This is a genomic window from Paenibacillus sp. MY03 (genome assembly GCF_002165585.1).
In the GTDB taxonomy this organism is placed as follows: Bacteria; Bacillota; Bacilli; order Paenibacillales; family Paenibacillaceae; genus Pristimantibacillus; species Pristimantibacillus agaridevorans.
On sequence record NZ_MXQD01000058.1, the window covers coordinates 1 to 53,940 of the forward strand.

General features: G+C 54.3%; 45 protein-coding genes and 1 pseudogene. 19 read left to right on the forward strand and 27 right to left on the reverse strand.

From position 1 onward, the window contains the following. Window positions 1–96: 96 nt before the first annotated feature. On the reverse strand, window positions 97–474 hold the full coding sequence (locus B1748_RS31425) for a VOC family protein (protein WP_087571921.1): 378 nt from the start codon (window positions 472–474) through the stop codon (window positions 97–99). 500 nt (window positions 475–974) lie between these two features. Here B1748_RS31425 and B1748_RS31430 point away from each other — a divergent pair, with 500 nt between their 5' ends. Together B1748_RS31430 and B1748_RS31435 are read left to right on the forward strand one after the other, a co-directional pair. Further along, window positions 975–1,871, forward strand: a complete 897-nt coding sequence (locus tag B1748_RS31430) for a manganese catalase family protein (RefSeq protein WP_087571922.1) — start codon at window positions 975–977, stop codon at window positions 1,869–1,871. A 99-nt stretch (window positions 1,872–1,970) separates the two neighbouring features. Further along, complete coding sequence (locus B1748_RS31435) at window positions 1,971–2,600, forward strand: TraX family protein (RefSeq protein WP_087571923.1); 630 nt, start codon at window positions 1,971–1,973, stop codon at window positions 2,598–2,600. Window positions 2,601–2,611: 11 nt separating this feature from the next. Here the strand turns inward: B1748_RS31435 and B1748_RS31440 are convergent, their stop codons facing one another. Then, window positions 2,612–3,478 carry a serine/threonine protein kinase gene (locus tag B1748_RS31440; protein WP_256976058.1) on the reverse strand — a complete coding sequence of 289 codons (867 nt, stop codon included), beginning with the start codon at window positions 3,476–3,478 and terminating at the stop codon, window positions 2,612–2,614. 175 nt (window positions 3,479–3,653) lie between these two features. Here B1748_RS31440 and B1748_RS31445 point away from each other — a divergent pair, with 175 nt between their 5' ends. Both B1748_RS31445 and B1748_RS31450 read left to right on the forward strand, forming a co-directional pair. Then, window positions 3,654–4,028, forward strand: a complete 375-nt coding sequence (locus B1748_RS31445) for a hypothetical protein (RefSeq protein WP_087571925.1) — start codon at window positions 3,654–3,656, stop codon at window positions 4,026–4,028. Between the two features lie 161 nt (window positions 4,029–4,189). Next, the gene (locus B1748_RS31450) at window positions 4,190–4,408 is read left to right on the forward strand and encodes a hypothetical protein (RefSeq protein ID WP_087571926.1); all 219 of its coding nucleotides are present in this window, start codon (window positions 4,190–4,192) and stop codon (window positions 4,406–4,408) included. Window positions 4,409–4,535: 127 nt separating this feature from the next. Here the strand turns inward: B1748_RS31450 and B1748_RS31455 are convergent, their stop codons facing one another. The 3 genes from B1748_RS31455 to B1748_RS31465 form a co-directional block, all read right to left on the reverse strand. Further along, window positions 4,536–5,927: a putative bifunctional diguanylate cyclase/phosphodiesterase gene (locus tag B1748_RS31455; RefSeq protein ID WP_087571927.1), complete on the reverse strand. Its 1,392-nt coding sequence runs from the start codon at window positions 5,925–5,927 to the stop codon at window positions 4,536–4,538. A gap of 226 nt (window positions 5,928–6,153) precedes the next feature. Continuing rightward, a complete protein-coding gene (locus tag B1748_RS31460) occupies window positions 6,154–6,870 on the reverse strand; it encodes a response regulator transcription factor (RefSeq protein WP_087571928.1) in 717 nt (238 codons plus the stop codon). Between the two features lie 124 nt (window positions 6,871–6,994). Then, window positions 6,995–10,861, reverse strand: a complete 3,867-nt coding sequence (locus tag B1748_RS31465; protein WP_256976063.1) for a response regulator — start codon at window positions 10,859–10,861, stop codon at window positions 6,995–6,997. A 267-nt stretch (window positions 10,862–11,128) separates the two neighbouring features. Here B1748_RS31465 and B1748_RS31470 point away from each other — a divergent pair, with 267 nt between their 5' ends. Together B1748_RS31470 and B1748_RS31475 are read left to right on the forward strand one after the other, a co-directional pair. Beyond that, a complete protein-coding gene (locus B1748_RS31470; protein ID WP_087571930.1) occupies window positions 11,129–12,343 on the forward strand; it encodes a peptidylprolyl isomerase in 1,215 nt (404 codons plus the stop codon). A gap of 401 nt (window positions 12,344–12,744) precedes the next feature. Then, a complete protein-coding gene (locus B1748_RS31475) occupies window positions 12,745–13,626 on the forward strand; it encodes an aldose epimerase family protein (protein WP_087571931.1) in 882 nt (293 codons plus the stop codon). A 293-nt stretch (window positions 13,627–13,919) separates the two neighbouring features. Here the strand turns inward: B1748_RS31475 and deoC are convergent, their stop codons facing one another. Continuing rightward, a complete protein-coding gene (deoC, locus tag B1748_RS31480) occupies window positions 13,920–14,609 on the reverse strand; it encodes a deoxyribose-phosphate aldolase (protein ID WP_087571932.1) in 690 nt (229 codons plus the stop codon). Window positions 14,610–14,802: 193 nt separating this feature from the next. Here deoC and B1748_RS31485 point away from each other — a divergent pair, with 193 nt between their 5' ends. After that, window positions 14,803–15,630 (forward strand): purine-nucleoside phosphorylase, encoded by an 828-nt coding sequence (locus tag B1748_RS31485; protein ID WP_087571933.1) that lies wholly within the window; start codon window positions 14,803–14,805, stop codon window positions 15,628–15,630. A 185-nt stretch (window positions 15,631–15,815) separates the two neighbouring features. Here the strand turns inward: B1748_RS31485 and B1748_RS31490 are convergent, their stop codons facing one another. Both B1748_RS31490 and B1748_RS31495 read right to left on the reverse strand, forming a co-directional pair. Beyond that, window positions 15,816–16,883 (reverse strand): Gfo/Idh/MocA family protein, encoded by a 1,068-nt coding sequence (locus B1748_RS31490; protein WP_087571934.1) that lies wholly within the window; start codon window positions 16,881–16,883, stop codon window positions 15,816–15,818. A gap of 37 nt (window positions 16,884–16,920) precedes the next feature. Continuing rightward, on the reverse strand, window positions 16,921–17,688 hold the full coding sequence (locus B1748_RS31495) for a sugar phosphate isomerase/epimerase family protein (protein ID WP_087571935.1): 768 nt from the start codon (window positions 17,686–17,688) through the stop codon (window positions 16,921–16,923). Between the two features lie 147 nt (window positions 17,689–17,835). On the opposite strand from B1748_RS31495, the gene B1748_RS31500 reads away from it, so the two are divergent. Then, entirely contained in the window at window positions 17,836–18,678 is an 843-nt protein-coding gene (locus B1748_RS31500; protein ID WP_087571936.1) for an AraC family transcriptional regulator, read from the forward strand. A 117-nt stretch (window positions 18,679–18,795) separates the two neighbouring features. On the opposite strand, the gene B1748_RS31505 is transcribed toward B1748_RS31500, so the two are convergent. Then, entirely contained in the window at window positions 18,796–19,491 is a 696-nt protein-coding gene (locus B1748_RS31505) for an adenine nucleotide alpha hydrolase family protein (protein WP_108995333.1), read from the reverse strand. 335 nt (window positions 19,492–19,826) lie between these two features. On the opposite strand from B1748_RS31505, the gene B1748_RS31510 reads away from it, so the two are divergent. The 9 genes from B1748_RS31510 (at window position 19,827) to B1748_RS36605 (ending at window position 27,194) form a co-directional block, all read left to right on the forward strand. Then, on the forward strand, window positions 19,827–22,223 hold the full coding sequence (locus tag B1748_RS31510) for a Na+/H+ antiporter subunit A (RefSeq protein ID WP_087571937.1): 2,397 nt from the start codon (window positions 19,827–19,829) through the stop codon (window positions 22,221–22,223). Beyond that, a complete protein-coding gene (locus B1748_RS31515) occupies window positions 22,220–22,642 on the forward strand; it encodes a Na(+)/H(+) antiporter subunit B (protein ID WP_087571938.1) in 423 nt (140 codons plus the stop codon). The genes B1748_RS31510 and B1748_RS31515 overlap by 4 nt, the downstream gene beginning before the upstream one ends. Window position 22,643: 1 nt before the next feature. Continuing rightward, a complete protein-coding gene (locus B1748_RS31520) occupies window positions 22,644–22,982 on the forward strand; it encodes a Na(+)/H(+) antiporter subunit C (RefSeq protein WP_087571939.1) in 339 nt (112 codons plus the stop codon). Next, window positions 22,975–24,450, forward strand: coding sequence for a Na+/H+ antiporter subunit D (locus B1748_RS31525; RefSeq protein ID WP_087571940.1), 1,476 nt, complete (start codon window positions 22,975–22,977; stop codon window positions 24,448–24,450). The genes B1748_RS31520 and B1748_RS31525 overlap by 8 nt, the downstream gene beginning before the upstream one ends. A 43-nt stretch (window positions 24,451–24,493) precedes the next feature. Beyond that, window positions 24,494–24,970, forward strand: coding sequence for a Na+/H+ antiporter subunit E (locus B1748_RS31530; RefSeq protein ID WP_087571941.1), 477 nt, complete (start codon window positions 24,494–24,496; stop codon window positions 24,968–24,970). Then, a complete protein-coding gene (locus tag B1748_RS31535) occupies window positions 24,970–25,254 on the forward strand; it encodes a Na(+)/H(+) antiporter subunit F1 (RefSeq protein ID WP_087571942.1) in 285 nt (94 codons plus the stop codon). Before B1748_RS31530 ends, B1748_RS31535 begins: the two co-directional genes overlap by 1 nt. Further along, entirely contained in the window at window positions 25,232–25,606 is a 375-nt protein-coding gene (mnhG, locus tag B1748_RS31540; protein ID WP_306299350.1) for a monovalent cation/H(+) antiporter subunit G, read from the forward strand. The genes B1748_RS31535 and mnhG overlap by 23 nt, the downstream gene beginning before the upstream one ends. A gap of 398 nt (window positions 25,607–26,004) precedes the next feature. Further along, window positions 26,005–26,337 carry a transposase gene (locus B1748_RS37275; RefSeq protein ID WP_087571943.1) on the forward strand — a complete coding sequence of 111 codons (333 nt, stop codon included), beginning with the start codon at window positions 26,005–26,007 and terminating at the stop codon, window positions 26,335–26,337. Beyond that, on the forward strand, window positions 26,334–27,194 hold the full coding sequence (locus tag B1748_RS36605; protein ID WP_256976065.1) for an IS3 family transposase: 861 nt from the start codon (window positions 26,334–26,336) through the stop codon (window positions 27,192–27,194). Before B1748_RS37275 ends, B1748_RS36605 begins: the two co-directional genes overlap by 4 nt. A 529-nt stretch (window positions 27,195–27,723) precedes the next feature. Here the strand turns inward: B1748_RS36605 and B1748_RS31555 are convergent. The 5 genes and pseudogenes from B1748_RS31555 to B1748_RS31575 all read right to left on the reverse strand — a co-directional run bounded on the left by B1748_RS31555 (window position 27,724) and on the right by B1748_RS31575 (window position 35,041). Beyond that, on the reverse strand, window positions 27,724–29,442 hold the full coding sequence (locus B1748_RS31555; protein WP_087571960.1) for an ABC transporter ATP-binding protein: 1,719 nt from the start codon (window positions 29,440–29,442) through the stop codon (window positions 27,724–27,726). Window positions 29,443–29,564: 122 nt separating this feature from the next. Next, window positions 29,565–30,380 (reverse strand): formate dehydrogenase accessory sulfurtransferase FdhD, encoded by an 816-nt coding sequence (gene fdhD, locus B1748_RS31560; protein ID WP_087571944.1) that lies wholly within the window; start codon window positions 30,378–30,380, stop codon window positions 29,565–29,567. Between the two features lie 23 nt (window positions 30,381–30,403). Continuing rightward, complete coding sequence (locus B1748_RS31565; protein ID WP_087571945.1) at window positions 30,404–32,764, reverse strand: FdhF/YdeP family oxidoreductase; 2,361 nt, start codon at window positions 32,762–32,764, stop codon at window positions 30,404–30,406. Between the two features lie 196 nt (window positions 32,765–32,960). Then, a complete protein-coding gene (gene infC, locus B1748_RS31570; RefSeq protein WP_087571946.1) occupies window positions 32,961–33,458 on the reverse strand; it encodes a translation initiation factor IF-3 in 498 nt (165 codons plus the stop codon). A 189-nt stretch (window positions 33,459–33,647) separates the two neighbouring features. Continuing rightward, window positions 33,648–35,041: pseudogene (locus tag B1748_RS31575) on the reverse strand (MATE family efflux transporter). Window positions 35,042–35,225: 184 nt separating this feature from the next. Here B1748_RS31575 and B1748_RS31580 point away from each other — a divergent pair. Beyond that, window positions 35,226–36,110, forward strand: coding sequence for an AraC family transcriptional regulator (locus B1748_RS31580; protein ID WP_087571947.1), 885 nt, complete (start codon window positions 35,226–35,228; stop codon window positions 36,108–36,110). 239 nt (window positions 36,111–36,349) lie between these two features. Here the strand turns inward: B1748_RS31580 and nasC are convergent, their stop codons facing one another. The 13 genes from nasC to B1748_RS31645 form a co-directional block, all read right to left on the reverse strand. Beyond that, on the reverse strand, window positions 36,350–38,467 hold the full coding sequence (gene nasC / locus B1748_RS31585; protein ID WP_256976060.1) for an assimilatory nitrate reductase catalytic subunit NasC: 2,118 nt from the start codon (window positions 38,465–38,467) through the stop codon (window positions 36,350–36,352). Continuing rightward, window positions 38,460–40,661, reverse strand: coding sequence for a nitrite reductase large subunit NirB (gene nirB / locus B1748_RS31590; protein WP_087571948.1), 2,202 nt, complete (start codon window positions 40,659–40,661; stop codon window positions 38,460–38,462). Before nirB ends, nasC begins: the two co-directional genes overlap by 8 nt. 217 nt (window positions 40,662–40,878) lie before the next feature. Next, complete coding sequence (locus tag B1748_RS31595; protein ID WP_087571949.1) at window positions 40,879–41,550, reverse strand: HAD family hydrolase; 672 nt, start codon at window positions 41,548–41,550, stop codon at window positions 40,879–40,881. A 34-nt stretch (window positions 41,551–41,584) separates the two neighbouring features. Further along, a complete protein-coding gene (locus B1748_RS31600; protein ID WP_087571950.1) occupies window positions 41,585–42,874 on the reverse strand; it encodes a class II aldolase/adducin family protein in 1,290 nt (429 codons plus the stop codon). Between the two features lie 291 nt (window positions 42,875–43,165). Next, window positions 43,166–44,701, reverse strand: a complete 1,536-nt coding sequence (locus B1748_RS31605; protein WP_256976061.1) for an MFS transporter — start codon at window positions 44,699–44,701, stop codon at window positions 43,166–43,168. Between the two features lie 82 nt (window positions 44,702–44,783). Beyond that, window positions 44,784–45,452: a hypothetical protein gene (locus tag B1748_RS31610; RefSeq protein ID WP_087571951.1), complete on the reverse strand. Its 669-nt coding sequence runs from the start codon at window positions 45,450–45,452 to the stop codon at window positions 44,784–44,786. Further along, window positions 45,445–46,200, reverse strand: coding sequence for a hypothetical protein (locus B1748_RS31615; protein WP_087571952.1), 756 nt, complete (start codon window positions 46,198–46,200; stop codon window positions 45,445–45,447). The genes B1748_RS31610 and B1748_RS31615 overlap by 8 nt, the downstream gene beginning before the upstream one ends. Before the next feature lie 17 nt (window positions 46,201–46,217). After that, window positions 46,218–46,841 (reverse strand): YhbD family protein, encoded by a 624-nt coding sequence (locus B1748_RS31620; protein WP_087571953.1) that lies wholly within the window; start codon window positions 46,839–46,841, stop codon window positions 46,218–46,220. 698 nt (window positions 46,842–47,539) lie between these two features. Beyond that, the gene (locus B1748_RS31625) at window positions 47,540–48,181 is read right to left on the reverse strand and encodes a hypothetical protein (protein ID WP_256976062.1); all 642 of its coding nucleotides are present in this window, start codon (window positions 48,179–48,181) and stop codon (window positions 47,540–47,542) included. A gap of 238 nt (window positions 48,182–48,419) precedes the next feature. Continuing rightward, a complete protein-coding gene (locus B1748_RS31630) occupies window positions 48,420–49,493 on the reverse strand; it encodes an ABC transporter substrate-binding protein (RefSeq protein ID WP_087571954.1) in 1,074 nt (357 codons plus the stop codon). Next, window positions 49,490–50,296, reverse strand: coding sequence for an ABC transporter permease (locus B1748_RS31635; RefSeq protein ID WP_087571955.1), 807 nt, complete (start codon window positions 50,294–50,296; stop codon window positions 49,490–49,492). Before B1748_RS31635 ends, B1748_RS31630 begins: the two co-directional genes overlap by 4 nt. Next, window positions 50,283–51,101 (reverse strand): ABC transporter permease, encoded by an 819-nt coding sequence (locus B1748_RS31640; RefSeq protein ID WP_087571956.1) that lies wholly within the window; start codon window positions 51,099–51,101, stop codon window positions 50,283–50,285. The genes B1748_RS31635 and B1748_RS31640 overlap by 14 nt, the downstream gene beginning before the upstream one ends. Further along, entirely contained in the window at window positions 51,091–52,314 is a 1,224-nt protein-coding gene (locus B1748_RS31645) for an ABC transporter ATP-binding protein (RefSeq protein ID WP_087571957.1), read from the reverse strand. Before B1748_RS31645 ends, B1748_RS31640 begins: the two co-directional genes overlap by 11 nt. Before the next feature lie 297 nt (window positions 52,315–52,611). On the opposite strand from B1748_RS31645, the gene B1748_RS31650 reads away from it, so the two are divergent. Further along, complete coding sequence (locus B1748_RS31650) at window positions 52,612–53,316, forward strand: Dph6-related ATP pyrophosphatase (protein WP_087571958.1); 705 nt, start codon at window positions 52,612–52,614, stop codon at window positions 53,314–53,316. The last annotated feature ends 624 nt before the right edge of the window (window positions 53,317–53,940 follow it).

Consider the following 53,940-nt stretch of genomic DNA (forward strand, 5'->3'; position numbering starts at 1 on the left):
TTCACCTGTCTACCTAAAGGGGAGCATATCATTACGGGATGGCCCTTTCTTTGTAGAGTATGACTTACTGAACTAACGTTTCCGTTTGTTAAATTATCACTTACATACCATCAATAAATTGCCATCTGGGTCACGAAATGCAAACCAGTGTCCATTTTCAATACCAGTAACCAATTCTACTCCGTTGTTCTTCATGAATTGATAGGAGCTTTCAATGTCATCGGTTGCGAACATAAATGCAGGTGTCTGATAAGTAGGTGGTCCGTCAGGTTCTTTGCCTCCCCACATCGGCATCGTGTCCAAAATAAGTCCTGCACCTTGCATTGGTAGCAGGCACAGATGTCCACTCATTATTTCAGGTGTTTCCGAAATGCCGAAGATTTTGCAATACCAATCTCGTGCCCTTTCGATATCCCTAACTGGCATGAACGTCCCACAGATTCGGTTTTTAATTGGATTGGTTGATGTGCTCATAAAGCACCCCCCTTAGCAGATTATGGTAACCTATTCGATTTTTTATGCGTTATTTCCTTTGTCAATTTACAAATATTAATCACTCCCCGCCTAACCCCTAACGGACATAAATGAAGCTATTCTTCGATTTTTTAGGTTTTCGAAAATCTAACGGACATCCATGACGTTATTGGCATCATCATCAAGTAAATTGGCTCCATTACGACCCAATAGTGATTTCCCTGTCCGTTAGAAATGTTTGAGGTTAAAAAACGGACAAATAGCGTTGCTGGTGTCTGTTAGATTTTCCAACCTTTTGTTCACAAATCACAAGTCCTGGAGTTGCTTAATTTCCTATTCAAATAAATGCTGACGCCGGTAAGACACCTGCGCCAGCTATCATTTGGAATTATCGACTTCTGCATGCGACCCCAAATTACGGCATATTCATTAATAATTGATGGATAACCGCGAGCGAGTGCACCCCTGACCCAATTCCGATGAGAGAGGTGAAGACGTATATGTTCTACCGTCAGAACAAGCTTCAAATCGAGCTCCCGCCATCTCCGTACGCGGACGCCAATGCGGCTGCTGCCGTACAAGAGCTGCTAGGCGGCAAGTTCGGAGAGATGTCCACGCTAAACAATTACATGTACCAGTCCTTCAACTTCCGGAACAAAAAAAAGCTGAAGCCATTCTACGATCTGGTCTCCAGCATTACGGCGGAGGAGCTCGGCCACGTGGAGCTCGTCTCCGCTGCCATTAACATGGTGCTTACCGGAACGACGTCACCCGGCGACCCCGATTCCGCACCGCTTCGGCCCGGCGTGGACAAACGCAACAGCTATTTCTTTATCAGCACCGCACAAACCTCGCTGGCCGGCGATTCCATGGGCAACTCATGGCGCGGCGACTACGTGTTCAACAGCGGCAACCTTGTGCTGGACCTGCTGCACAACTTCTTCCTGGAATGCGGCGCCCGCACCCACAAGATGCGCGTCTACGAGATGACCGACCACCCAACCGCCCGTGCGATGATCGGTTATCTGCTCGTTCGCGGGGGCGTTCATATTCTCGCCTACGCCAAGGCGCTGGAAATTGCGACGGGCGTCGACATGAAGAGGATGATCCCGATCCCTAATCTCAGCAACGAACACTTCGAGACGGCACGCAAATACGAGGCGATGGGCCTGGGCAACAAGCTGTATACGTTCAGTCCTCAGGATTACAAGGATGTCGTGCTTATCTGGAACGGGCAGAACCCGCAAACCGGCACCAAGCTGGAGGTCATCCAGGGCGCTCCGGAAGGCGCTCCCATGTTCGATCTCGAGGCTGTCCCGGAGGAGTTCGCGCCCGGCATTTCGGAGGAGGATTTCCTCGAGATCGCCGCGAGATTAAAAAAGAACGCCGGTCTATAGCCGCCGTTCCCGCTTCGCCTTGCCCGTTTCTCCCTTCGCTTAAGGCTATGGTATACTTAACCTGCTTAATCAACTTGCTCAGCGAAGGTGAGAATCTACATGCAATGGCTTGCTATGCTTACCATGTTAATCGACCACATCGGCGCCGTATGGTTCCCGGATGAGGCTGTCCTGCGCATTATCGGGAGACTCGCATTCCCGCTGTATGCTTACGCCATCGTCATCGGTTATCACCGCACACGCAACTTGAATCGTTATCTGATACGAATGGCGATTTTGGCCGGCTTGTCGCAGGTGCCGTTTATGTTGGCGTTCCAGACCTGGGAGATGAATGCGATCGCGACGCTGCTCGTCTGCTTGCTTATGCTGACGCTTTTGGACCGCTATCAGAACAACCGGGCGCTTCAAGTGCTGCTCATCGCGGCCGCCATCGTCACGCTGGAGATCATCCCGTTCGACTATGGCGCCTATGGACTTCTGCTCGTCTTCATCTATCGTTATGCCAAGCCAAGCCATGTCGTCTGGCTCCATCTCGGCCTTAATATTGCGGCCGTATTCTCCAAGGGCTGGGGATTACAGCTCTTCAGCTTGTTCGCCAGCGTGCTTCTTATCTATCTACCCGAGTTTCTGCGAAGCATAGATCGTCTGCAAGTGCCGCGCGTCGTCTGGAGAAGTTTCTATCCGCTTCATCTGGCTCTTATCGCGGCAGCTTACTACATCCTGGCTTAACCAACTGCCTGTCATGCCCAGGCTTCTCGCTCCAACGTAGCAATTAGCTCATCCAGTTCCCGCTCGCAAGCTTCCGTCGATGGCCAGGCCGACTCGTCATTGAGCAGCTTGCGCAAGAAGTCACGGACGAGAGCCGGCAATGCCAGCTCCTCCTCCCAGCTTCGCTCGACCTGCCCCTCGACTGCCTCGTAGCCTGCATACATGACGAAGAGAAACAAGTGGCCGAGCCCGAACCAATCGCTGGAGGGGTGCGGGTGTCTCATGCGCCGCTTGATCGCCGCCGCGCTTCCGGCAAGGTCGCTCCCCTCGCCCAGCGCGTCGCGAAGCTCCTGCGGAAGCTCCTCCCCCACAGCGCATGACAGTCCAAGATCGATCAGATGCGGCAATCCCCCCGCGAGAATGACATTGGGAATACGGACGTCGCGGTGGACGTATCCTGCGTCATGAAGCTGTTTCAATGGCTGGATTAGTTGTTTAAGTAATTGAAGACCATTAGTAGCCGAGAAGGTTAGATTCCTCTCATAGATGGCATACTCTAAATTATAACCTTCAATATATTCCATAATGAGCGCTTCCTGCTTGCCCCTTTTCGAGTAGTCGAGTGCCCGTGGTATCTGTGGATGAGATACCGCTTGCATAATCCGATACTCACGTCGCAAAAGCAAGAGACCCGTGTTTCCTTTGCTGGGCTTGTTGCATTTCATCAGCACGCGCTTCCCGCTAACCTTGTCATGGCATACGTACGCTTGACCGTAGCTGCCCATCCCGAGGAATCGTTCTACGGCATATCGTCCCTGCCACGTCTTGCCAGGCTGCAGCGGATAATCGCGAAAGTCCGTTATGATTTGAGCCCATCTGGCCCGGATGTTTGTTAACAATGAAATCAACTCCCGTCTTAAGATTACCGATATCGCCATCCATTGTCGAGACCCGCAAAGTTTGGGCCAACAACAAGAAACCTCTCCCTCCCGAATGTCGTATACTTACTAAAGTGCATGTTCACAACCTCTTAAAGCTATGCCATCAAGCGATTCCATTGAAGGAGGAAGTTCTATGTTAAAGCGTATCATACATTCGTTGACGGGACGTCACGGATATGGCTACCATCGTTATAGCAGCAGCGACTTCAAAAAAGGTTATTACCCGCCGCCGCATTATCCGCCTTACCCGAACGGCCATCATCACGGACCGCCGCATCATCCGCATCAGCATCATGGCCATCCGCCTTATCCGAATCAGCCTTACCAAGGTCAACCGCCTTATCCGGGCGGTCACCATCCCGGACCGTCTCCGTACCCGAACGCGCACGGCCCATATCCGGGGCAACCTCCTTATCCGAACCAGCCGATGCATTATCCGCCGCCAAGATACAATCATCATTACGGCCACGGGTACTATAAGAAGAAGTGGAAGTACAGCAGTTCTTAGAACCCGGGATGTCGAACGATGGAAGCATGGTCCATAACCTCGGCATGAATTTATGTTAGGAAATTGTGAGCAAAATAAACAAACTCCTTACGACAGTTTCATAAGAGGCTAATCTGTTCTCGGTATAATGGGAAAAACGCAAATCGGAGGTGCATGGCATTATGATGCGAGTTCTAACCTTCAAGAATCGTTCCGTCCCTGTCTACTACCCTAACGAACAATCAGCATCTGTAGAGCTGCTTCAGCATAAATTGTACGAGATGGAATTGAACTTCGACTTCAGAAAAAAGTGGAAACGAATCAAATCCGTCGAGATGGTCCGGGACGTCGCGATCTTTCAGTACAACGATGGAACCAAGCTGTACCTGGAGGTCAGCTAAGCGATGGGTAGCATGACGGAGGGCTGTTCTTCAAGGAGATCAATGATGATCGCCTGGAAGAACAGCCCTCTTTGAGTTTATCGCCCTATCCAGCCAAGATGATTGGCTGGATACATGGCGTTGCCACTTATTGCGGACAATATATGCGGCATTCCGCGGCATTAGAAGATTTGCCATCGTCGTGGCTTCTCCCGCTCTCCGCCCGCTCTTCGGTGCTGGCTGCTCTACGGAACATGGAGGTATCCATCATAGTCGGCTCCATTGGGGTGCCTAGCAGATAACCCTGCACATAATTGCAGCCCCATTCCTTAAGCAGACGGTATTGCCCTTCATATTCGACGCCTTCGGCAATGACCTCTACGCCAAGCTTCTGCACAAGTCCGATAATGGATTCGACGATATGACGCTCCGCTCCTGGAAGATCAATCTTCTGTATGAAGCTCTTGTCGATCTTTAAGCAATGAATGGGCAGCTGCTTCAGATTACTGAAGGAGGAGTAACCCGTCCCGAAATCGTCCAAGGCTATACGTACGCCTGTTGCTCTCAATCGGCTAAGCGCGGTCACGGCAGTCTCTGAAGAATGAAATAAATAATGTTCCGTTATTTCGAGCTCGATCGAAGATGGCTCCAGACGATTCTCTTCAAGCACGTTCAGCAGTGTATTCATGAAGGAAGGATCATGCAGTTGCAGGGGCGATATATTGATCGACATCCGCAAATCATGCAAGCCGTACTTGCGAATGCGAGCAAGCATCTTGCAGCTCTCCCTGATCACCCACTCCCCGATTGGGATGATAAGTCCGCTATGTTCGGCGATTGGTATAAATTCTTTGGGCGAAATGACGCCTAACTCCGGATGATTCCAACGGATAAGGGCCTCCAGCCCCCTCAGCCGACCGTCCCCCAGCCTGTAGATCGGCTGGTAGCTGAGATGGAATTGCCTCTGATACAACGCGGGGCGCAAACCACTCTCGATCGCGATGCGTCTGTTCATCCGGTCCGTATCCTCGGACTTATAAAAGGTAATGCGATTGCCCCCGTTCTCCTTCGACTGCTGCACCGCTGATTCCGCTCGGCAGATGAGCGCTTCGCCAGTCAACCCATCTTGGGGGAAGTAACAAGCTCCGATGCTTGCGGTTAAGTAAAGCTCCGAATCTCCATCCGGTACGGGTCGTTCTGCCGCATGTTTCATTGCTTCCGCCGCTTGCCAACAAACATCGAATTCCGAGTCTTCCTTCGAGATATAGAGAAGCAATAGAAACGAATGACTTCCCCAATTGCTTAAGACAGGCGGCTCCGAGCCTGCGAGCTGCTTCGACAGCTCGATTAGCCGATTCATCATGACGTCGAGTACTTCATGCCCGAAATCCGTACCTTTCGTATCGATTACGCGATAGAATCGGTCCAGCTCCACGATCATGGCCAATATTCGCTTTCCCTCGGCTCTGGCCTCATGTACGCTTAACTCAACCTTCGCATACGATTCCTTCCTGCTCAGCAATCGAGCGGAGCTTTCCATTTCCCAGCCTCCCTTATTTTTTCAAGCTTCTTCGAACATTTCTCTGATGAATTCATCATCGCATAGAATTATTAGAAATTTACGGAAGTACCCTTTAGAAGATTGTTAGAATCATTAAGACTCGTTAGCATTTTCTAGAATTGCAAAAAGCCGCCCCGCGAGTCATAAATGACCTCGCTGAACGGCGTTCTGGCGTGTGTTAAAAACTAGCGTGCATGTGCCTTTGTTATGTTGAGACAAGCGCGGTGTACTTGTAACCGAATCCCCACACCGTACGGATCAGGCGCGGCTCCTTGGGGTTCAGCTCAATCTTCTTTCGCAGATTGACGATATGTACGTCGATGGCCCGATCGGTAACAAAAGAATCGAATCCGCGAATGGCGTTGATGAGCTCCTCCCGGCTGAATACCTTTCCCGGGTGTGCCAAAAACAGCTTCATCAGCTCATACTCCGAGAACGTCGTCTCAACCAGCTGTCCTCGTACAAGCAACAGTCTCCGCTCGACATCGAGCTGAATCATCTCCGGCGAGGCCATACCAGGCGACTCAGCCGCCACCGCCACGGCAGATTCTCCGTAGATGACGTTCGAGCGGCGAATTAACGCCTCCGCGCGCGCGGTCAATTCGTGCATGCTAAACGGCTTGCAGAGATAATCGTCCGCTCCCGACTTCAACGCCTGCACTCGTTCCGAAACTTCGCTTTTCATAGACAGAATCATGATAGGCACGTTCGATGTCTTGCGTACTTCCAGGCAAACCTCTATTCCATCCACGTCGGGCAAGATCAGGTCAAGCAGGATAAGGTCGGGCATCACGCTGCCAGCCAGCTGTAGCCCCTCGTCTCCCCGGAATGCTTGGCTGACTTGATAGCCTTCTTCCGTCAGATACATCGACAGCATGTTACTCATCATAACGTCATCTTCAATAACCAATACTTTATACATCGGCGTCACCCTTTAAACATATTGAAGATTTCTGTCGAGCTTATGTAGTACGTGTTACAACCTATTATAGTATCTCTACTATACATGACAGCGGGCCGACGAACAACAGAATGTTAGAAAAATGTTAGATGATTCTGTCGAATTGTTGGTCTGCATCCCGTAATCCTCTCAGAAGAAAACCCATCTTCGCTTCCAATTGATCCAACGCGATGCCCAGCACTCCCGTATCAGTCCCTCCCGACTTCAGCAAATCGCTGACTTCGTTGACGGCATTGACGAGTTCCTCCGCCGACAAGTATCCTGCGGCTCCCTTGAGCGTATGCAGCATTCTAAGCGCCTTGTCCATCTCCGACTGCCCCAGCGCCAGGCGCAGCTGATCCATGAACCGTTCGTAATCAATCTTGAATTGCAAAATCATATGCCGTAAAATCGGCAGCTTCCCATTTACTCGTTCCAAAGCGCTCTCCACATTCATACCCTCGATTGGACTAAGCGTAACAGGCGGAGCGGCAGCGCTTGCAGTCTGTCTCTCCGACCAATGGGACAAGGCTTCTTCCCGCTTGCTCAGTTCGCCGCTTTTCTCGGCCAATGCCTTGCGCTCCAGCCAATAGGCCAACACTTCATGCATGCGCTCCACGGAGAGCGGCTTCGTAATGACCTCGTTCATGCCTAGCTTCAAGTAACGCTCATGATCCTTCTTCACGACATTGGCCGTTACGGCGATAACCGGGATCGAGTCGTATTCCCGCTTGCTCCGCATGATGCGAACGGCTTCCGTCCCATCCATAATCGGCATATGGATATCCATCAGCACAAGATCCCAACGGCCCTTTTCCAGCATGCGGATCGCTTCTTCGCCATTTTCCGCCAGCTGCGCCTCATAGCCGGCATCCTTTAACATCTCCATCGCGACCATCTGATTGATCTTATTATCTTCGGCTAACAATATGTTGACTCGGCGCCGCTGTTCCTTGACAGCCTGCACGGCGTCAACCGTATCGGGAGCGGCGAGCTTCTGGCTCTTCTGTTCTGTCGCGTCCTTAAACGCGCGGAGCAGCGACGTGCGCGTGACCGGCTTGGCGATAATGGCAGCGGGGCGATTCTCGAGGGGAAGCTGCAGCAGCTCGTCTCTGCCGAAGGTAGTCGTGAGCGCTATTACGGGCACGCTCATCTCCGCCGCGACGCCATGCAAGTCAAGCCACGTCTCCGTGCCGTACATATCCGGCATCTCCATATCGGTTAACAGCAGATGAGGTCTTGCCCCTTCGCCGACGATCCGCAGCCGTTCGTACATCGTCTGCCAGCTTCCGAAGGCAATGGTCGTCAGACCCATGCTCTCCAGCAACTGCGTCCAATGTTCGCGCATTCGCCTGCTGTCCTCCAAAATCCATACCGTCTGCTCGTTGCTGAAAGGAGGCTGTTTGTCCACGCTGTCGATGCGTACGGGATCGACTCCGAATGGCAGCGTAAAGTAGAATCGGCTTCCTGCTCCTTCGACGCTGGATACGTCCAGCGTGCCTCCCATAAGCTTTACGAGATTCTGCGAGATGACGAGGCCGAGACCCGTGCCGCCGAACTTGCGAGTCGTGGAGCTGTCGGCTTGCGTAAACGGCATAAACAGCCGTTCCACCTGATCCTTGCTCATGCCGATTCCCGTATCCGAGATCATAAAGCGAATCCAGATTTGTCCCTCGATCTCCTCTTCCTCTTCGAGCTCCAGCCTGACGATCCCCTTGCCCGTGAATTTAATCGCGTTCATGCACAGGTTTAGCAGCACTTGTTCCAGCCGCAATGAGTCCCCGATCAACGTCTGGGGAATCCGCTCCGGCGTCTGAATCATGAATTCGAACTGCTCCTTGCCGCCAAGGAATACGCTAAGCTGATTCGCAAGTCGGCTCAGCAGTTCCTCCGGCTTGAACGGGAAACGCTCGACCTCGACCTTGCCCGCTTCGATTTTGGAGAAGTCCAGCACATCGTTAATAATACGAAGCAGGGATTCCGACGACAAATGCATTTTGTCGATATAGTCCTTCTGAATAAGGGACAGATCCGTCTTGCGCATCAGGCTGGTCAAGCCGATGATGCCGTTAAGCGGCGTGCGGATCTCATGGCTCATTAAAGCGAGGAAGCTGCTCTTCGCTTTGTTCGCTTCCTCCGCTTCCAGCGTGGTCCGAACAAGCTCCTCCTGAACCAGCTTCTGCTCGGATATATCTCTGGCGATGCAGGAGAAGAAGGTTTCGCCGGTATAATCATCCTCTTGCACGACGATCATCATGGATACGAACAAGAGCTCCCCGTTTACCTTTTTCATCTGCAGACTGCCGTTCCAATATCCATGCTCCAGCGCATGCTTGCTGCCTTCCATCATCTGTTCGTGCATGGAAGGGTCGACATAGGAACGAACTCGCGTCGAGTAAGCGTCTTCTTCCTTAAGTCCCAACATCGCCTTCCCTGCCCGGTTGACGTAGACGATATGGCCCTCCAGATTAATAGAGGCGATCAAGTCCTGCGCGGACTCCACGATATTAAGAAGCCGGTTGCGCGCGTTCTCCACCAGCTTCCGGTCCGAGATGTCCCGCACCATGCCGACGACGCCCGTGAACTTCCCCCGCCGGTCCCTCAGTCCGCTCGAGCTCTGCAGCATAGGAATGCGGGTGCCGTCCTTATGTACAAACGTCCACTCGCGCTCATAAGAGAACTGGATATCCCTCAGTGCGCGGAAAACGTCAAGTCCGGGCTTTACCTCGTACCCCAGCTCTGCGGTGAGGCGCGCGGCTTCCCGCTCGTTTTCTTCCATATCCATAAATACCAGAGGCGTGGCATGTCCCACAAGCTCCTCCGACTTGTAGCCTAACATTTCCTCCGCCGTCTGATTCAGGTAAGAAACCCGATAATGATCATCCAGCACGATAAAGCCGTACTGATTTTGGTTAATGATGGCGCCCCATCTGTCGAACATCTCTTGCAGATGCTCCATCATCCCGTTCACGGAGTGCGCGAGCTGCCCGATCTCGTCGAACTGGGACGTATCGAGATGCTCCGCTTCGAATTCTCCGGCGGCCGCTTGCTCCGTTACGCTCAGGATCTTCTCGAGCCGTTTGACGATTTTCTCAAAATACAGGAAGAAGAAGACTCCGATAATAATCTCGGAGATCGCGATCGTCGATATGGTTCTCCACAGTATAGGAGTAAGCAGCTTCTCCATTTTGGAGAGGGGTTCCGACATCGCAATTCGCCAAGGGGTTCCATTAACCTTGGAATAGAACACCATATAATCCTCGCCGGCATCTTTGATCTGCGCTCTCCCCTCGTTCTGTTGCAGCATATCCCTTGATTTTGCCGCCAGTACAGGATCCTCCGCAATGAACTTGGGCGGATTAACAGATACTTTGGAGGAATAAATAATTTCCCCCTTGTCGTTATAGAAGCGAACAGGCGTCGTCGCCTGGGCGAAGTCGAAGAACCGGGTAAACGAAGTAAAGGGGATCGAAGCATAGATGACGCCCTCGATATTCGTCCCGCTTCCATAGACCGGCACCACGATATACGATTGATCCACAAGCGAGAATTCCGGCTTATAGGGATCCGTGATCGTAACCGTACCCTTCATGGCGGATTCAAAAAACGGCTCGCCGCTCATATCCCGGTCCGGCCCGTCGCTGCGCACAGCCATCCCGTCCGCCGCGATGAAGCCGATGGTATGATAGGCAAAGCCGCTCCTCACGAGCTCCCGCTGGAAGTAGGTTTTGCGTTCGGAGGCCGTGCCGTAGCGGACCACGTCCGTGCGGCTCATGACCATGACCTCCGCTCGCCGAATTTCCATCCAGGCTTCGATGTTATCCGCCCGAACGCCAAGTTTGCTCCCGATCCTGTCCATCTCCGATCGAAGCATGGCCTTCTTGACCGCCGAATAATTGCCCGCTCCTGCAAGCAACAAGGGGATAAACGATATGAGTACGATAAAAATCAAACCTTTGGTTCTAAGCGACATCTTATTCACTCGAATCATCCCCCATCCGAATCGGCTCCGGAGATCTCCATTATCGTCAAGCCGTTCTTTCTGTCGTGCAGAGAGATCAACCTATCCCTCCGCAACACCTTGTCAGCTATTGTCGTTTTTATTCTAACATTAGAAGCTTCCGACATGAATAGCGGATGAACTGAAAAAAAGCGCTTTTTTTATTTAAGTTTAAGGTTTTTCAGACAAGCTTTTGGTATAGTAGTTGAAGAATTGCAATTTGAAGGGAGTTACGAGTAAATGAGCAATCAAGACGAAACACAGCCGAACGATAAGAAAACAGAGATCGGCAAAGAAAAAGAAGAACGTTATACGTACGAGACTGGGGAAGCACCTGCCGAAACGGAAGTGCTTGCCGAAGACCGCGTCGACGACGAGCTTTACGTCGAAGACGAGGATGACAACGACGCCCGTAAGGAAACGGCGGCAGCCGCTGCCGCGGTAACGGCGGCTCCAGCCGCTATGCTGGCTTCGACGCCAACGGTACAGCCTGCCCAAAAAGGCGGCCGTATGGGATGGATTATTTTGTCCGCCGTGCTTGTGGTCGCGCTAATCGTCGTATTGGTCAAGCCTCCGTTCGGAGGTGACAGCAACGGGGCTGTCGCGACTGTCAACGGGACGAAGATTTCGAAGGAGCAGCTGTACGATTTGCTCGTTAATGCAAACGGCAAAGCCGCGCTGGACAACCTGATCGTGGAAAACCTGGTGCAGCAAGAAATGTCGGCTAACAATATCGCGTTCTCCGAACAAGATATTGATCAAGAGATGGAAGCGGTCAAGCTCCAATTCGGCACAGAAGAGGCGTTCCAATCCGCCCTTCTTCAGTACGGCTATACCGAAGACGTTCTCCGCAGCGAGATGAAATTAAGCGCCATGATCCGCAAGTCGCTGGAATCCAAAACCGAAGTGACGGACGAAGAGGTACAAGCTTACTTCGACCAGAACAAGGCGATGCTGGGTTCCACCGAGGAGCAGGTACGCGCATCCCACATTCTCGTGGATACGAAGGAAGAAGCGGACAGCATCCTTGCCGAGCTCAAGGCAGGCGCAGACTTCGCCGAGACGGCTCAAGCCAAGTCGAAGGACGGCTCCGCCGCTAACGGCGGCGACCTGAACTTCTTCGGACGCGGCCAGATGGTTGCGCCATTCGAGGAAGCAGCATTCGCGCTTGAAGTGGACGAGATCTCCGAAGTCGTAAAAAGCGACTTTGGCTTCCACATTATCAAGAAGACGGACTACAAGCCAGCGTACGAGCCTAGCTTCGAAGAGAAGAAAGCCGCTATCCATACCCTGCTTGTAGGTCAGGAAGCTCGCACGCAATCCGAAACATGGATCTCCGAGCTTCGCAACAAAGCGAAAATTACAAATACGCTGGAAGAAGAAGCTCCAGCCGCATCCGATGCTCCTGCAGCGACGGACGCGCCGCCAGCAACGGACGCTCCAGCAAAAGAGTAGTCCATAAACCCAAAAAGGGGCGTTCCGAAGTCACATTTGACTTGCGGGACGCCCCTTTTTGCTGGCAGTTGGCGGGCAGCTCGCTTATGGTCCGGCGGGCTCTGTAGCCCGATTTTCTCGGGCTATTGCGCTCGGCAGCTCCCGCGGCGCTCCAATAGCCCGATTTTCTCGGGCTACAGTTCCCATTTCGGGCCGCGGGGCTCTGTAACCCCTTTTTTCGAGCTATTGCTCGCCATCTCGCTCGGCCTGTTCCCCTCAAAATTCCTACAAACTGCTCTCCAATTTACCGACACGACGTAGGTTTTGTCGCAACTTTCTCGCATGGGGCAGCAAAGCTTTACTCGCGCGCCGCTTTCAGGCACAATGGGAAGACACTAACATCATGCTGGAGGTATGAGCTAATGTCGCAATTCAAGGTATCTCAATATACGGATACATATGTTATTTATGAACTAGTCGAGACAAGCACGGACTCCCGTGTTCTCGTCTGTCCGGAGCGAGGCGGCATCGTCATTGGCTGCAAGCTTCTGGGCAAGGAGCTCTTTTATCTGGACAAAAAGACCTTCGAGGATCCAGCCGCTAATATTCGCGGAGGCAATCCTGTACTCTTCCCCATCTGCGGACCCTTAGAGGATTCCGAGTACATTTGGGAAGGCGAGACCTACCGTATGGGGCAGCACGGCGTCGCGCGGAATCGGAGTTGGGATATTGCAGGCACGTCCGAAGACAACGAAGCTTCCATCACGATCCGCCTCCGTGCAGACGAGGAGACCTTGGCGTCATACCCGTTCCGTTTCGAGCTCATATTCACCTATGCGCTGGTAAATGGAGAATTGCATACTCGCCAGACCTATCGCAACATTGGCGATAATAGTCCTATGCCATTCTATGCCGGCTTCCACCCCTACTTCGCAATAGAAGGCGGCAAGGATATCGCCTACGACACCGACGCCACACGTTATATCGATTATAACGACAATGTCGTGAAACCCTACACGGGCTCCGTGGACCTCGAACCTATGGTGGAATCGTTCTGTTTGCTGGATGCGAAGCGCAGCTCCATCTCGTTCCCTAACGGCAGCGGTACGCGAGTGCGTCTAACCTACGATCCCCTATTCAAATACGTCGTCATTTGGTCGCTTAAGGACCGTCCGTTCGTCTGCGTGGAGCCGTGGATGGCGCAGCCGCTCGAGATGAACCGTCGCGAGGAGCTCGTGCTGCTGCTTGCTGGCGAAGAACTACAAGCCAATATGACGATCAGCTGCGAGAACGTGTCCAGCTAGGAAGAAACAAGCCTCCGAAAGAAACAAACCTCCGAATTGCCTGAATAGGCAACCCGGAGGTTTGTTTGCGTGAAGAATTGATGTTCGAAGCCTGCCTGCCAGCAACAGCGGACTTTTTGAACAAACCCTATTAGGGCGTGTCTGAATACTCCGAAGGGAGTAGATTTTGCCGAATTTTCGTTCCATGCAAGGAACTTTTGTGAAGGCGTACCGGGGGTACGTCAAGCAAAAGTGACGAAGCAGGGGGCAGAAAGGCGGTGAAAGATGCCCCTGAGCGGGTTTTCAGACACGCCCTAGTACCCTTCGCCCTTGCCTCCGGATACGATGGCCACGCTCGCGCTGGCGCCGATACGGGTAGCGCCGGAAGCGATCATCGCAAGCGCCGTCTCCAGGTCGCGAACGCCGCCGGATGCCTTGACGCCGAGATCCGGACCGACCGTCTTGCGCATAAGCGCGATGTCTTCCTGCGTCGCTCCGCCTTTGCCGAAGCCCGTGGAGGTCTTCACGAAGTCGGCGCCGGCCTTCACGCACAGCTCGCACGCGACAACCTTCTCTTCGTCCGTCAGCAGCCCCGTCTCCAGAATGACCTTGAGCGGAGCCTTGCCCTTGCACGCGGCAACAACGCCTTCGACGTCGCGCTGCACATCTTCGATGTCACCGGACTTTAACAAGCCGATGTTCAGCACCATGTCGATCTCCGTCGCTCCGTCTTCAATAGCCTGCTTCGCCTCGAACGCCTTCGAAGCCGTGCTTGTCGCGCCGAGCGGGAATCCGACGACGGTCGTCACACCTACGCCGCTCCCTTTCAACAGCTTGGCCGCGAGCGGCACCCAGCCGGCGTTGACGCACACCGTTGCAAATTTGTACTCTCTTGCTTCCGCACAAATTTGCTCGATTTCGCCCTTCGTTGCGTCAGCCTTCAATATCGTATGATCGATCATCGCAGCCACTTGGGCGGATGAAAGGTTTGTTTCATGACTCATGAAATGGTCCTCCAATAGTGGAATGGTTAGTGCACGTACCCATTATACGAAGCTTTCAGGCAAACAACAACTCGCCCCCTCGCCGTACTTCCGCCTTGATTTACTTTGCCCGGTCCGATAGGCTATTATTGGAGTGGTTCGGCGCCTTGCTGAACATACTGAGTACAACCCAAGCAAGGGAGATGTGACACGCATGGACAACGTATTAGCCAAAATAAAGGAAGCATCCGCCTATATCGAAAGCAAACTCTCGGCCAAACCGCAAATCGGTCTGATCCTGGGCTCCGGACTTGGTGTAATGGCCGACGAGGTGGAGAACCCTGTCGTCATTCCGTACGGCGACATTCCTCACTTCCCCGTCTCCACGGTAGAAGGACATTCAGGAGAGCTCGTCATCGGCGATCTGGAGGGCAAGAAGGTACTCGTCATGAAGGGACGGTTCCACTATTACGAGGGCTACTCCATGAAGGAAGTCGTCTTTCCGGTCTACGTCATGAAGGCGCTAGGCATCGGGACGCTGCTTGTCACCAATGCCGCGGGCGGCATGAACCGCAATTTCGCAGCCGGTGATCTCATGCTTATAACCGACCATATCAACAACACGGGCAGCAATCCGCTGATCGGCGGCAACATCGCGGAGCTTGGTCCTCGCTTCCCGGATATGTCGCAAGCTTACAACCGGGAGCTGCGCGCCATCGTTTCGGCCCAGGCCGAGGAGCTGGGCGTCAAGCTTCAGCAAGGCGTATACGTCGGCATCTCCGGTCCGACTTACTGCACGCCGGCCGAGCTGACGATGATGGCTCGCTGGGGCGCCGACGCCGTAGGCATGTCCACTGTGCCGGAAGTGACGGCAGCCAATTACTGCGGCGTGAAAACCGTCGGCATCACCTGCATCACCGACATGGCGATCGGCGACGAACTGGAACCGCTGACTCACGAGCAAGTGGTCAAGGTCGCAAACGAGACGCGTCCGAAATTCATCTCGCTGGTGAAGGCATCCGTCCGAGCGTTTACGGTGTAAACTTTAGCTTCAATGGGCATCTGTGCCACGCTCGCTCTTCTTCTGCAGCTCTACACAAAGCCGCCAGGGACATGGACTCCCTGGCGGCTTGTTTTGTCCGGCTCGCTGCTTAGCGAGCGAGCCTGGCTAATCCCACTGGCGTTTCTTCGGCAACCGGTTTCCCGTTCGCCCTCATTATAGCAAATTTACAGCCTGACTTCTCTGCCGGTTTCCGCCGATTCGTAAATCGCGGCCAAAATTTTGATCATGTCGACGCCTTGCTCCGGCGTGATCGTCGGCTTCGCGCGTCCTTCCAGGCAATCGACGAAATGTTTGATGTTCTCGGTATGCTGCTTCACCTGGTCGGCGCCCTTAATGACCGGCACGGTGTCCGTCAGTTGTCCGGCAGCTTCCGAGTAGATGCCAAGCTTGCCGTTTCGCAGGCTCGCTCCCGCCTTGGTGCCGCGCAGCTCGACGAAATTCATTTCCTCTCCAATGTTGGAGGCCCAGCTGAATTCGATCTGCAGCGTCGCGCCGTTGTCGAAGCGGATAAAGCCCGTTGCCAGGTCCTCTACGTCGAACGTGCCATCCTCCTGACGGTCGCCGAAGGAGCTATGGACAGAATCGGCAATGGTATCATTAGCGAACTTCGTGTACTTCGCTCCCGTGACGGATACCGGCTTCGGGTTGCCCATGATCCACATGGCGAGATCGATGAAATGTACGCCGAGGTCGATCAGCGGCCCGCCGCCCGACAGCTCCTTCGTCGTGAACCAGCCGCCCTTGCCCGGAATGCCCCTTCTCCGGATCCAGCCGCAGCGGCCCGTGTAGATTTCGCCCATGCCGCCTTCATCGGCCAGACGCTTAAGGAATTGCGAATTCGGGTTAAAGCGGTTGTTGCGCATAACCATCAACAGCTTGCCCGATGCGGCCGCCGCATCCGCCATCTTCTGCGCTTCGACGGGATTGACCGCGTCCGGCTTCTCGCAGAAGGTATTGTATCCCGCTTCCAATGCGGCAATCGCTATCTCCGAGTGATACAGGTTCGGCGTGCAGATATCGACGATGTCGAAGCCGCCTTCGCGCAGCATGTCGCGATAATCCGTATAGACGCGGCTCACGCCCAGCTTCCCGGCAATTTCTTGCGCACGCTCTTTCCGGATATCGCATACCGCCACCACTTCTGCTTCCGGATGCTCCAGCCATGCCTCCATATGGGCCGCTTGGAAGATGCCGCCGACTCCGATGACGCCAACTTTATATTTTGCGCTCATGTTCTGTTCCTCCCCGAATTATAAAAGAATGATTGTTTTATCGTTCAGCTCTCTGTTCCATCAAGCTCAGCAGATTGCCATAGCTCGTTCTCACGCAATCCATGGGATCCGTCTTGCAGGAATCCTGTTCCACCACGTACCACTCAATGCCGCTAGTCTCTCCCCATTCGATGATAGGAGCAAAATCGATAACGCCCGTACCGATCGGCGCAAACGTGGCTTCCTCATCGTCCGTCATATCCTTTAAGTGTACGATGGGCATTCTGCCGCCGTAAGGCTCAAAGAAAGCAACAGGGTCGTGGCCAGCCTTCTTTAGCCAGAACACGTCGAGCTCCGCCAAAATTTCGTTGCCTGGAACAGGCTCAAGCAGGTAGGACAATGCGTCCTTGCCGTCCACCTTCGTCTCGAATTCGAACGCGTGGTTGTGGTAGCTGATCCGTATTCCACGGTCCTTGAGCTTGGCCGCGATAGCGTTCAGATCGGACCGCACTCCCTTGTAACCGCCTTCGGTCCGGATCGCCTCGGCGATGCCCGGGCAGATAATGTCGATCGTGCCGAGCACTTCAGCCTCGTCCGCCACCTGATCCCCGCGTTCAAGCAATTCGTCAAGGCCAACGTGCAATCCCGCCGCCTTCAGCCCGTTCTCGTCCAAAATTTCTTTAAGCGCTTTCGGATCGTGACCGTGAAAACCGGCGAATTGCACGCCTCCGTATCCAATTTGACTTATTTCACGAAGCGTTGCCGGAAAGTCGCTTGCGCACTCCTCGCGCAACGTGTATAACTGAACTGCAATCTTCTCCCTCATTCTCTTCTTCCCCTTCCATCGACAATTACACCCAGTATAAAATGACGAAATAAGGAAGTGAATATCCGATTCTCCGCTTGTTGACTTATTTTGCAACGGTTATGATAGAGTCAATACTTCCTGATACAAGGAGAGGTGGTTACGCCTATGGCCTCGCAAACGCAATCATGGACCATTCCCTTATCCGTCGGTTATTCCCGACATGTCGTGCCCTTCCAAGGCTACATGAAGCACGACGATTCCGATCACCGCGTGCTCCTGCGCCTTCAAGCAAAGGGACGATGCCGCGTCTCGGTTAATGGCGTCACCTACCCCGTGGAGCCGGGCGATCTCATCCTGAGAAAACCTTGCGAAGAATACCGGCTCGATATCGAAGCGGTTTACGATGAGCAGGATGGCGTGATGCTGCCTATTGACAGCGTGGACTATTATTTGACCTGCGACGGGGAGTGGATCGAAAATTGGGCGCGTCGAAGCAAGGTTCAGGGCATCGTCCGCGTGGAGCCGATCGACGAACTGATGTCGCTCTGGAGGAAGCTGATCTATGAGAAGAGAAATTTGCACGGGGACAATTCGGAGATGATGGATGCTCTTGTCAAGGTGATATGTCTGTCCATCGATCAGCATGCGCAGAAGGCGGGGTCCGCATCACGGCCGGAACGTTATATCCCTTACCAGATCAAGCGCTACCTCGAGAAACACGCGACCGAGCCGCTCAAGCTGGATCGGGTGGCCGCCCGCTTTGGCGTCAGCGTGTCGACAGCCTCGCATCTGTTTAAGGGGACGTTCGGCCTGCCCCCCATGCGCTATGTCGTCGATATCCGGCTGGCCATCGCATCGGAGAGGCTGCTGCACAGCGACATGAATCTGGAGGATATCGCCGAATCGGCCGGCTTTCGAAGCTATCCCTATTTCAGCCGGGCGTTCCGCTCCCGCTATAATGTCAGCCCAAGCGAATACCGTGCGCGGAACGGCATCCCGACTAACTAGTTAGCTGCGATAATACGGCATAATACGGCATAAAAATGGAGCTGTCCCAACAGTCATTGTCAGTCGACTTGTTGGAGCAGCTCCTTGTTCATTTCCCTATAAGCAATTCGATCGCGGCTATTCTTTATTGTTGCACTGTGCCGTGTTGGCGATATTGTTCGCGATATTCGCAACCGATCTCATCTGCTCTTCCATATCCTTCACGTAATCGTCCACAACCTGAACTTCAATCATGCAGTTGTTCGTCATGAATTTAAACACGCCGTTGTTAAAATCCGTTCCTAATTCTTTATAGAAAATGCCCTCGTAGACATCCTGATGCGTATGACTGAAGCTAAGCCTGTACTTCGTCTCTTCCTGCAGCAAATAAGCGCGTACGCCTTTCTCATAGAAGCCGTCGCCGTTTTTGAGCTCCCGCGAGACCGAGATAATATGAAGATCGACGAACGGAATCTCATTCAGCAAAATATTGATGAATGATCCCTTCGTAATCTCCTTCCAACGGCTCTGGGCGGTTTGTCCGAGAACAAGCTGAGTAATATTGTGTTTTCTTGCCACCTCGCCGATGACTTTGGCGATCGGGCGGCTCTCATTGTATTTGACGATAAACTGCTCGGCGCCATGCTCCTTGGCCAATTCTTTCCACTTCTCGACATAATGGATCTTTTCGATGTCCAGTTCGTCTTCAGGAAGGGGGTCCACTGTCAACACATAAAAGGGGCAGTTCAGCATGTTGGCAATTTTGCCGCCACGACGGATAAGCCTTTCACCGTTTGGTCCATAATAGACGCATACGAGTATGCTCTCATCCATTCTCCCGTTCTTCAATTTAACGATTCACCTCATCTAAGCTTCTAATACGGCAGCCGCGAATGAACATCCGAGAGGGCTCCCGTATCGAGACATTGACTACAGAGTACTGTTTTTACTTGGTTCTGTCAATGCGATTAGTGTATACTATTAGTTGGCATTACTATCTGCGCGGGTCAAGATGGAACGGCTGTCACCGCTCTTTGGCGGCGCTGAGCGTTTCATTATGGGAAATATAAGCACAGTATAATGAAAACTTATGCTTTCTTATATTTAAAAATTGCGTACAGCCGATATGAACTACTATTGAAACCCAGTACATATTAGGAGGTCACAAGTTGTCTTTGCTGCATTTTGCCGTTTTGCTGCCATTCCTCTATACCATCTTTGTGCCGTTGTTTTTCAAGAAACTGCCCCGTATCCATACGGGCTGGTTCGTGATCGTGATCCCTCTGCTTCTGTTCGTTTATTTCCTGACGAATTTCCCGGTTCAGACCGACTCTCCCCCCATTGTTCATTCCGTTCCATGGATCGCTTCTGCCGGCATCCACTTCTCGCTGCATCTGGACGGTCTGGCGCTTTTATTCGCTCTTATCATTACAGGTATTGGCACTTTGGTTGTACTTTATTCCATTTATTATATGTCGATGAAACGCGAAGCTCTCCATAACTTCTATGTTTATTTGCTTTTGTTTATGGGAGCCATGCTCGGTATCGTTTTATCAGATAATCTGATGGTTATGTATGTGTTCTGGGAGGCGACCAGCGTATCGTCCTTCCTGCTCATTGCCTATTGGTACCAGCGCAAAAAATCGCGTTACGGCGCGCAGAAGGCGATGCTCATTACCGTATTCGGCGGCTTCGCCATGCTTCTCGGCGCGCTGATGATCGGGACGGCCGCAGGAACATTCAGCATTCGCGAGATCATCGGCATGCGGGAGACGCTCGCCGATCATGCTCTGTTCCTCCCTGCCATGCTCCTGATTCTGCTTGGCGCGTTTACCAAGTCCGCGCAATTTCCGTTCCATATCTGGCTGCCTGACGCGATGGAAGCGCCGACTCCGATCAGCGCCTTCCTGCATTCCGCCACGATGGTCAAGGCCGGCGTCTATCTGGTTGCCCGCTTCACTCCCGTGTTCGGCGGCGATATGAACTGGTTCTGGATTATTGCGATCGTCGGTACTCTCACCCTCTTCTGGGGTGCTTTCATGGCGATCCGACAGACCGACCTTAAGGCGCTTCTTGCCTATTCCACCATCAGTCAGCTAGGGCTTATCATGTCGTTGCTCGGCATCGGCTCTCTGGCGCTTAACCCGGATTTCGCGGCGGAGGCCGATTGGTTCGAGGCCGCCATTCTCGCCGCAATCTTCCATCTGTTCAACCATTCCATATTTAAAGGCTGTCTGTTCATGGTTGTAGGCATTCTTGACCACGAGACGGGCACCCGCGATATCCGCAAGCTCGGCGGACTGATGAGTCTGATGCCCGTTTCTTTTACGCTGACCGTCATCGGCGGCTTGTCTATGGCCGGCCTGCCGCCGTTCAGCGGCTTCCTGAGCAAGGAGATGTTTTTTGCCGGGGTGCTGGCAGCGAATACGCATACGGAACAATGGACCTTGTGGCTGCCGATAGCGGCCTGGGTAGCCAGCATTTTCACGTTTGCCTATTGCCTGATTCTCGTATTCAAGACGTTTACGGGCACCTACCATCCGGACAGACTGGACAAAAAGCCCCATGAGGCGCCGATCGGCATGCTGATTCCGCCAATCTTGCTTGCTCTTATCGTCGTATCCGCGTTCTTCTTTCCGAATCTGCTGTCCTATAATCTCTTCGAGCCGGCCATCCATTCGGTGCTGCCCGGACTACGGCTGCCTGGGGAGACCTTCTATGTCAAGATTAAAGCTTGGCATGGCTTGAACACGGAGCTGTACATGACGATCGGCATAGTCGTAGTCGGCACGCTTCTGTACCGCACCTACAAGAAGTGGGGGGACGTCTACAACCTTCTTCCGCACAAGTATACGCTGGTCAGTCTCTACGACAACGGGCTGGCAGGCGCCGAGAAGCTTTCGGCCCGGATAACCAGCACCTATATGAACGGCTTCCTTCACAGCTATCTGAGCTATATCTTTGTATTTATCCTCCTTCTTGTCGGCGGCTCGTTCGTGCTGCTGGACGCTTTCGGCTACGACCTGTCGACCAACGCCGAGATCGGCTTGTACGAATACATTCTCGCGGGCGCAATCGCCGTATTGGCCGGCTTCGTCATCTCCGTCACCTCCAGGCTGACGGCCATCATTGCCGTGGGAGCGGTCGGTTATCTGGTCTCGCTGTTGTTCGTCATCTTTAGGGCGCCGGATCTCGCGTTGACGCAGCTCGTCGTCGAGACGATTACGACCGCGCTGTTCCTGCTGGCCTTCTACTTCCTGCCCAAGCTGAAGACGGAAGTGACCCGCATTCGGGTTAAGATATCCAATCTGCTCATCTCCGTCGGCATCGGTGCCCTGTTTACGCTAATCGGCATTGCTGCCCAAGGAAGCAATCAATTCAAGCCGGTATCCGAATACTTCCAAAATGCCTATGAGCTGTCCGGCGCCAAAAACATGGTCAACGCGATTCTGGTCGACTTCCGCGCGTTCGACACGATGCTGGAAAGCGTCGTGCTGTTCACGGCAGGCATTGGCGTATACACGCTGATCAAACTTCGCAAGTCAAGGAAGGGGGGACAGCAGTGAAATTCCCTGACGTTATTCTGCAGACCGCAGCAAAAATACTTGTTTTTATCATCATGATTTATTCCATCTACATCCTGTTCGCGGGGCATAATAATCCAGGCGGCGGCTTTATCGGCGGTCTGATCACGGCTTCAGCGATTATGCTGCTGTATCTGGCGTTCGACGTGGAGACCGTAGGCGAAATTATTCCGTTAGACTTCAAGGTCATCGGCGCCGTCGGCGTCATGCTGGCTCTGCTGACGGGGTTTGGAGCGGTGCTGTTCGGCGTGCCGTTCCTGACGCAGGTCTATCAATACGTGAATCTGCCGCTGCTCGGCAAGACGGGGCTGGGCACCGCTTTCGTGTTCGACCTGGGCGTCTATCTGGCCGTTGTCGGCACTACGGTAACAATAATTCGAAGCATTAGCGAGGACCTATAGTATGGAAATATTGATGACAATCGTCGCCGGTACGTTGTTCACCTCAGGTGTCTACCTCATTCTTAGCAAGACGCTTCTGCGCATCATTATGGGTCTGTCCCTGTTCACGCACGGCGTTCACATTATGCTGATGTCCATTAACGGCTTAAAGCGGGGCGCGGCTCCGCTGCTGGAAGAACAGGCCGCCAGCTATACCGATCCGGTGCCGCAGGCGCTTATTCTGACATCCATCGTTATCAGCTTTTCGCTAACCGCATTTTCGCTTGTGCTGGCTTACCGCACGTATAAGGAGCATGGCACCGACGATGTGGAGCGGTTAAGGGGACAAGATCATGAATAATATCGTTGTTTTGCCATTGTTTATACCGTTAATTTTAGGCGTTTCCCTGTTTTTCATCCGCAATCATATCCGGCTCCAGCAATGGATAGCGGCTTTGGCCGCTCTTGCCACGCTCGCGGCATCGCTCGTGTTGATGAGCCAGATCTCCTCGGAAGGCATACAGGTGCTTCATATGGGCGGATGGGAAGCCCCGTACGGCATTCCGCTCGTTGCGGATATGCTGGCCGCGATACTCGTCGCCGTCGCTTCGATCGTTACATTCGCTTGCCTGCTGTTCGCCTTTCATTTCATCGGGGAAGAACGGAAGAACTATTACGTGTATCCGCTGATGCTCATATTACTGTGCGGAGTAAACGGGTCGTTCCTGACGGGCGACATTTTCAACCTGTTCGTCTTCTTCGAAGTCATGCTTCTCTCGTCTTACGTGCTCCTCAGCTTAGGAGGCGGGAGAGTTCAATTGCGCGAAACCGTCAAATATATTGTCATTAATATTGTGGCATCCAGTTTATTCGTTATTGCCATTGCTTATCTGTACTCGATCACGGGCACGCTTAACCTGGCGCATATCGCGGAGCGTGTAGCCGAGAACGGCCAGAACGGCTTGACCACCACCGTCAGTCTGCTGCTGCTCACCGTATTCGGTCTGAAGGCGGGATTGTTTCTATTCTTCTGGCTGCCCGGCTCTTACAGCGCGCCCTCCGCTCCCATCGCCGCATTGTTCGCGGCGCTGCTGACCAAGGTCGGCGTCTACGTCATTATTCGGATGTTCACGCTTATCTTCAATCATCAGCCGCAAATTACGCATACGATCATCCTGTGGCTGGCCGCCCTGACCATGATATTAGGCGCGATCGGAGCCATTGCTTATTGGCGCATCAAACAAATCCTCGCTTATAATGTCGTTGTTTCGGTTGGCTTTATCCTGTTCGGAGTAGGCGTCGCCACCGATGCCTCCTTGGCGGGCTCCGTCTTCTACCTGGTCCACGATATGATCGCCAAAGCGCTGATCTTCATTCTTGGCGGAGCCGTCGTGTTCGTCGCCGGTACCGACCGGCTGCGCGAGATTAGCGGTTTGATCCGGTACCGCCCTATATTGGGCTGGCTGTTCTTCCTGTCCGCGCTGGCGCTTGCCGGCGTGCCGCCGCTAAGCGGCTTTATCGGCAAATTCCTTATTTTGCAAGGCGGCGTGCAGGCCGAGCATTATATCATGGCCGCAATCAGCCTGCTGACGAGCCTCATGGTGCTTTATTCCGTTATCAAAATATTCATCAACAGCTTCTGGGGCGAATCGCTGCTAAGCGAAGGGGAGCAGAAGTCAAGCGCCCGCGGCACCCTGCTTCCGGGCTTCCTGCTCGCCGCGCTGGTCGTCGGCCTCGGACTTGGAGCGGATATCTTTATGCCTTATGTAGATCAAGCGGTTAAGCCCCTGGTGAATCCGCGAATTTATATCGACGCGGTATTATCGTAATGCGCGCCCAACAGATGCATTTCGCCGGAAGGATGTGTTCGGAATGACCTTGCAAATCTTGCTTAATCTATTGATTGCCGCCATGTGGATGATGCTTCACGATACATGGAACATGCTGACTTTCGCAATCGGCTTCGTGCTTGGCGCAATCATCTTGTTCGGGATGAGAAGATTTTTCCCTGCCCCCTTCTACGGAAGAAAGTTCTGGTTTCTTCTCAAGCTGGGCTGGCTGTTCAGCATCGAGCTGCTTGTCTCCAGCATTGTGGCCATCGAACAGATCATTCGGCCCCGGCTCAACATACAGCCTGGCGTATTCCGGATGCAGACGAGAATGAAGACCGAATGGGAGCTGTCCTTGCTCGCCAATCTTATGACGCTCACGCCGGGTTCGGTTGTTATGGAGATTGCTCCGGAGGATGGGCTGATGTACGTACACGCCATGGACGTGCCCCGGATGAAAAAGGGCATCATCCGAACGAAGGACAAGTTCGAGGATGTCATAATCGAGGTGATGCGCTAATGTTCCAAACACTGCTTATGGCGTCCATTATTATGCTTACCATTTCGATCTCGATTGCGCTCTATCGGGTCATTAGAGGCCCTTCGCTGCCCGATCGGATTCTCGCGCTGGACTCCATCGGCTACAATATTATCGGCATCGTCGCCGTATTATGCATGATGCTGGACTCCAGCTCCTATCTGGAGACGATCCTGCTGATCGGCATATTGGCTTTCCTGAGTACGGTCGCGTTGTGCAAGTTTCTGGAGAGGGGCGTTGTCATTGACCGGAAGAGAAACGATTGAGTCTATCGTCGTCGTCATGGTGTTGATCGGTACGGTGCTAAGCCTGCTAAGCTCACTCGGCTTCCTGCGTTTTCCGGATGTATATACACGCTCCCACGCGGCAACCAAGAGCATTACGCTCGGCATTTTATTTATCTTGTTAGCTACGTTCCTTTACTTTTTATTCGTCCACGATCAAGTCAGCGTTCGGCTGCTGCTCGGCATCATATTCGTCTTCCTTACGGCGCCCGTGACGGGACATCTTATCGCGAGATCCGCTTACCGTTACGGCGTCAAGCCATCAGGCGCTCAGGATGAGCTGGCTGCGGACCTGGAGAAGGCCAAGAAACGCGCGAGCGCGTCGGACAAATGAGCAGACCTCTGTAGGGGTTATGGCAAGTGGGTGGGTTTATAGTTCAAGCGAGATTTCAAGTGTAGGTTTAAGCGAAGAGTAGATTTATGACATGGGAGGTTTGATCAATCTCCAAGTGTTGATAGAGGGAAAACCTCCCTCTAATCCTCACTTTCTCGCCCTTTTGGGAATATAGTGGGAAATGTGTAAGTAGAATAAATAGTGGACACCTCGTTACGAAGAGTAGATTTATGACATGGGAGGTTTGATCAATCTCCAAGTGTTGATAGAGGGAAAACCTCCCTCTAATCCTCACTTTCTCGCCCTTTTGGGAATATAGTGGGAAATGTGTAAGTAGAATAAATAGTGGACACCTCGTTAAGAGAATTCGATAATGAATGAAATAGGAGGTGTTCACAATGGGTGAACAGCGGAATCGATACAATGAAGAGTTTAAGAAACAGACGGTAAAGTATCTGCAAGGGCAGACGAAATCGGTGGAGGACATCGCCCTCGAACTAGATATTCCCGCGAAGACGTTACATGCCTGGAAAGCGAAATTTCGAGATTTTAAGAATGAACCCGTCGCCAGTTCGGAACGCCTCCGTGAGCTCGAGCAGCTCGTTAAAGAGCAAGAACGTGAGCTCCGCGCGAAAGACCAGAGGATTTCCGATGTAGAGGAGGAGCTCGCGATTGTAAAAAAGGCTGTGCACATCTTCAGCAAACCAAGGAACAACGGTTCCAGTTCATAGAAGATCATCGCTCCGAGTTTCGTTTGGAGAAGATGTGCGAAGTCATGAGTGTTTCACGTAGCGGTTACTACAAATGGAAAAATGCAGAGATGAGCAACCAGGAGCTGCGAAAACGGACTTTAATGGAGCGGGTTTCTTACCATTTTCATGATTCTGAGCAGCGCTACGGTGCTCCAAAGATCACGTATCTCCTTCAAGAAGAAGGCCACACAGTAGCAGAGCGAACCATTGGTTTATATATGCAGGAGCTTGGCCTGCGTGCCTGTGTCTCGCGAAAGTACAAGGTGCAGACAACAGACTCGAGCCATGATTTGCCGATCGCACCTAACGTACTCAACCAAAAGTTTAAAACGGAGAAACCTAATAAGGTCTGGGTGGCAGACATTACCTACATTCCATGCAGAGAGGGCCGTTTATACTTAGCAAGCATTCTTGACCTGTGTACACGTGAGATCGTAGGCTGGCGCCTAGGGAGCCGGATGACGACCGACTTGGTACTTGGTGCGTTGCAAGACGCCTATAAAGCTAAAAAGCCAAAGAAGGGGCTGCTGCATCATTCAGATCGCGGTAGTCAATATGCATCCGATGATTACAGAAAGCAACTCAAAGCCTACAAAATGAGAGCCAGCATGAGTCGGAAAGGCAACTGCTACGACAACGCCTGTATAGAGTCATTTCATAGCGTGCTCAAGAAGGAACTCGTTTACTGCAAGCGATTCAATACGAAGCAACAGGCCTATGAAGAAATCTACAGATATATTGAGTTTTTTTACAACCGTAAACGGATCCACAGTGCACTGGGGTACTTGTCACCAGTCCGGTACGCTGCAAAATTTAATAAGAGAAAAGCGGCATAAATGATGTCTACTTTCTTGACAGAGGTCCAATGTGCCCTCTAATTCGTGCGATTTTTGGGCTCAGCGTTGTATTTGTCTGGATTAGCGGGCAGATTTCCCATTAATTTCGCAGAATCTGTTCTTGGAAAATGATGTCTACTTTCTTGACAGAGGTCCAATGTGCCCTCTAATTCGTGCGATTTTTGGGCTCAGCGTTGTATTTGTCTGGATTAGCGGGCAGATTTCCCATTAATTTCGCAGAATCTGTTCTTGGACGAGAAATAGTGGGACTTTTTCCCGTTAATGCATCAGCCATGGGTAACGTTTCCCATATTTATAATCAGAAAAAGGGGCTGTCACTTCTCTGACAGCCCCTTTTTCTCGCATCTCTAAGCCGATTTTCTCGGCTTACAGCGCTTTAGGCGCCTTCCCGTCTGCCTCTAATTCGATTTTCTCAACTAACTGCGCTTCGGCGCACTTGTTAGTGACGAGCCGCCACCATTGGAATCGGCCCATCCTTCTAATCCAATGCACATAAGCGCAGAGTCATTTATCCGCGGCCGAACTGCGCAGCATGCAGCCGGCTGTAGATGCCGCCGGCTGCAACCAGCTCATCATGACGTCCCTGCTCGCTGATGCCCTCTTCCGTGACGACGATGATCCGGTCGGCGTTTTTGATCGTCGCCAGCCTGTGCGCGATAACCAGCGTCGTACGTCCAACAGACAGCTCGGACAGCGACTGCTGGATGGCTTGCTCCGTCTCGGTGTCGAGCGCGGAAGTCGCTTCGTCGAGGATCAGGATCGGCGGGTTCTTGAGGAACATCCGCGCGATAGCCAAACGCTGCTTCTGTCCGCCGGACAGCTTTACGCCGCGTTCGCCGACGACCGTATCCAGACCGTCCGGCAACGAACCGATAAACGCCTCCAGCTTCGCCCGGCGCGCCGCTTCCATGATCGCCTCGTCGCTTGCGCCCAGCTTGCCGTAAGCGATGTTCTCGCGAATCGTACCCGCGAACAGAAAGACGTCCTGCTGCACGATGCCGATGCTCTTGCGCAGCGACTCCAGCTTCAGATCGCGTATATCATGCCCGTCGACGGTAATGCGGCCGCCGGAAATTTCATAAAATCGCGGCAGCAAGCTGCATAACGTTGTTTTGCCCGCTCCCGACGGGCCAACAAATGCAATGGTCTCCCCGGCGTTAATGGAAAGATTAATGCCGTCAAGCACCTTGGCTTCGCCTTCGTAGCCGAAATCCACATTCTCGTAACGAATATCTCCGCGAAGACGGTCCACTTCTTTTGCATCGGGTCGATCCGCCACGTCGGGTTCAGTATCCATCAGCTGAGTGTAACGTTTGAAGCCTGCGATTCCCTTCGGATAGCTCTCGATAACGGCGTTAATTTTTTCGATGGGCTTGAAGAAAATGTTCGTCAACAAAATGAACGTGAGGAAGTCGGCGTAGGACATTCCATCCGTAATGACATAATAAGCGCCCGCGATCAGCACGAACAGCGATACGACACGCATCAGCATATAGGATACGGAAGCATTCATGCCGATGATTTTGTACGAAATGAGCTTCGCCTCGCGGAACCGCAGATTGTTGCCTTTAAACAGCTTGCCTTCATGTTTCTCGTTCGCGAACGCTTGAACGACGCGAATGCCGCCAACCGTATCCTCGACGCGCGCGTTGAAGTCCGCCATGTCGCTGAAGAGGCGATTCGCCGCTTTCGTCATGCGGCCGTTGAAATAAAGCACGAGCCAAATAATGATCGGCACGATAATGAAGGTCATGATCGCCAGCATCGGATGTATGAACAGCATGATCCCGAATGCGCCTACCAGCGTCATGGCCGCGATGAACATATCCTCGGGACCGTGATGCGCCACCTCGCCAATCTCGAACAAGTCGTTCGTCAGACGAGAGATGAGATGGCCCGTCTTCGTGTTGTCGAAGAAGCGGAATGAAAGCTTCTGCACATGATCGAACAGCGCGCGACGCATATCCGTCTCGATATTGATGCCGAGCATATGCCCCCAGTAGGTGACGATATAACTCAAAAACGTGTTGATGACATAAATAAGCAGCAGCACCGCGCCTGCCGATACGATCAATCCCCAGTTCTCGTCCGGGAGCAACGTTTCGACGACGTAGCCAACGGCCAGCGGGAAGCTGAGCTCCAGTATAGCCAACAGCACCGCGCAGCTAAAATCCAGGAAAAACAGTTTCTTATAAGGCTTGTAATACGAAAAAAAACGACGCAGCATGGTAGTCTCCTGTTCATCTGTATTCGATCCTCCGTCCATGGCTGACGCCTCTAGCCGGGTTACGGTCTTGATAAAGGTTTTCAATAACCTCTTTAGCATTTTCACCTAACGCTTGTCGTGTGTCAAGGTAATCCATGACTTATAATCAAACGTTCCCGGTGCGTATATACGCTAAGTCTCCGTCCCCGGATGAATCCGATGCAAGTGATGCCTAACTCGTCCGCAAGCCTGAGCGCGAGATCGGTCGGGGCGGACTTGCTGAGCAGCAAGCCGCAGCCCATCTTGGCCGCCTTGAGCACGACCTCCGACGACAGCCTGCCGCTGAACGCGATAAGCTTATCTCCCATCCTCACGCCATGGAGCATGCTGTAGCCGTACAGCTTGTCGAGCGCGTTGTGCCTGCCGATGTCCGTCCGCACCTCAAGCAGCTCGTCAGGCGTACATAACGCCGCATTATGGACGCCACCCGTGCTGATGAAGTCCGCCGAACTCTCCTGCAACGCGGCCATCAGCGACCATACCTGCTCATCCGTCACCGTCATCCGCGTCATAATCGTCCTGGCCGTCAACATATCCCCGTGGTAATAGAACTGCCGCCCCTTCCCGCAGCAAGAGCCGATAAATCGCTTGGACGAACGCTCCCGGCCGATCGACGGTTCTCCGTCCAGCACGACGTGCGCATAGCCGCGCTCTCCATCGATCGTCAGCTTCTTTACCTGCGAGGCGCTTCGAATCGCGCCTTCGGAAGCGAGGAAACCGTACACCAGCTCCTCCTGATGCGTAGGGGAGCAAACCACCGTGCCGAATTCATCGCCGTTGAGCACGACCGTCAGCGCGTATTCGCTTGCGATCTCATCCTCCAGCTCGCGAGGGATGCCGTCTTGGCCAACATGGAGCGTCTGCCACTTCGTCACGTTGCCGCGTCCGCCGTCATCCATTCCCGTCACCTCCGCTACTCCGCTTATTCCGGTACGTCCGTCTCCAGCTCCTCTACCCGCTTCTCCACGTACTTGGCATCCTTGAGCGCATGGAAGGTATCCGCCCGCTCCACCGCAACCGACGCATTGTATTCCGGAATACCCGCAAACGGCTCGTATTGACCGGCGGCGAACAACACATTGCCTTCCGGCCAGAACAGCTCGATATTGCCGGGAGCGACCGGCGCAAGCTTGGCCCGGCCATGGAATACGCCGCCCCGGTTGTAAACGACGATAGCTTCCCCTTCCCGAATGGACAGCGCTCCGGCATCTTCGGGATGGATCAGCACATCGTACCGGTCCGCGCCGTTAAAGCTGTCCTTCTCTCCATAAATCATGGAGTTGAACTGCTTGCCGCGCCTTGTCGTCGCGTAGAATCGCCCTTCCGCCTTGCGCAGCTCAGGCAGCTCGACAGGTATCAGCTTCGCCTTGCCGTCCGGCGTCGGACATTCGCCGTCCTCGCACAGCCATGCTCCTCCCCATTGAAACACATCCCCGCGCTTGCCGAGGCGTTCGATGCCGCGATAGTATGGCGCCGCCAGCGCGATCTCCGCCCGAATCGCGGCCGCGTCCCGGAACCGGACGGCAGACGCCTCCGCCCCTTCCGGACGAATCCGCACCGCCAACTCGCCGAAAATATCCCACTCGGCGCGAGCCTCCGCGATCCGAGGTCCTTGGATCTCCGGCGAATAATAGACCATTCGCTCCGTCGATGTCGACGTGCCTCCTCCGGGCTGCTCGTATCTGGTCATGGCAGGCAAAAGGATGACCTCCTCCGCAGCATCCAGCAGCGCCGAGCTGTTAAGTACGATATCCTGGTGGACGCGCAGCTCCACCGCCTCCAGACTGGCCTTCACGGAGGCGGGATCCGGCATGGTCTCCAGGAAATTGCCGCCCGACGTGTAGAACAGCTTGAGCTTGCGCTCATGCCCTTCCGGCAGCAATGCGTTCTCCAGCGAAACGCCGACGATGTCGCCTTGCCAGTCCGGGAGCTTAAATCCCCATAGCCGCTCCAGCCGCTCGGCGTCCTCCGGCGAGAACTCGCCTCCCGGCAGGCTAAACGGATCCGCGCCCATCTCCCCGGAGCCCTGCACCCCGCTGTGCCCGCGAATGGGCATAAGACCGCAATGCTCCCTCCCCAGAAATCCCCGCAGCAGCGCGAGATTCGCCACCTGCGAAATATTGTCCGTGCCGAATCGATGCTGCGTCAGCCCCATGCTCCATACGAATACGCCGGTACGGGCTTCCGCCAGCAGCGCGGCAAACTCGCGAATCCGCTCCCGCGACAGCCCGGAGGAGGACTCCAGCAATTCCCACGGCTGCCGCTGCACATGAGCCTTGAGCTCCTCGTAACCATGAGCGTGACGCTCCACGAATGCATGATCAATCGCGGAGCCGGGGCGCTCCTCTTCCATCCGGAACCACGTCTTTATAACGCCGTGCATAAACGCGATATCCCCGCCGATGTTCACCTGATAGAAGTCGTCGGCGAGCTTCGTCCCGAACATCGCCGATTCCGGAATGGACGGGATCCAGTAGCCATCCATCGCGGGTTCTCTATAGGGGTTGATGACGATAATCCGCGTCCCCCGGCGTTTCGCTGCGTACATATATTTGGTCGAGACGGGCTGATTGTTCGCGGCCACGCTTCCCCAGAAGACAAGCACGTCTGCGCCGATCCAGTCCTTGTAGCTGCATGTCGAAGCGCCGACTCCGATAGAGCGCTTCAGTGCGGTTTTCGAAGGCGAATGGCAGATGCGCGAAGCGTTGTCGATATTGTTCGTGCCGATCCACCTGGCTGCTTTCGCCGCCGCGTAATACGTCTCGTTCGTAATGCCGCGGCCAGTCAAATAGAAAGCGATCGACTTCGGGTCCACGGCGCGCGCCTTATCCGCTATGCGAGTGAGCGCTTCGTCCCACGAGAGTCGGCGGAACTTCGTCTCTCCCCGCTCGCGAACGACGGGATAAGGCAGCCGTCCCAGCCGGCGCAATTCGGCGCTGCTGAGCTTGCGCAGCTCCTCGATGTCGGCATGCAGCAACCTTTCCGATATGGCACGCATCGTATTTAAACGCAGCACGTTCAAGCGCGTCGTGCATAAATGCGGTCCTTCCAGCGTCTGGTCGTACAAACCGGAGACGCCAAGCGCGCAGCCGTCGCAGACGCCCTGAGTCAATATTCTGTAAGCGTATGCAAGATTGTCCCGATTATCCCACGCCGCCTTCATCGTATCACGGATATGATGCGGCTTCGTTAATCCCAGCCCAAATGGCCGCTTGCTGACCCACAGCTTGGTGTCCGGCCGCATGGGCAGCTTGATTCGTCCGGTATGCTGCGTCCTCCCCATCCTCTCGCCCTCCTGTCTTTACGTCCCAAAAGCAAAAGGACCGTCTGCGCGAATGATGACACCAGCGATTGGCTTGCTCATTCCATGACGGTCCTGATTCTGGTTGCGCCTTGCTTGCGGTCAGTGTAACAAGAAATCGGCTTGCGGGCAATCCCTTGTTCGCGGCCGCCAAGCAGCAAACTTCGTCCCCCGCTAGTTATGCCGGCAGCATCTCCACCGCTGCTTGCTTGCCGCTGAGCTGTATGCCCGTCGCTTTCTTCCCGCTCCCCGACAAGTCGGCTACCAAGCGTTCCAGCAGCGCCTTCGCCTTTGGCCCCTCCTTGCCGGAGATCTTGACGACGAGCAGCACCCGGTTGCCGGAATCCAGCAGCTTGGCCGCCTGCCTCAGCTTCGTATCGTAATCATGATCCTCGATGTCCGGCGTCAACCGAAGCTCTTTGACCTTGCCGGAGCCTTCCTTCAAGCGGCTCTCCTTGTTCTCTTGATCCCGCTGCGCCTTAGCCGAGCCGCGGCTTACCAGCTTGCAGGGCGGGGGACTGCTCATCAGCGACGTGCAGACGAGATCCGCCTTGGCCTCCTTGGCGAGCGCGAGCGCCTCCTGGCGGGACAACACGCCGAGAGACTCGCCATTCAGCCCCGTCAGCAGCACCTCGGAGCTTTTTATTTGTTCGTTCATCAAAAGTTTGCCTGACATATCGCGTTTCCTTCCTTTCCGTACTTGCATTCATTCCTTCCCAAACTTGCATGAGAAAACCTCTATCGAGGCCTCTCAACGATGAGCGACCGCGTTTAAATGTAGGTTTTATCGCCAATAAGAAAGCCGTTTTCGAAGACCGAAAACTTATACTTTCTTATGTGGTAAGAGAAGCGGGCTCTCCCTGCATTATACGTCAAGGGCGCCTTTTTGACGAACGCCCCGGATAGGCTTTACCTCGACAGCCATGTCGCCGCCGGCTTCCCTCAGCTTCTTGCGCCCCCGCCAGCGCATAAACGACAGCGCTCCTCGGAGATATTCATCCATTATCATTGCAACGTAGATGCCCGTCAGCCCCCAGCCCAGCCCGATGCCGAACCAATAGGAAACCCCGGTGGCAATGACGGATAACGAGCTTAGCGAGATCCACATCGTGTACTTTGTATCGCCGACGGCGTTCAACGAGTTCTGAAGCGCCATGTTGACCATTTTGCCAGGCTGCAGAAGGATGTTAAGACCCAGAAGCGAAACGCCGAACGCGACGATGGTGCTATCTTGCGTGAACAAGCCAAGCACCGGTTTGCCGATCGCATAGATGACTAGGGCGTTTACGAAGACAAGTCCCAGACCGATCGCCAGCCCCCGATACGCCGTTCTGTAAGCCTCTTGCATATGGCCTGCCCCGAACAGATGGGCGATCTGGATTTGCAGTGCCAATGCGATGGAATATCCCAGCATAAAGCAGAACGATTCCAGCGTGTTCATATACGTCCGCGCCGCCAGCTCCGCCGCGCCGATCATGGCATATAGGAGAATATCGCCATCTGGGAGAACACCCAGCATGACATATTGACGCCCAGCGGCCAGCCGATGCGTATGATTTCGCCGAACAATCCGCGATCGAACAGCTTGAAGTCGCGGAGCGCGATGCGGCGTTCGAATGTATGCAGGAACATGTAGAGCAGCACCAATACGGCCAGCAGACGGCAGATAACGGTGGAGAGCGCCACGCCAAGCAGACCCAGCTTCGGGAAACCCCACACTCCGAAAATAAACGCGTAATTCAGCGCAACGTGAACGACGTTCATTCCGATGGCGATATACATAGGGCCTTTCGTATTGCCGGTGTTGCGGATAGCCGTGCTGAGCGACGACATCAGCGCGACCAACACCATGCCGCCGCCAACGATGGACACATACGTTTCCGCTAAAGGAAGCAGCTCGCTTGGCAGCTGGAGCCAAGCCGATATCTCCTTCGGATACAAATAAAGCACGACGCTGAGCAACAGTCCCAGCCCGCCGCTGACGGTCAGCGACATGATGCCGATTTTCCTTGCATCCTCGCCCTTTCTTGCCCCCAGCTTCTGAGCGATCAAAATGCCGGCTCCGCTTGCTACCGTCACGAACAACGTCATGACCGCCGAAAATAATTGATTCGAAAACCCCACTACGGCAACCGCATCGTCCGAGATGCGGCTGACCATCAACGTATCTGCCGCTCCAAGCAGAAACTGAAGGAACAGCTCGATGAAAATAGGCCAGGCGAGCGCCCATAATGTTAGTTTTTTGGCAGTATGATCCATGTTGCAGCCTCCCGCCGGGGATCTGCATAACAGCCCCTCATGTAGCTTGATGTCTTCTTGCATTATAGTTGGTATACTGAAAAAAAGGGTTCATAATTTCAACCGAAACTTTCAATATTCCAACCTGCTGTTTAGGAGGTTTACCGCAATAGGAGGATTGCCACGTTAGGAGGATTTCCGCATTATGAGCATTATCGAATTTACGGTTCCGCCGTTGCCGCATTACATAATAGGAGGACATGCCGACATGCCGCCAGGGCGAAAGCATCCCGCACGCAGAGCCATCGGCGTATTCGATCTGATCGTCGTAATCAAGGGAAGCCTCTATCTGGGCGAAGAAGATCGCCATTACGAAGTGAGTGCCGGCCATGTGCTGATCCTGCGCCCGGATGCGGAACATTATCCGACGCGCGCTTGCGAGGAGGACACGGAATATTATTGGGCGCATTTCCACACGCTTGGAGGCTGGTCCGTAGCGGAGGATATGCTCGCCCCTGCGAGAATGAGCGATTCCGCCGAGCCCGTGCCCGTCGCCGAACAATTCGCGCCGCGCCTGTTCGTCAAGCGGATTCCTCAATTCGCCAAAGCCGTCAAGCTGACCGTGCTGGAAAACAAGCTGCAGCAGCTGTCCCAGATGAGCATCAATGATCATATTCACGGCGTCCGCTGGAAGCAGCAGCTCCTCTTCCAGGAGGTTATCGACCTGCTGTCCGCTTCGGTCGAAGCCGGATCGCCGACGCCGGCGCTCGCGTGCGCCGAGAAAGCCGCCTCCTACCTCCGGCATCATTACCGGGAGGACATAACCGCTCAGTCGCTCGGCGAGAGCATCAACTTCCACCCCGTCTACATCGCACGCTGCATGAAACGCGAGTTCGGCTGCTCGCCGTTCGACTACCTGCTGCGCTTCCGCATCCAGCAGGCCAAGCTGCTGCTGCTGCAGACGGATCTGTCCGTCTCGCGCATCGCCGAGGAGGTCGGCTTCAATCAGTCGGCCTACTTCGCGACTTGCTTCGCCAGGTTCGAGGGTCTGTCGCCGCGCCAATACCGCCAGCGGTTCTCGCTGAATTAATTTTAGTCCGCCAAATTGGGAGGCAAGGGGCACGGTATGATTTTTCGAGTACATTGCTACGGTTTGGGGCTACTGCGGCGTATCGTGTATGATTTTTCGAACACGTACACTACTTTGCGGTTGCGAAAAAAACACTATCCTCTTTCAAAAGAGTCGTAGAACTCCCATGAAATCGGATAGTGTTTTTGTAGAACCTTGTTTACATTCAGCCGGTATAGGACGACTCGACCGCCCCTTAACTAATACATCGGCTCCACGCGCACCGCGCATACCTTAAAGCCCGGCATCCGGCAGGTGGGATCGAGCGCTTCGTGCGTCAGCTTGTTCACGCTTTGCGTGTCGCCCCAATGCATGGGGACGAATACCGTGTCCTGGCGGATCGCGGACGAGTACCGGCTGCGCAGGAAGATGCTGCCTCTGCGCGATGTCACCGTGACGAGCTCTCCTTCGCCGATTCTCAGCTTGCGCGCCGTTGCCGGGTGCAGCTCGACAAAGGATTCCACGTCACGCGAAGCCAACGAAGGACTGCGGCGCGTCTGCACGCCGGTCAAGTAATGCGTCAGCACCCTGCCCGTCGTCAGATACAAAGGGTATTCCCCATCCGTCATCTCCTTGGGAAAGTGGTTCTCTACCGCTACCATCTCCGCTTTGCCGTCGGCATGGGCGAACCGTTCCTCGAACAGCCGCCGCTCTCCGGGATGGTCCACGGACGGACACGGCCAGTATACGCCTTCTTCGCGTCTCAGGCGGTCATACGTAATGCCGTAATAGTCGGCAATGCCGCCCTTGCTCGCGAGGCGCAGCTCCTCGAATATATCCTCGGCCTTGTCGTACTGGAACCAGCGATCCCTGCCCAGCAAGCGGGCAATGTCGCAGAGCACCTGCCAGTCATGGCGCGTCTCCCCCGGCGCGGGCCGCATCGCCTCCCGAAGCAGAACCCGGCCCTCCAAATTCGTCATCGTGCCCTCGTTCTCCAGATATGCCGTAACCGGCAGCAGCAAATCCGCCATTCGCCCCGTTTCCGAGACGAACATGTCCGCCACGATCAGGAAATCCAGCTTCTCGATCGCCTCCTGGACGAAGTTGGCGTTGGGATTGGAGACGACGGGGTTGGAGCCCATGAGGAACAGAGTCCGGATCTCCCCGGCATGCACCTTCTCCATCATCTCGTAAGCGGAGACGCCTTTGCCCGGAAGCTCATCCGGCTCGATGCCCCACACGCCGGCCACGTAAGCACGGTGCTCGGGGTTGTCGATCATCCGGTATCCGGGCAACTGGTCGGCCTTCTGACCATGCTCGCGCCCGCCCTGGCCGTTGGCTTGGCCGGTGACCGCTCCATATCCGCAGCCTTTACGGCCGATCTTGCCCGTCGCGAGTACAAGGTTAAGCAGATTGCGCACCGACATATAGCCGTCCGTCTGCTGCTCGACTCCCCGCGCTGTAAATACCATGCCCGTGACCGCTTCGCCGAAAGCCTTCCCAGCCGCGCGAATCTCGTCTTCGCTTACGCCCGTCATATCCGCGATCTCCGCCATATCCATGCTTTCAAGGTGGTTAAGCACGTCGGAGAATCCTCTTGTCCGCCGCTCGACAAAAGCTTCGTCGACCAACCCCGCCTCGAAGACCGCCTTCAATACGCCGTTCGTGAGGGCTGCGTCCATCCCCGGCTTCACCTTAAGATGCAGATCGGCTAGCTTGGCCGTGGCCGTCTCACGGGGATCGATGACGATGAGATAAGCGCCGTTCTCCTTCGCCCTCGTGAAGTAGGGCATAAGAGTAGGCTGGCATTCCGCGATGTTGGTGCCCGACAGAATAATGCAGCGGGCATGCTCGATATCGGAGAGAGCATTCGTCAGGCCACGATCGATGCCGAACGTCTTGTTGCCTGCCGACGCCGCCGCGGACATGCAGAACCGCCCGTTGTAGTCGATATGCTTCGACTGAAGCGCCACCCGCGTGAACTTGCCGAGCAGGTATGCCGTTTCGTTGGTCAGAGATCCGCCTCCGTACACGCCGATGCTGTCGCGTCCGTATTGGCTTCGTGCCGCCGCGAAACGCTCTTCGATGATGGAATAGGCTTCCGCCCAAGACACCCGCATCATCTTGCCGTTCTTCCTCGCCATGGGGTACAGCAAGCGATCCCCCGTCAGCGCATGCTGGTATGCATTCATTCCCTTTACGCAGAGACGGCCCTCCGAAGCCGCGTTAGGCAATGCCGTAATCGTATAAGCGGCCTCGCCGGCCGCATTTCTTTCCTCGACGACCTGCATTTTGCATTGCACGCTGCAGAATGGGCATTGCGTCTTCATTACGAATGGCGATTCGCCGCCCTCCGTTATCTCCATGACTTTATTCATCCGCGAACACCTCCGCCATCTCGAACTCCGGCGCAAGACCGGCCGTTACCGCCAATCCAAGCTCCGCCAGCAGCAATTGCCGGTTGGATGGATGGAGCAGCCGTTCCCGGACGCCCACAAGGCCGAGCTCGGTTAGCCATTCGCCGACAGGCTGCCCGTAATTGGCCGACATTCGGTACCATTGCAGCAAAGCCAGACTGATCTCGAGCGCGTCCTCATCCTTCAACTGGGAGAGCAGCAGCTCGCCTTGCCTGACAACGGCCCCTCCTCCCGCACCCGCGGTACGGCGTCCGTCGCTGCCCCCGGCATAAAGCTCCCATCCGCCAGGGGCACCGGCCAATCCGAGATCCTTGGCCAGCGTTCCCGCGAGATGCAACGGACTTGCCGATACGCCAACTGCTAGATTCGTTGGGAAAACCACGCCAGCGAGCCTGCTCTCCAATGCTTCGCTCATCGCAACGGAATCCCTGAGCGCCGCACGTTCGGCGAGCAGCCCAGGGCTGGCTTCGATTCGCGCAGAACCGTCGCCGGGAGACCCGCCGCAATGCCAGTAGGGCTTGATGACCGCACCCCTCCCCGCACCCGCGAGCGCCGAGTAGTAGCGGACGGCGGGAACGCAGACGCCGCACCCTTCGGCCGTGCTCCAACCCAGCCTTCCGAGCGCAGTCCCGACGGATCCCGCATGGGCCGATCCGGCAGCATCTGCTGCAGTCGCATGGATCGCTTCCCGGAGCTCCTCGTGGCTCATGTCGGTGCAGCCGCATACGGGCCGTTTCCGCGCGCCCCCTTCCGCGCCGTTCGCCAGCGCGTAGGCGATAATGGCTTCCACCACAGGCTTGCATCCGCCGCAAGAGCTCGAGGCTCGCGTGCAGTCGCGCACTTCCGGCAGCGTCCTTAGCCCTTGCTCGCAAACGGCGGACATCAACGCGCCTTTCTTCACGCCGTTGCAGGAACAGACCGTCTCGGCGTCCGGCATCGTCGCCGCGTATTCAACGCCGGAGGCGGCCCCGCCGGACTCCGCTTCCTCCAGCACGGACACATCCGCGCCGCGCTGAATGTAACGGAGCAGCCCGTTGCCCTGCGAAGTATCGCCAAACAGAACGGCTCCGACAATGCGGCTGCCTTCCAGCGTTATTTTGCTATAGGTGCGACGGAGTCCGTCATACTTCGTAATCGAAACCGTTTCGCCCGATTCCCTGATCTCTCCCGCCGAAAATACGTCGACTCCGGATACCTTCAGCTGCGAATATAGCGTAGAGCCCGCATACCCTTCCGTCTCCCTGCCGCAAATCGCCTTGGCGAGCACTTTGCCTTGCTCGTATAGCGGAGCGACTAGGCCATACGCGATCCCCCGATGCTCCGCGCATTCGCCGACCGCATAGATGCCGGGAACGTTCGTCTCCATGTAGTCGTTGACGACGACGGCCCGATTCGTCTCGATGCCGCTCGCCGCCGCCAGCTTCACGTTGGGACGAATGCCAACGGCGAAGACGACAAGATCCGTCTCGATCCGCGCGCCGTCCCTGAATTGAAGACCTTCCACCCGTTTCCTGCCCAAAATACGCTCCGATTGTTTCTCCAGCAGGAAACGCATTCCTTGTCCTTCGAGCTCCTTGCGCAGCATCTCCGACGCGGTGGGGTCAAGCTGTCTCTCCATAATATAGCCGTGGATATGGACGACCGACACATCCATGCCCAGATTCAGCAAGCCGCGCGCAGCCTCCAGACCGAGCAGGCCGCCTCCGATTACGACAGCCCGCTTGAACGTGCGGGATGCTTCTATTAATGCATTGCAATCCTTAATATTCCGAAAAGCCAGCACGCCCGGTTTGTCCGCGCCCGGCAGCGGCAGCATAAACGGATCCGACCCCGTCGCGAGAATCAGCTTGTCGTAATCCACTTCTCGACCCGCGGAGGTCCTCACTCTCCGGCGCCCCGTATCGATGGCGACAGCTTCTTCTCCCTTATGCAGCACGATGCCGCGCTCGTCGTACCAGGATTGGGTATTCATCGTAATGTCCTCGATCGAGGTGTTTCCTTGGAGCACCTTGGATAACAGGATTCGATTATAGTTGGTATGCGGCTCGCTGCCAATAATCGTAATGTCGAACCGATCCGGCTCCAGAGCCAGTATCTCTTCGACGCATCGGACGCCCGCCATGCCGTTTCCAATCAGAACGAGTCTGCTCTTCATGGATGAACACTCCCCACATCGTAGATATAGTAACAACTTGTGTTATATATATATCCCGATATCACACTACCCCATCTATAATGTCATATTACGTGACACATATATTCTAACTTTAAAGGATGGCAGGGGAAATGACAATAGTCGCGTAATAATTCATCACACAATTATTGGGGCATAACGTGTTTCATCGCCCGATAAGCGTAGGCGTTATTACCGATCACGCTTTCGAGAACACGCCTTCCGTAAGCAGCTTGAAGTCGAAGTCCGACAGCGACTCCGCCCGGTAACAGCGATCCGACGGATCGAACGATAACAGCTTGGTCAGCGTATTCGGCACGATCACGCAGTGCATCCCCGCCGCGACCGCCGCCCGCGCTCCGTTTGGCGAATCCTCGATTGCGACTGCCTCGTCCGCCCGCACGCCAAGCGCTTCAATCGCGCTAAGATACAGCTCCGGATCGGGTTTCACCTGGCTCACGTCATCTGCCGACCGGATAACCTCGAAATATTCGCGGATATCCAACTGGTCCAAATATTTATCGATCCAGGCACGATCGGAACTGGATGCGAGACCGATGCGCAGCCCCGCTTCCTTGGCCATCTTCAAATATTCCCGGATGCCCGCCCGCACTTCCTCCACATTCATTCTGGCCGTATGGTCTGCGCGGATTCGATTGCGGAACTCCGCTACATCGATGGGCAGTCCCAGCTCTGTCGCAAGGTACTCGTACGGGTTGAACAGATGCAAGCTCGTACCGAGACATTGCGAATATTGCTCGACGCCAAGGTCGACGCCATGTTCTTTGTAAGCATCCCGGAAGGCATAATACCATGCCGTCTCCGTATCGATGATCGTTCCGTCAAAGTCAAAAATAATCGCTTTAATCATTTCCTTTCCCCTTTCCGTTCATAAATCGTAGGAGCTACTGCAAGTTGAACGCGACCTCCAGATCGCGGATACAAGAATCTTCGATGTGGACAATATCCCCTAGCGCGCGGGCTGCAAGCACGGATTTCGCGCTGTATTCCGCAACCTCCAGCCGGTCGAATGCCTCAAGCAGACTTTTACCCGTTACGATTACGCAGTTGTTCTCGACGATGGCCAGCGGCGTACTGACATTTAACAATCGGGCGGTTTGCTCCGGATCGCGATAGACGGCGTCGAACGGCAGCTTCGGCGTGCCTCGCAACAAAATATAGCTTTCCGGAATCGTTCGGGAATCGAATGCAAGCTCCGTTACGGCAAACGCCATAATATGAGGCGGGTGCGCAATCAACACGGCGTTGACGTGGGGCTGGCTTTCGTAGATCGCCTTATGCAACAGAACGGATTTGCTGGGCACCTTTCCTTCTTCCGTTTTGCCATCCTTGATCGTAATCAAATCGGAAGGCTCCATATAGTTGCGATCCAGCCCATAAGGCGTAATGACAAAATCATTGCCCTCCGTTCTACGGGAAAACGTGCCCTGCGTGCTGGTAAACAGCCGTTGATCATAAGATCGCCGAATGAAATTGCACATTTCTTTCCGGGCTCCGTTTTCCAGCGTTGTTCTGCCCTGAGGCTTATAACTTTCGTATGCGACATCGCCTTTGCTCCGCACCATCTCGTAATTTTCGTCCGTGAGCAGCTTCGGTTCCCCGATCCGCCGGGCTTCGATTTCAAGCCGTGCGCAAAAATCCAAAGTCTCGAACATTTGAAACGCCTTAAACAGATTGTCCGCTCCTATGACGACGCCGTGATTTTCCAACATAACGGTATCGTATCCCTTGACGAACACGTCCGCGATTTTCCGCCCCAGCTCTTCGCTGCCGGGAAGGGCGTATTCGGCCATGCCGATCGGACCGCATATTCGACGTTCGTTCGGAAGCAGGCGCGTGTCGGGAATTCGCCGAACGATGCTAAAGGATACGAGCGCCGGGGGATGGGCATGAATGATGGCTTTAAGATCCGGCCGCGACTTATAGATCAGATTGTGAAACGGAAACTCGCTGGAAGGCCTGTGCACGCCCTCTACCGTGCCGTCCGCTTTTACGCAGACCATATCCCTGGCGGTAAGCGAGCCTTTATCTATACCGGCGGGGGTGATCCAGATATCCCCTTTATCGTCCTTGATAGACAGGTTGCCGCCCGACGTAGTCGTCATTCCGTATTTGTAAATACGCTCCATAAACAGAAGGAGTTGGTCTCCCGGATGCATGTATTCCTGTTTCATTGCAATCGCCTCACATTTCCGTTTGTTTTTGTTTTTATTTGATTTCTTTTATTATACCGCAAATTTAATGGCGGGAAGTGAGATTTTTGTCACAAGCGGTAACAAAGTGAAACGCTGTCGCCGTCCTTTGGCGGCGCAAACCGTTTCATTCCGAGAACTCCAAGTCCGGATAAAGCGCAAAAAGGTATTCATTTTCAGAATATAAAAAAGCCCGCTGCATGACGGTGAGCAAGCCCGAAGGCCCGCACGCCGCCAATGGCGGACTGATTGCAGCATGTATTCCCCGATGCGTTAGTGGCCTCCGGAATGGGCATGATCGCCCTCCGCTACCGCCGAAGGATCTAGCTTGCTTCTGCCCATAAAGAACGACCCAAGCAGCGCCAGAGCAGCCGGAACAATCGCGATGGCGAACGTTAACGTAATCGACGAGGAGAGGGCAGACACAATCGTATCCAGCACCTCGGCCGGCATTTCGGCGCGTTTCTCTGGAGCCAGCAGCTCCCTGGGATCGCCGCCGACGGCAGGACCGCCCGTGGCGCCGCCAAACGCTTCATTCAATCGGCTGGAGAAGTAGTTGCTCTGAATAATGCCGAATACGGTAATGCCTACGGTCATCCCCAGCGAGCGGATGAAGTTGAGGGTAGAGCTCGCCGTGCCGCGCTGACGAATGGAGACGCCATGAATGGCCGCATTGCTGAGCACCGAAAACGATGCGCCAATACCCAGACCGAGCAGAATCATGTACAGCGTCACCTGCAGCTTGCCGGACTCCGGAGACAGCGTCGTGACGAGCACCGTGCCTGTGACAAGCAAGATCAGCGTAGAGACCATGACGTTTCGATACGGTATTTTCGTCATGAGCACGCCGCCGAGCGTAGCCGTCACGACGGAGCCGAGCATCATAGGCAGCAGCACGAGACCTGAATTCGTCGCCGTGCCGCCGAGCACGCCCTGAATGAAGATCGGGATATAGACCGATGCCACGATGAAGGCCGCGCCGCTGAAAAACGCAACGATAATGCTAGTCGAATACAGACGATTTCGGAAAAGCGAATACGAGATGATAGGCTCCTTGGCCTTCGTCTCCACATACAGGAACACGATTAGCAGCAGCACGCATGCCGCAAACATGCCGATAATTTGCCACGAGTCCCATGCAAAGGTTTTGCCGCCCAGCTCCAGCGCGAACATAAGAGCCACGACGGAACCGATCAGGGTAACGGCTCCCGTCCAATCGATCGGTTGTTTGGAATGCTCCAGCGATTCCTTGTAGAAAAACGCGATCATGCAGAGGGACAGAAGTCCAAGCGGCAGGTTGATGTAGAACACCCACTCCCACGCGATATGATCCGTAATATAGGCGCCCAAAAGCGGCCCGAAAATGCTCGACATGCCGAATACGGCTCCGAACAGGCCTCCCAGCTTGCCCCGGGATTCAAGCGGTACCGCATCGAACATAATCGTGAACGACGTCGGTACCATCGCTCCTGCCCCGATGCCTTGCACGGCGCGGAACAATGCCAGCTCCTCAATCGAAGAAGCCGTCCCGCATAAAGCGGAGCCGATCATGAAGACGATAATGCCGAAGACAAAAAATCGTTTCCGTCCATACATATCGGATAGCTTGCCGAAGATCGGCATGCCCGCCATTTCGGCAATCATGTAGGCGGAGGTTACCCATACGAATTTGTCCAGCCCGCCTAGCTCGCCGACGATGTTGCCCATCGCCGTGGCGACGATCGTATTGTCCATCGAAGCCATAAGGATGCCGAGCAGAAGGCCGGCGATAACGATGCCGAGATTTTTGTTTTTTACCGTTGCAGTCACGCTTCACGCAACCTTTCTTTATTCAAATGAGGGATGATTGATGGAACTCGCACTTCCTATTGTATCCATCGTTATCATGCTTTTATAACCTTTCAGCCGGTCCCGTTTTCGACTTCGCGTGCGTCTCGAAGCTTTGCCGGTATTCGATTCTGCCTATCTCGCAGCCAGGTCCAACCTTGACTGTATTGCCTCTTACCAAATCCGCGCGCGTATATTCGATATACACCTCATCCCCTTCGATTAAAGCAGCAGAAAGCCTCGTTTCGACAGATGGCTGCACCAAGCTTTTAAGGCCCAACCCTCTGCTCCTGCGCACGACAATGGTGCCGCCCACAATCTCCCCCACTTGGGAGGGCCCGTATAATCGAATGGTCGTACGCTCGGCGTTAACGACGCTTGCCGTCTCGACGGCGCCCCGAATATCCAGCTTCTCCGCTTCGATCGGGCCGCCGGAATGAAGCATTCCCGACAGGACAATCTCTTCTCCCCTGATGCCCATCTCCCCGCGAAGCTCTCCCATTCCTCCGAGTATCCCGCCTCTTAACGAGCCATTCACCTGCAATTCGCCCGTAAACTTTAGCCTGCCGGCTTTCAGATCCCCTTGCAACTTGGCCGTCCCCGTCAATGACAGCTGGCTGCAAGCAACATGCCCCATCAGCTTGGCGTCACCTGTAATGCGGATCTTTCCGAATATTCCTCCGGCCATTTCGGAAGTGCCGACAAGTCTCAAATCCTGAACATGCTCATTCACCGAGTTTCTCCTCCTTCTCGACGATGCTGTCGGGATGAACCGTCATTCGTGTCTTGAATTCGGCCCTGCCGATTCTGCAGCCCTTGCCGATCACGATCTGTCCTCCTCGCACGACCGCCGCATGCGTGTACTCCAGCCGAACGATATCGCCTTCGATGACTTCGGCGTCCAGCCTGGATTCGGCGCTTGGCATCGCCCAGCTCCAAAGCCAGCCCCAACCGCTGCCGCCCAGTCTGCTGACGATAACGGTCTCGCCGCCGATCTCTCGTATTTTGCTCGCCTTGTGCGCAAGTCCCAGCTCGATCGTCCCTGCGTTTAGCAACCCCTCCGACTTCACGACGCCTCTGCCGATAAACGTCTCGGCTTCGATGTCTCCGCCTGCCGTCAACATGCCGTCGAGCTTCACGCTATCGGCTTCGATCCGTCCCCCAACCTTGCACATGCCATCGAGCAACGTTGTTCTGGCTATAAGCGCTCCTTCCACGGACAACTTGCCTTCGCTTCGCAACTCGGGGGTATAGACGTTGCCTTCGATCGTCGTAACACCGCTGGAACGGATGCCGTACAAAGCGCTCAGATGACCTGCTACCTTAGTGACGCCGTCAATCTGTACGTTCCCATATTCGCCTCCGCTCGCCTTGCCATATCCGCTCATCGTCAAATTCGGCAACTCGCCTCTGCGCTCGAAGTCCTTCGTCTCGAGGTTCTTCGTCTCGGGCTTTCTCGTCTCGAGGTTCTTCGTCTCCATACGTCCGCCTCCTTCTCTCATTGCAGTTTGCTCTTCAGTTGCTCCGCCGTCTCCTGCATGCTTAACCTCCGCACCATCTTAACCCCTTCGTCAAAATACAATGCGGACGATGCCGTTACCAAAACGAACGACGCCATGCCCATCTTACGGATAAAGACCAGATCACATGGTTCACCGTTAAACTTGGGATAATGCTCCTCAAGCGCAGCCAGCAAAACATCTCCTTCCTCCAAGCCCATCTCTCCTGCTTGAAGCAACATATCCACAGTGAATAACTTTAGCATCCGGTCGAACGGATACATCGTTCCTGCCTCGTCCCGGTTCATATAACGTTGAGCCGATATCAACGAAACAATGTTTCGTTCGATCATACCATCCTTACCAAGCTCTGCATCGATAGGACCGTTCACTAACTTACTCGCAAGCTCGTCGAGCGACAAGTCGTCCTTTAGATTTAACACTTTATCAATGCGAGCCAATATAAGCTCCTTTGGGAAAAACGTCTCCTGGCCCGTAAACACGGACTTCCGAATAAACCATTCCTCTGGAATGAGCCCCTTCCGTTTCCAACGATACAGCTGCCCGTACGATATGCCTGTCGCGTCCAGCAGCTCCTTTTTCGATATAAGCTCCCTCTCCACGCACGCACCTCCTTATCACGATAATCATCGTAACATAACATTGTTACGTAGTAAAGATGGAGAAAATGGATCAACAGAAGTGTAACCAGGGAGTGTGGGCAACTTGCTTTGTGGGATTCATCCACAATGCGATTCATCCACAGGTCGAGGCTGATGCGCTAGGGATCCGTCACATAAACAGGGATGTATACACGGAGCTACTGGAGATCAGACATATGGATAGGGATGTATACACAAAGCTACTGGGGATAGTGGGGATGAGTAGTCCCGCCTCAGTGGTATCCACATGGGGATACACACAATGCGCTGAACACACTGCATTTGCGCCTGATCAGTATGAAACTTCATACACAATGCGCCGACCACACTCCAATCACGCCCGATCAGTATGAAATTTCATACACAATGCGCCGACCACACTGCATTTGCGCCCGATCAGTATGAAATTTCATACACAATGCGCCGACCACACTCCAATCAAGCCGGATCAGTATGAAATTTCATACACATAGCGTCGGTCACACTCCAATCACGCCGGATCAGTATGAAATTTCATACACAATGCGCTGGCCATACTGCAATTCCGCCCGATACGTGTACTAGAAATGAGTCGTCGCCGATTACAGCCACGAAGCAGCCTCTTATATGTCAATGCTCTCTTGTAGCTCTCCCCACATGCCTGCACCACTGCTCCAAATTTATATTAAGTCCGGACTTTGCATAGTGCCGATATACTCGTAGTACATCACCCGTTGCGATTCTCCTCTCGTCACGGCTCTGAATTTGCCCTTCTCGACTAATCTGCGGCAATATTTGATGACCGTCAAGTTGTGAAGTTCAAGTTGCCTGGCTGCTTCCTTCGGGCGAATCAATCGATTGTGACGTATTGCTATGCGCATGAGCTCGCGCTCCATTCTGTCGTACTGTCTCTCGACCGTCCCCGTGCTCCCGTTCATTGCAGCCAAATACGGAGTCAGAATATGCCGCAGCATGGACAAGATAAAGGAAGGATTCTCCTTTAGCTCATCCAGAGCAATGCTATATACCCTGCAATCCTGCGATTGCAAAAACAATTCCCTGTTCAAATCCAGCCTATACTTGGTACGATCCGTGCCATGCGAACCGTAATCCATAATTTCAAACACGATTCGCGCATCGCCGACCAACCACATGAAATCCACAAAATAGGATTTGCCACGCCCATCCTTCACCTCATACTCCGGATGGAGCCCATGAAAATGACCCGCAAGCGGCCACCAAACCTGCTCAACAAATATCTTGTTTCCAAAGCCGTGCCCACGTTTTAACGCATCCAGCCGTTCTCCTTTTCTACGCTTCAAATGATACGACATCCACTTCTCATGTTCATAACCAAAACCCGCTACCACATTCCCCACCAACCTTCCTGGAAAATTAACATGCGATATTTTTGAAAAATAACGCCAGAATGCCCCGTCTCCTCTAACAAGGAAACGGGGCATTCTTCGCCACCGACAACGTTATTTGTTTTAACTGTGCCACAAAATTCGGAGCTCCGCAAGCGCGCATATACTGAAACAGCCCTTCAACGCACCCTTATTACTTCCGATGCATTTTGAACTCCAGAAACAGCTCGTTGTAGTGGGACAACATGCGCGGGCCGAGGTTGTCGTACACCTCGAGGCGGTCCGTCAGCTCCTTGTCCGGGTAGAAACGCTCGTCACCCGAGATATCCTCCGGCAGCAGCGCCAACGCCTCCTTGTTCGGAGTCGAGTAGCCGACGTATTCCGTGTTCTGCGCCGCCACTTCGGGGTCCAGCATAAAATTGATGAACGCGTGCGCGCCCTCCAGATTGCTCGCCGTTTTCGGGATGACCATGTTGTCGAACCAAAGGTTGGAGCCTTCCTGCGGCACGACGTAGTCGAGGTCCTCGTTCTCGTCCATGATCTCCGAGGCGTCGCCCGACCAGACAAGACCTGCGGCGGCCTCCTCGTTTGCGATCAGCATCTTGATCTCGTCGCCGACGATCGCCTTCACGTTCGGCGTCAGTTCCGACAGCTTCGCGAGCGCCTCCTGCAGATGCTCCTCGTTCGTATCATTCAGCGAATAGCCGAGACTGTTCAGCCCCATCCCCATCACCTCGCGCGCTCCGTCCAGCAGGAAGATATTGTTGCGCAGGCTTTCGTCCCACAGGTCTTCCCAGCTGTCGAATGTCAGGTCGCCGACCATCTTCGGATTGTAGATAATGCCGACCGTTCCCCAGAAGTACGGCACGGAATATGCATTGTCCGGGTCGAACGACAGATTCATGAAGTCCGGATCGATATGCTTAAGATTCGGCAGCTTGGCATGGTCGATTTTGAGCAGCAGATCGTCTTCTTTCATTTTGCTGATGGCGTATTCCGAAGGGACGGCCACGTCGAACGTGGTGCCGCCTTGCTTGATCTTGGTCATCATCGCTTCGTTGGAATCGAACGTCTGGTAGATGACCTTGATGCCGCTCTCCTTCTCGAACTGCTCGATCAGCTCAGGGTCGATATAGTCGCCCCAGTTGTAGATCGTCAGCGTATTGCCTCCGGAGTAGCCTTCGCTCGAATTCAACGCAGCCACCGCGTACATCAGCCCGAACGCCACGATGAATACCAGCAGGAACGTGCGCACTAAACCGCTCATGCCCGCTCCTCCCTTCCAGCCGGACGACTGCTCCGGCGATTAATGAAGTAGTAGCCGATAACCAGCAGAATCGTGAACAGGAAGATCAGCGTCGATAATGCATTGATCGACAGCGACACGCCTTGGCGCGCCCGCGAGTAGATCTCGACCGACAACGTCGAGAAGCCGTTCCCAGTCACGAAAAAAGTTACCGCGAAGTCGTCGAGCGAATACGTTAATGCCATAAAAAATCCCGCGAATATGCCCGGTTTGATATACGGCAAAATAACGCGCGTCAGCACCTCCCAGGAGCTCGCGCCCAGATCGCGCGCCGCGTCGAGCAGCGTGCCGCTCATCTCTTGCAGCTTCGGCAGCACCATGATGACGACGATCGGAATGCTGAACGCGATATGCGACAGCAATACCGACACGAAGCCGAGCTGGATGCCCGCAATCGTAAACAGAATGAGAAAGCTCGCCCCGATGATGACGTCCGGGCTGACGATCAGCACGTTGTTGAGGGTGAGCAGCGTTCCTTTGGGCCGGTTGCTGCGGATGTAATGAATGGCGATGGCTCCGAACACGCCAATGATTGTCGAGATTGCCGAGGACAGCAGCGCGATGATAAATGTATTGAGCACGATGATGAGCAATCGCGTGTCCTGGAACACTTCACCATAGAATTCCCAAGTAAAGCCTTCAAATTCCCGCATGGAACCGCCGCTATTAAACGAATAAAACATCAGGTAGAAGATCGGCGCGTACAAAATGGCGAACACGACGATCAGGTACAGGTTGGAGAGCTTCCAGCTATTTTTTCGCAATGTCGATCAGCCCTCGCTTTCTGTTGCCGGTAAGCAGCATCAAGAGCGCCATGGCAATGATGAGGAAAACCGCGATCGTCGCCCCCATGCCCCAATCCTGCGTCACGAGAAAATGCTGCTCGATTGCCGTACCGAGCGTAATAACGCGGTTGCCCGCGATGAGGCGCGTAATCATGAACAACGACAACGCCGGAATGAAGACGGCCATGCAGCCCGCCTTGACGCCGTCCAGCGTCAGCGGGAAGATGACCCGGCGGAACGTCGTCCATGCCGAAGCTCCGAGATCGCGCGCCGCGTAGACGAGAGTAGGGTTCATTTTCTCCAGGGCATTAAAGATAGGCAGCACCATAAACGGAATAAAAATATACACCGACACGAACACAAAGCTGAAGTCCGTAAACAACAACTGCTTCGTACCGATCCCGGTCAACTCCAGCACGGCGTTTACAAAACCGTAGGTGCCGAACAGGCCGATGAAGGCGTACGCCTTGAGCAGCAGGTTAATCCAGCTCGGCAGTATGATAAGCAGCAGCCATAACCCTTTGTGCTTCGTCCGCGTTAGCAGATAAGCCGTCGGGTACGCGACCAGCAGCGAAAAAAACGTGATGAGGAAAGCGTACCAGAATGAGCTGAGCGTCATTCGCAAATAGACAGGGGTGAAAAACTTTTCATAGTTGCTCAGCGTGAACTCGCCTTCCACATTAAAAAAGGAGTAATACACGATGAGCAAGATCGGCGCGACGACGAACAGAACGATCCAGAGCAGGTAGGGAACAAGATAATAATTGCGCGCTCTAGCTTCCATGACGACCAGCCCCGCCTTCTCCACCTCGATTGTCCTGCTTTAAACCGGCAGCAGACTGGCTTGCCGGGGCGGATGGCGCTCCTTGCCCAAACCTCTTGTCGGCGCTCCCTCCCTGCTCGTCGTCCTCATACGACTCCAGCCGTTTGTCGAACTCCTCCTCCGTCTCGCCCAGACGCATAACGTGGATCGCCTCCGGTTCGAAGGTCAGGCCGATCCGTTCGCCTACCGTCGCCTTGCGCGTGGAGTGGACCAGCCACTCGTTGCCGGCATCGTCGTAGGTGCTGATCTCGTAATGCACGCCCCGGAACAGCTGCGTATCGACGCGCACCTGCAGCTTGCCGTTATCCTGCGAAGTGATCTCCAGATCCTCAGGGCGAATGACGATATCGACGACTTCGCCGTCGTTCAAGCCCTGGTCGACGCATTCGAACGACCGACCCGCGAATTCCACCTCGAAGTCGCGCAGCATGCGGCCCTTCACAATGTTCGACTCCCCGATGAAGTCGGCCACGAACCGATTGATCGGCTCATCGTAAATGTCCGTCGGCGTGCCGGACTGCTGGATCGTGCCTTCATTCAAGACGAAGATCTCGTCCGACATCGCGAGCGCTTCCTCCTGATCATGCGTGACGAAAATAAACGTAATCCCCAGCCTGCGCTGCAGCTCGCGAAGCTCGTATTGCATTTCGGTACGAAGCTTCAGGTCGAGCGCCGACAGGGGTTCATCCAGCAGCAGAATTTGCGGCTCGTTTACGATAGCTCTTGCGATGGCGACGCGTTGGCGCTGACCGCCCGACATTTCGGTAATTTCGCGGTTCTCGTAACCTGTGAGGCCGACGAACTTCAGCGCCTCCTTCACCTTCGAAGTGACGGCATCGCCCTTCATCCGCTTGACGCGAAGCCCGAACGCTACGTTCTCGAACACGTTAAGATGCGGGAACAGCGCGTAATCCTGGAACACCGTGTTCACCTGCCGTTCGTTGGCGGGAACGCGGTTAATGATTTTGCCATCAAACGTGATATTGCCGCTCGTAGGTTCCGTAAAACCCGCGATGAGGCGGAGAATTGTCGTTTTGCCGCAGCCCGACGGGCCCAGAAGCGTATAGAATTTGCCCCGCTCGATCTCGAAGCTGACTTCCTTGAGCACCGCGGGGTCGGATCCGCTATATTGTTTCGTTACTGAGTCGAACCGGATAATCGGCTTGCCTGTCATCCTTCAACCTCCTTCGTTTCCCTTGCCGCATGGCGTTGTCCCTTATCGCTAGGACCCATGGTGCTATTAAATCAATGTGATTATACAGCATTCTCGCAAAAGGGCAACTGAAATATTGGTAAACCTTACACTATCTTTATGGGCGCCTAATAAATATATAAACAGATTAATATTTAATCGTATCATCTTGGAAAAAGACCCAACTATGCTTACTATTTCACGAAGCACGGCTCGTTATCCAAAGCATGGCATTCGTGGTAGACTGTCAGCATAGCGAAATGAAAGGGGAATTACAAAATGGCTGTGGGGAAAACATGGCGCACGGATGCTCATCATCGACGATTCGTTGCGTCTTTCAGCGGGGGCAAAGACAGCTCGCTGGCGCTTCACTTGGCCATGCAAACCGGAGAAGCCGTGGGGCTTATCGTCATGCTGGAGGAAAAAGGAGAGCGGTCGCGGTCGCACGGCATGCCGCCGGAGCTTATTGCCGCGCAAGCGGAATCCATCGGTCTGCCCGTATTATCCGCCGCCGCAACCTGGGATGATTACGAAGAGGCGTTCGTCCAGCTGCTCGGCCGGGCCAAGGAGCTGGGCGCCGAGGCTCTTGTGACGGGCGACCTGGACATGCCGGAGGAGGGCTGCTGGCATGACAAAGTCACGAAACTAGCCGGTCTGGAGCTGGGAATCCCTCTGTGGCGGATGGATCATCGCCGTTGCGTGGAAACCTTCATCGAGCTGGGATTTGTCGCAGTCGTCGTGACGATCAATCTGACATTGGGGATGACGGAGGCGGATCTGGGGAGGAGCATGACGCGGGAATTCGTCGACGAACTCGTCGGGCGCGGCATCGATCCCTGCGGGGAGGGCGGAGAATTCCATACGACGGTCCTGGACGGTCCCATTTTCCGCAAGCAAGTGCCTGTTCGACAGCTCGCTATCGTCAGGGACGGCGACTACGCCTTTCTGCCTCTTGAGTTGGATGAAGCAGCGTGGCGGCAGTAATCATGCGTGGAGTCGAAGGAACACGGATGGCCGGATGATTGAACAAGTCTGATATGTAACCGGATCACCTGGCGATTACGCGGCTCGGAAATCAGGGAGGATCGGTGACAGCGACTTATAACTCGGAAAATATGCGACTGGTGGGATTTAGATCGGTCCCAGCGACTTAAAGCTCGGAAAAGGTGCTGCTGGCGGGATTTAGATCGGTGACAGCGACTTATAACTCGGAAAATGTGCGACTGGTGGAATTTAGATCGGTCCCAGCGACTTAAAGCTCGGAAAATGTGCGACTGGTGGGGATTAGATCGGTCCCAGCGACTTAAAGCTCGGAAATTATGCGACTGGTGGGGATTAGATCGGTCCCAGCGACTTAAAGCTCGGAAATTGTGCGACTGGCACGAGCGGCTTAAGTCGGAGGTTGATTCATACACCGCTCTCAACAAGTCGGCACGCCGCTAGACAGCACAAAGGCCATCTCCGCAAACATTCGGGGATGGCCTTAAATTTAAACCTGCACATAAAGCCGCTTAAGCCGCGGCACTGCCCGCTTCCTCTTCGTTCCGTCGGCGCAGCAGCGTAAAGAATGCGAACGACAACACCGCAAATTAAAGCCGCTTAAGCCGC

What these genes read in the sequence shown, in the direction of transcription:
- B1748_RS31425 (WP_087571921.1), bottom strand. Translation starts at nt 474, where the DNA reads ATGAGCACATCAACCAATCCAATTAAAAACCGAATCTGTGGGACGTTC.
- B1748_RS31430 (WP_087571922.1), top strand. Translation starts at nt 975, where the DNA reads ATGTTCTACCGTCAGAACAAGCTTCAAATCGAGCTCCCGCCATCTCCG.
- B1748_RS31435 (WP_087571923.1), top strand. Translation starts at nt 1,971, where the DNA reads ATGCAATGGCTTGCTATGCTTACCATGTTAATCGACCACATCGGCGCC.
- B1748_RS31445 (WP_087571925.1), top strand. Translation starts at nt 3,654, where the DNA reads ATGTTAAAGCGTATCATACATTCGTTGACGGGACGTCACGGATATGGC.
- B1748_RS31450 (WP_087571926.1), top strand. Translation starts at nt 4,190, where the DNA reads ATGATGCGAGTTCTAACCTTCAAGAATCGTTCCGTCCCTGTCTACTAC.
- B1748_RS31455 (WP_087571927.1), bottom strand. Translation starts at nt 5,927, where the DNA reads ATGGAAAGCTCCGCTCGATTGCTGAGCAGGAAGGAATCGTATGCGAAG.
- B1748_RS31460 (WP_087571928.1), bottom strand. Translation starts at nt 6,870, where the DNA reads ATGTATAAAGTATTGGTTATTGAAGATGACGTTATGATGAGTAACATG.
- B1748_RS31465 (WP_256976063.1), bottom strand. Translation starts at nt 10,861, where the DNA reads ATGTCGCTTAGAACCAAAGGTTTGATTTTTATCGTACTCATATCGTTT.
- B1748_RS31470 (WP_087571930.1), top strand. Translation starts at nt 11,129, where the DNA reads ATGAGCAATCAAGACGAAACACAGCCGAACGATAAGAAAACAGAGATC.
- B1748_RS31475 (WP_087571931.1), top strand. Translation starts at nt 12,745, where the DNA reads ATGTCGCAATTCAAGGTATCTCAATATACGGATACATATGTTATTTAT.
- deoC (WP_087571932.1), bottom strand. Translation starts at nt 14,609, where the DNA reads ATGAGTCATGAAACAAACCTTTCATCCGCCCAAGTGGCTGCGATGATC.
- B1748_RS31485 (WP_087571933.1), top strand. Translation starts at nt 14,803, where the DNA reads ATGGACAACGTATTAGCCAAAATAAAGGAAGCATCCGCCTATATCGAA.
- B1748_RS31490 (WP_087571934.1), bottom strand. Translation starts at nt 16,883, where the DNA reads ATGAGCGCAAAATATAAAGTTGGCGTCATCGGAGTCGGCGGCATCTTC.
- B1748_RS31495 (WP_087571935.1), bottom strand. Translation starts at nt 17,688, where the DNA reads ATGAGGGAGAAGATTGCAGTTCAGTTATACACGTTGCGCGAGGAGTGC.
- B1748_RS31500 (WP_087571936.1), top strand. Translation starts at nt 17,836, where the DNA reads ATGGCCTCGCAAACGCAATCATGGACCATTCCCTTATCCGTCGGTTAT.
- B1748_RS31505 (WP_108995333.1), bottom strand. Translation starts at nt 19,491, where the DNA reads ATGGATGAGAGCATACTCGTATGCGTCTATTATGGACCAAACGGTGAA.
- B1748_RS31520 (WP_087571939.1), top strand. Translation starts at nt 22,644, where the DNA reads ATGGAAATATTGATGACAATCGTCGCCGGTACGTTGTTCACCTCAGGT.
- B1748_RS31525 (WP_087571940.1), top strand. Translation starts at nt 22,975, where the DNA reads ATGAATAATATCGTTGTTTTGCCATTGTTTATACCGTTAATTTTAGGC.
- B1748_RS31530 (WP_087571941.1), top strand. Translation starts at nt 24,494, where the DNA reads ATGACCTTGCAAATCTTGCTTAATCTATTGATTGCCGCCATGTGGATG.
- B1748_RS31535 (WP_087571942.1), top strand. Translation starts at nt 24,970, where the DNA reads ATGTTCCAAACACTGCTTATGGCGTCCATTATTATGCTTACCATTTCG.
- B1748_RS37275 (WP_087571943.1), top strand. Translation starts at nt 26,005, where the DNA reads ATGGGTGAACAGCGGAATCGATACAATGAAGAGTTTAAGAAACAGACG.
- B1748_RS31555 (WP_087571960.1), bottom strand. Translation starts at nt 29,442, where the DNA reads ATGCTGCGTCGTTTTTTTTCGTATTACAAGCCTTATAAGAAACTGTTT.
- fdhD (WP_087571944.1), bottom strand. Translation starts at nt 30,380, where the DNA reads ATGGATGACGGCGGACGCGGCAACGTGACGAAGTGGCAGACGCTCCAT.
- B1748_RS31565 (WP_087571945.1), bottom strand. Translation starts at nt 32,764, where the DNA reads ATGGGGAGGACGCAGCATACCGGACGAATCAAGCTGCCCATGCGGCCG.
- infC (WP_087571946.1), bottom strand. Translation starts at nt 33,458, where the DNA reads ATGTCAGGCAAACTTTTGATGAACGAACAAATAAAAAGCTCCGAGGTG.
- B1748_RS31580 (WP_087571947.1), top strand. Translation starts at nt 35,226, where the DNA reads ATGAGCATTATCGAATTTACGGTTCCGCCGTTGCCGCATTACATAATA.
- nasC (WP_256976060.1), bottom strand. Translation starts at nt 38,467, where the DNA reads ATGAATAAAGTCATGGAGATAACGGAGGGCGGCGAATCGCCATTCGTA.
- nirB (WP_087571948.1), bottom strand. Translation starts at nt 40,661, where the DNA reads ATGAAGAGCAGACTCGTTCTGATTGGAAACGGCATGGCGGGCGTCCGA.
- B1748_RS31595 (WP_087571949.1), bottom strand. Translation starts at nt 41,550, where the DNA reads ATGATTAAAGCGATTATTTTTGACTTTGACGGAACGATCATCGATACG.
- B1748_RS31600 (WP_087571950.1), bottom strand. Translation starts at nt 42,874, where the DNA reads ATGAAACAGGAATACATGCATCCGGGAGACCAACTCCTTCTGTTTATG.
- B1748_RS31615 (WP_087571952.1), bottom strand. Translation starts at nt 46,200, where the DNA reads ATGGAGACGAAGAACCTCGAGACGAGAAAGCCCGAGACGAAGAACCTC.
- B1748_RS31630 (WP_087571954.1), bottom strand. Translation starts at nt 49,493, where the DNA reads ATGAGCGGTTTAGTGCGCACGTTCCTGCTGGTATTCATCGTGGCGTTC.
- B1748_RS31640 (WP_087571956.1), bottom strand. Translation starts at nt 51,101, where the DNA reads ATGGAAGCTAGAGCGCGCAATTATTATCTTGTTCCCTACCTGCTCTGG.
- B1748_RS31645 (WP_087571957.1), bottom strand. Translation starts at nt 52,314, where the DNA reads ATGACAGGCAAGCCGATTATCCGGTTCGACTCAGTAACGAAACAATAT.
- B1748_RS31650 (WP_087571958.1), top strand. Translation starts at nt 52,612, where the DNA reads ATGGCTGTGGGGAAAACATGGCGCACGGATGCTCATCATCGACGATTC.